Annotated in this window: 41 protein-coding genes and 2 pseudogenes (1 of these 43 running past the window's edge); 31 read left to right on the top strand and 12 right to left on the bottom strand. The window is 55.5% G+C overall.

Annotated elements, in window-relative coordinates; translation table 11 throughout:
• The first annotated feature begins 1,051 nt into the window (after positions 1–1,051).
• The 19 genes and pseudogenes from ilvI to lpxC all read left to right on the top strand — a co-directional run bounded on the left by ilvI (position 1,052) and on the right by lpxC (position 22,477).
• Positions 1,052–2,776: an acetolactate synthase 3 large subunit gene (gene ilvI, locus A1830_RS13525; protein WP_067706838.1), complete on the top strand. Its 1,725-nt coding sequence runs from the start codon at positions 1,052–1,054 to the stop codon at positions 2,774–2,776.
• A gap of 2 nt (positions 2,777–2,778) precedes the next feature.
• Positions 2,779–3,270: an acetolactate synthase small subunit gene (ilvN, locus tag A1830_RS13520; RefSeq protein WP_067706835.1), complete on the top strand. Its 492-nt coding sequence runs from the start codon at positions 2,779–2,781 to the stop codon at positions 3,268–3,270.
• A 196-nt stretch (positions 3,271–3,466) separates the two neighbouring features.
• A complete protein-coding gene (gene cra, locus A1830_RS13515; RefSeq protein ID WP_067706831.1) occupies positions 3,467–4,477 on the top strand; it encodes a catabolite repressor/activator in 1,011 nt (336 codons plus the stop codon).
• Positions 4,478–5,022: 545 nt separating this feature from the next.
• Positions 5,023–5,481 carry a division/cell wall cluster transcriptional repressor MraZ gene (mraZ, locus tag A1830_RS13510; RefSeq protein WP_067706826.1) on the top strand — a complete coding sequence of 153 codons (459 nt, stop codon included), beginning with the start codon at positions 5,023–5,025 and terminating at the stop codon, positions 5,479–5,481.
• 2 nt (positions 5,482–5,483) lie between these two features.
• Positions 5,484–6,425: a 16S rRNA (cytosine(1402)-N(4))-methyltransferase RsmH gene (rsmH, locus tag A1830_RS13505; protein WP_067706822.1), complete on the top strand. Its 942-nt coding sequence runs from the start codon at positions 5,484–5,486 to the stop codon at positions 6,423–6,425.
• Positions 6,422–6,742 carry a cell division protein FtsL gene (gene ftsL, locus A1830_RS13500; RefSeq protein ID WP_067706819.1) on the top strand — a complete coding sequence of 107 codons (321 nt, stop codon included), beginning with the start codon at positions 6,422–6,424 and terminating at the stop codon, positions 6,740–6,742. The genes rsmH and ftsL overlap by 4 nt, the downstream gene beginning before the upstream one ends.
• 8 nt (positions 6,743–6,750) lie before the next feature.
• Positions 6,751–8,526, top strand: a complete 1,776-nt coding sequence (locus A1830_RS13495) for a peptidoglycan glycosyltransferase FtsI (protein WP_067706816.1) — start codon at positions 6,751–6,753, stop codon at positions 8,524–8,526.
• Positions 8,513–9,818: pseudogene (murE, locus tag A1830_RS13490) on the top strand (UDP-N-acetylmuramoyl-L-alanyl-D-glutamate--2,6-diaminopimelate ligase). Before A1830_RS13495 ends, murE begins: the two are co-directional and overlap by 14 nt.
• On the top strand, positions 9,815–11,176 hold the full coding sequence (gene murF / locus A1830_RS13485) for a UDP-N-acetylmuramoyl-tripeptide--D-alanyl-D-alanine ligase (protein WP_067706811.1): 1,362 nt from the start codon (positions 9,815–9,817) through the stop codon (positions 11,174–11,176). Before murE ends, murF begins: the two are co-directional and overlap by 4 nt.
• On the top strand, positions 11,170–12,252 hold the full coding sequence (gene mraY / locus A1830_RS13480) for a phospho-N-acetylmuramoyl-pentapeptide-transferase (RefSeq protein WP_067706809.1): 1,083 nt from the start codon (positions 11,170–11,172) through the stop codon (positions 12,250–12,252). Before murF ends, mraY begins: the two co-directional genes overlap by 7 nt.
• Positions 12,253–12,255: 3 nt before the next feature.
• Positions 12,256–13,569 carry a UDP-N-acetylmuramoyl-L-alanine--D-glutamate ligase gene (gene murD, locus A1830_RS13475; protein WP_067706807.1) on the top strand — a complete coding sequence of 438 codons (1,314 nt, stop codon included), beginning with the start codon at positions 12,256–12,258 and terminating at the stop codon, positions 13,567–13,569.
• Positions 13,569–14,783: a cell division protein FtsW gene (gene ftsW, locus A1830_RS13470; protein WP_067706803.1), complete on the top strand. Its 1,215-nt coding sequence runs from the start codon at positions 13,569–13,571 to the stop codon at positions 14,781–14,783. The genes murD and ftsW overlap by 1 nt, the downstream gene beginning before the upstream one ends.
• A complete protein-coding gene (gene murG / locus A1830_RS13465; protein WP_067706800.1) occupies positions 14,780–15,838 on the top strand; it encodes an undecaprenyldiphospho-muramoylpentapeptide beta-N-acetylglucosaminyltransferase in 1,059 nt (352 codons plus the stop codon). Before ftsW ends, murG begins: the two co-directional genes overlap by 4 nt.
• A gap of 72 nt (positions 15,839–15,910) precedes the next feature.
• Positions 15,911–17,386 (top strand): UDP-N-acetylmuramate--L-alanine ligase, encoded by a 1,476-nt coding sequence (gene murC / locus A1830_RS13460; RefSeq protein WP_067706797.1) that lies wholly within the window; start codon positions 15,911–15,913, stop codon positions 17,384–17,386.
• Positions 17,379–18,299 (top strand): D-alanine--D-alanine ligase, encoded by a 921-nt coding sequence (locus A1830_RS13455; RefSeq protein WP_067706794.1) that lies wholly within the window; start codon positions 17,379–17,381, stop codon positions 18,297–18,299. Before murC ends, A1830_RS13455 begins: the two co-directional genes overlap by 8 nt.
• 1 nt (position 18,300) lies before the next feature.
• A complete protein-coding gene (locus tag A1830_RS13450; protein ID WP_067706791.1) occupies positions 18,301–18,975 on the top strand; it encodes a cell division protein FtsQ/DivIB in 675 nt (224 codons plus the stop codon).
• Positions 18,972–20,228 carry a cell division protein FtsA gene (gene ftsA, locus A1830_RS13445; protein WP_067706788.1) on the top strand — a complete coding sequence of 419 codons (1,257 nt, stop codon included), beginning with the start codon at positions 18,972–18,974 and terminating at the stop codon, positions 20,226–20,228. Before A1830_RS13450 ends, ftsA begins: the two co-directional genes overlap by 4 nt.
• A gap of 71 nt (positions 20,229–20,299) precedes the next feature.
• Entirely contained in the window at positions 20,300–21,457 is a 1,158-nt protein-coding gene (gene ftsZ / locus A1830_RS13440; protein WP_067706783.1) for a cell division protein FtsZ, read from the top strand.
• 102 nt (positions 21,458–21,559) lie between these two features.
• Positions 21,560–22,477, top strand: a complete 918-nt coding sequence (gene lpxC / locus A1830_RS13435) for a UDP-3-O-acyl-N-acetylglucosamine deacetylase (RefSeq protein WP_067706779.1) — start codon at positions 21,560–21,562, stop codon at positions 22,475–22,477.
• Positions 22,478–22,484: 7 nt separating this feature from the next.
• Here lpxC and A1830_RS13430 read toward each other — a convergent pair whose 3' ends face one another.
• On the bottom strand, positions 22,485–23,000 hold the full coding sequence (locus A1830_RS13430) for a DUF721 domain-containing protein (protein WP_067706777.1): 516 nt from the start codon (positions 22,998–23,000) through the stop codon (positions 22,485–22,487).
• Positions 23,001–23,021: 21 nt separating this feature from the next.
• Here A1830_RS13430 and secM point away from each other — a divergent pair, with 21 nt between their 5' ends.
• Together secM and secA are read left to right on the top strand one after the other, a co-directional pair.
• Entirely contained in the window at positions 23,022–23,525 is a 504-nt protein-coding gene (gene secM / locus A1830_RS13425; protein WP_067706775.1) for a secA translation cis-regulator SecM, read from the top strand.
• 76 nt (positions 23,526–23,601) lie between these two features.
• Positions 23,602–26,307 carry a preprotein translocase subunit SecA gene (gene secA, locus A1830_RS13420; RefSeq protein ID WP_067706772.1) on the top strand — a complete coding sequence of 902 codons (2,706 nt, stop codon included), beginning with the start codon at positions 23,602–23,604 and terminating at the stop codon, positions 26,305–26,307.
• A gap of 76 nt (positions 26,308–26,383) precedes the next feature.
• Here the strand turns inward: secA and A1830_RS13415 are convergent, their stop codons facing one another.
• Complete coding sequence (locus A1830_RS13415) at positions 26,384–28,168, bottom strand: RICIN domain-containing protein (protein ID WP_067706768.1); 1,785 nt, start codon at positions 28,166–28,168, stop codon at positions 26,384–26,386.
• A gap of 247 nt (positions 28,169–28,415) precedes the next feature.
• On the opposite strand from A1830_RS13415, the gene mutT reads away from it, so the two are divergent.
• Positions 28,416–28,823 (top strand): 8-oxo-dGTP diphosphatase MutT, encoded by a 408-nt coding sequence (mutT, locus tag A1830_RS13410; protein WP_067706930.1) that lies wholly within the window; start codon positions 28,416–28,418, stop codon positions 28,821–28,823.
• A 49-nt stretch (positions 28,824–28,872) separates the two neighbouring features.
• On the opposite strand, the gene yacG is transcribed toward mutT, so the two are convergent.
• Genes yacG through coaE form a run of 3 tightly spaced genes read right to left on the bottom strand, consistent with a single transcriptional unit; the run spans position 28,873 to position 30,459 of the window.
• Positions 28,873–29,088, bottom strand: a complete 216-nt coding sequence (yacG, locus tag A1830_RS13405) for a DNA gyrase inhibitor YacG (protein WP_067706764.1) — start codon at positions 29,086–29,088, stop codon at positions 28,873–28,875.
• 11 nt (positions 29,089–29,099) lie between these two features.
• The gene (gene zapD, locus A1830_RS13400; RefSeq protein ID WP_067706760.1) at positions 29,100–29,843 is read right to left on the bottom strand and encodes a cell division protein ZapD; all 744 of its coding nucleotides are present in this window, start codon (positions 29,841–29,843) and stop codon (positions 29,100–29,102) included.
• A 4-nt stretch (positions 29,844–29,847) separates the two neighbouring features.
• Positions 29,848–30,459 carry a dephospho-CoA kinase gene (gene coaE / locus A1830_RS13395; protein ID WP_067706756.1) on the bottom strand — a complete coding sequence of 204 codons (612 nt, stop codon included), beginning with the start codon at positions 30,457–30,459 and terminating at the stop codon, positions 29,848–29,850.
• A 242-nt stretch (positions 30,460–30,701) separates the two neighbouring features.
• Between coaE and A1830_RS13390 the strand changes: the two genes are divergently transcribed.
• Positions 30,702–31,742, top strand: coding sequence for a GMP reductase (locus A1830_RS13390; RefSeq protein ID WP_067706752.1), 1,041 nt, complete (start codon positions 30,702–30,704; stop codon positions 31,740–31,742).
• A 304-nt stretch (positions 31,743–32,046) separates the two neighbouring features.
• On the opposite strand, the gene hofC is transcribed toward A1830_RS13390, so the two are convergent.
• The 4 genes from hofC to nadC form a co-directional block, all read right to left on the bottom strand.
• A complete protein-coding gene (hofC, locus tag A1830_RS13385) occupies positions 32,047–33,246 on the bottom strand; it encodes a protein transport protein HofC (protein WP_067706748.1) in 1,200 nt (399 codons plus the stop codon).
• Positions 33,239–34,642, bottom strand: coding sequence for a type II secretion system protein GspE (gene gspE, locus A1830_RS13380; protein WP_067706745.1), 1,404 nt, complete (start codon positions 34,640–34,642; stop codon positions 33,239–33,241). The genes hofC and gspE overlap by 8 nt, the downstream gene beginning before the upstream one ends.
• A complete protein-coding gene (gene ppdD / locus A1830_RS13375; protein ID WP_067706742.1) occupies positions 34,639–35,091 on the bottom strand; it encodes a prepilin peptidase-dependent pilin in 453 nt (150 codons plus the stop codon). The genes gspE and ppdD overlap by 4 nt, the downstream gene beginning before the upstream one ends.
• 207 nt (positions 35,092–35,298) lie before the next feature.
• Complete coding sequence (nadC, locus tag A1830_RS13370; RefSeq protein ID WP_067706739.1) at positions 35,299–36,189, bottom strand: carboxylating nicotinate-nucleotide diphosphorylase; 891 nt, start codon at positions 36,187–36,189, stop codon at positions 35,299–35,301.
• A 205-nt stretch (positions 36,190–36,394) separates the two neighbouring features.
• Between nadC and ampD the strand changes: the two genes are divergently transcribed.
• The gene (gene ampD, locus A1830_RS13365) at positions 36,395–36,964 is read left to right on the top strand and encodes a 1,6-anhydro-N-acetylmuramyl-L-alanine amidase AmpD (protein WP_067706736.1); all 570 of its coding nucleotides are present in this window, start codon (positions 36,395–36,397) and stop codon (positions 36,962–36,964) included.
• Between the two features lie 5 nt (positions 36,965–36,969).
• Positions 36,970–37,824 (top strand): beta-lactamase regulator AmpE, encoded by an 855-nt coding sequence (ampE, locus tag A1830_RS13360; RefSeq protein WP_067706733.1) that lies wholly within the window; start codon positions 36,970–36,972, stop codon positions 37,822–37,824.
• On the opposite strand, the gene A1830_RS13355 is transcribed toward ampE, so the two are convergent.
• The 3 genes from A1830_RS13355 to aroP form a co-directional block, all read right to left on the bottom strand.
• Entirely contained in the window at positions 37,798–38,772 is a 975-nt protein-coding gene (locus tag A1830_RS13355; protein ID WP_067706729.1) for a glycoside hydrolase family 43 protein, read from the bottom strand. The genes ampE and A1830_RS13355 overlap by 27 nt on opposite strands.
• Complete coding sequence (locus A1830_RS13350; RefSeq protein ID WP_067706725.1) at positions 38,772–40,181, bottom strand: glycoside-pentoside-hexuronide (GPH):cation symporter; 1,410 nt, start codon at positions 40,179–40,181, stop codon at positions 38,772–38,774. The genes A1830_RS13355 and A1830_RS13350 overlap by 1 nt, the downstream gene beginning before the upstream one ends.
• Before the next feature lie 243 nt (positions 40,182–40,424).
• On the bottom strand, positions 40,425–41,783 hold the full coding sequence (gene aroP, locus A1830_RS13345) for an aromatic amino acid transporter AroP (protein ID WP_067706721.1): 1,359 nt from the start codon (positions 41,781–41,783) through the stop codon (positions 40,425–40,427).
• Positions 41,784–42,183: 400 nt separating this feature from the next.
• Here aroP and pdhR point away from each other — a divergent pair, with 400 nt between their 5' ends.
• The 6 genes and pseudogenes from pdhR to A1830_RS13315 all read left to right on the top strand — a co-directional run.
• The gene (pdhR, locus tag A1830_RS13340) at positions 42,184–42,948 is read left to right on the top strand and encodes a pyruvate dehydrogenase complex transcriptional repressor PdhR (RefSeq protein WP_067706927.1); all 765 of its coding nucleotides are present in this window, start codon (positions 42,184–42,186) and stop codon (positions 42,946–42,948) included.
• 120 nt (positions 42,949–43,068) lie between these two features.
• Entirely contained in the window at positions 43,069–45,732 is a 2,664-nt protein-coding gene (gene aceE, locus A1830_RS13335) for a pyruvate dehydrogenase (acetyl-transferring), homodimeric type (RefSeq protein WP_067706718.1), read from the top strand.
• A gap of 13 nt (positions 45,733–45,745) precedes the next feature.
• Positions 45,746–47,656: a pyruvate dehydrogenase complex dihydrolipoyllysine-residue acetyltransferase gene (gene aceF / locus A1830_RS13330; protein ID WP_067706715.1), complete on the top strand. Its 1,911-nt coding sequence runs from the start codon at positions 45,746–45,748 to the stop codon at positions 47,654–47,656.
• 175 nt (positions 47,657–47,831) lie between these two features.
• A complete protein-coding gene (gene lpdA, locus A1830_RS13325; RefSeq protein WP_067706711.1) occupies positions 47,832–49,256 on the top strand; it encodes a dihydrolipoyl dehydrogenase in 1,425 nt (474 codons plus the stop codon).
• A gap of 198 nt (positions 49,257–49,454) precedes the next feature.
• Positions 49,455–50,443: pseudogene (locus A1830_RS13320) on the top strand (IS630 family transposase).
• A gap of 157 nt (positions 50,444–50,600) precedes the next feature.
• Positions 50,601–50,756, top strand: partial view of a DUF4365 domain-containing protein gene (locus A1830_RS13315; protein ID WP_067706707.1) — the beginning only. It continues 900 nt past the right edge of the window; the window shows 156 of its 1,056 coding nt (coding positions 1–156); it begins with the start codon at positions 50,601–50,603; its stop codon lies beyond the right edge, outside the window.

The following is a 50,756-nucleotide window of genomic DNA, read 5'->3' as shown; positions in this document are numbered from 1 at the left end:
TCCCGTCATGCCCGGTCCGAAAGGTCGACGAGCGGAGCGAAGGAACCGCGCCACGCGCGGCGCGAGGACCGCCAGGCACCGGGCCCCACCCGCAGGCGACTCCCCAGGCCTGTGCCGCACCGGCCCCCACCCGCAGACGACGCCCCAGGCCTGTGCCGCACCGGCCCCCACCCGCAGACGACGCCCCAGGCCTGTGCCGCACCGGCCCCCACCCGCAGACGACGCCCCCGGCCTGTGCCGCACCGGGCCCCACCCGCAGGCGACTCCCCAGGCCTGTGCCGCACCGGGCCCCACCCGCAGGCGACTCCCCAGGCCTGTGCCGCNAGGCGACTCCCCAGGCCTGTGCCGCACCGGGCCCCACCCGCAGGCGACTCCCCAGGCCTGTGCCGCACCGGGCCCCACCCGCAGGCGACTCCACAGGCCTTTGCCGCACCGGGCCCCACCCGCAGGCGACACCCCATACCTGTGCCGCACCGGCCCCCACCCGCAGACGACCCCCCAGGCCTTTGCAGCACCGGGCCCCACATTTTACAAAGAGCGATAAACCAGTAGTAAAGGAATAACTTATGGTTAAGGTGCAGTGAAAATAACTACCTTTCAGGTGGAATATTTTGTAGAAATAAAATTAAAAAGCAGATAAAACTATAAAGAACGGAGGGTTTGAACAAGACGGCTTTTATTTCGCAACGATTGCAGATAACAACAAAACGATCGCTCTGAAATTAAAGTCATCGGCAGCGTAAACCACTTTCTTTTAACCCTCACTCCGGTTTAATTAACGTTAGCAACCGCCTGAAAGCAGTGGGCCAGGGGGAAGATATCCCCTCCGTAATTGGCGTGCTATTTGCCTGCTTACTTTTCTACGGTTATGGTACTTCAACCAATTAAAAGCAAAATAATAAGGGCTTCGCCCTGTACCCTGGATTTTGGAAATGCATTCCAATGTCTGAGCATAAACACAGGTATTGAGCTTATCCGGCAGGAATGTGAAGTATTACCGCTCACGCATACAGCCTGCCGAAAGCTCAGTACCTTAAGCCTGGAGGCAAAAATGGAGATGTTGTCAGGAGCCGAGATGGTCGTTCGATCGCTGATCGACCAGGGCGTTAAACATGTTTTCGGCTATCCCGGCGGCGCGGTGCTGGATATCTATGATGCGCTGCAAACCGTGGGTGGCATTGACCATATCCTGGTTCGCCACGAACAGGGCGCGGTGCATATGGCCGACGGCTACGCCCGCTCGACCGGCGAAGTTGGCGTGGTGCTGGTTACCTCCGGCCCCGGCGCAACGAATGCGATAACCGGTATCGCCACCGCCTATATGGACTCGATCCCGATGGTGGTGCTCTCGGGCCAGGTACCTTCCTCCCTGATCGGCTATGACGCCTTCCAGGAGTGCGACATGGTCGGTATCTCCCGCCCGGTGGTCAAACACAGCTTTATGGTTAAGCGCGCCGAAGATATTCCCACGGTGATGAAAAAAGCCTTCTGGCTGGCAGCCAGCGGACGCCCGGGCCCGGTGGTCGTCGACCTGCCAAAAGATATGATGAGTCCGGCCAATAAGCTGCCCTATGCCTGGCCTGACGCCGTTAGCATGCGATCCTACAGTCCGACTACGCAGGGCCATAAGGGGCAGATCAAACGCGCCCTGCAAACGCTGCTGGCCGCTAAGCAACCGGTCATTTATGCCGGTGGTGGCGTAATCAACGCTGAATGTCATGATGAACTCAGGCAAATAGCGGAAACGCTCAACCTGCCGGTTACCGCGTCGCTGATGGGCCTGGGGGCGTTCCCCGGCACCCATCGCCAGAGCCTGGGCATGCTGGGCATGCACGGTACCTATGAAGCGAACATGACTATGCACAACGCTGACGTTATTTTCGCCGTCGGCGTGCGCTTTGACGATCGCACCACCAATAACCTGGCTAAATATTGCCCGAATGCCACCGTGCTGCATATTGATATCGATCCGACGTCAATTTCCAAGACCGTGGCGGCAGATGTGCCGATCGTCGGCGATGCGAAGCAGGTTCTGGCGCAGATCATCGAGCTGTTAAACGCGGGTGACAACAGCCAAAACTTCGACAGCCTGCGCGACTGGTGGCAGAAAATTGACCAGTGGCGTGCCCGCCAGTGTCTTGAGTTTGATCGCAGCAGCCCGGCCATCAAGCCGCAGGCGGTTATCGAAACCATCTGGAAGCTGACACGAGGCGAGGCCTATGTCACCTCTGACGTGGGTCAGCACCAGATGTTTGCCGCGCTCTACTATCCGTTCGACAAACCCCGCCGCTGGATCAACTCCGGTGGTCTGGGCACGATGGGCTTTGGCCTGCCTGCCGCGCTGGGCGTCAAGCTGGCGCTGCCGCAGGAAACGGTTATCTGCGTCACCGGCGATGGCAGTATCCAGATGAATATCCAGGAATTATCCACCGCGCTACAGTACGATCTGCCGGTGCTGGTGCTCAGCCTGAACAACCGCTTCCTGGGAATGGTTAAACAGTGGCAGGACATGGTCTATTCCGGTCGCCACTCACAGTCCTATATGCAATCGCTGCCCGACTTTGTGCGCCTGGCTGAGGCTTATGGCCACGTTGGCATTGGCATTGAGCATCCTGAGGAGCTGGAGTCAAAACTGACCCAGGCGCTGGAGCAGGTCGGGAAAGGTCGCCTGGTCTTTGTGGACGTCAAAATAGATGATACCGAACACGTTTACCCGATGCATATTCGCGGCGGTGGGATGGATGAAATGTGGCTGAGCAAAACGGAGAGGACATAATTATGCGTCGTGTGTTATCGGTACTGCTGGAAAACGAGTCCGGCGCATTATCCCGCGTGGTAGGGCTTTTTTCTCAGCGCGGTTATAACATCGAAAGTCTGACGGTCGCCCCGACGGACGATCCCACGCTGTCGCGCATGACCATTCAAACGGTCGGCGATGAAAAGGTTCTGGAACAGATTGAAAAGCAGCTGCACAAGCTGGTGGATGTACTGCGGGTCAGCGAACTGGGGCAGGGCGCCTTCGTTGAGCGCGAAATCATGCTGGTGAAACTTCAGGCCACTGGCTACGGGCGTGAAGAGGTGAGACGCAGCGCGGAAATCTTTCGTGGGCAGATCGTTGACGTGACGCCCTCGCTTTATACGGTTCAGCTGGCGGGTACCAGCGAGAAGCTGGATGCCTTTCTCAGCGCGGTACGCGACGTAGCGGAAATTGTTGAAGTGGTGCGTTCCGGCGTCGTTGGCGTGGCGCGCGGCGAGCGGATTATGCGTTAATTTTTCTGCGAGCGGAGTGAAAATCGAGCTAACCCGGCGTAACGCCGGGTTTTTTATTTTGTCTGAAAGCGATTGCCTGAGGCTAAAAGCGGTTGCTCGCTGAACTATTCTGCTGTTAGATGTAACAAAGTTATAATCCATAGCTGCGTTGTGGCTATTATCTGCGCCCTGACGGTGCCTGAAGTGTGGAGTTATTGTGAAACTGGATGAAATTGCGCGCCTGGCTGGTGTTTCCCGGACGACGGCCAGCTACGTTATTAACGGTAAAGCGAAGCAGTATCGTGTCAGTGATAAAACCGTTGAGAAGGTTATGGCGGTGGTACGAGAGCATAATTACCACCCGAATGCCGTTGCGGCAGGCCTGCGCGCCGGAAGGACGCGCTCCATTGGGCTGGTGATCCCCGATCTGGAAAATACCAGCTACACCCGCATCGCGAACTATCTTGAACGCCAGGCGCGTCAGCGCGGCTATCAGCTGCTGATTGCCTGTTCTGAGGATCAGCCGGATAACGAAATGCGCTGCGTTGAACATCTGCTTCAACGCCAGGTCGATGCCATTATCGTCTCCACCTCGTTACCGCCCGAGCACCCCTTCTATCAGCGCTGGAAAAACGATCCGCTGCCGATTATTGCGCTGGATCGCGCGCTGGATCGTGAGCATTTCACCAGCGTGGTAGGGGCCGATCAGGATGATGCGGAAATGCTGGCGGCTGAACTGCGCAAGCAGCCGGTAGAGAAGGTGCTTTATCTGGGCGCACTGCCAGAGCTGTCGGTCAGTTTTCTGCGTGAACTGGGCTTTCGTGATGCCTGGGAAGGAGACGCGCGTCAGCCAGACTTTATCTACGCCAACAGTTTTGAACGCAGCGCGGCGGCCGCCCTGTTTGAAAACTGGCTGGAAACGCACCCGATGCCGGATGCGCTGTTCACGACCTCGTTTGGGCTGTTACAGGGTGTGATGGATGTCACCCTCAAGCGTGAAGGTCGCCTGCCGACGGATTTAGTGATCGCAACCTTTGGCGACCACGAGCTGCTGGACTTCCTTGAGTGTCCGGTACTGGCTGTCGCTCAGCGGCACCGGGACGTGGCGGAGCGCGTACTGGAGCTGGTGCTGGCAAGCCTGGATGAACCCCGTAAACCGAAGCCGGGATTAACCCGTATTCGTCGAAATCTTTATCGCCGCGGGCGTTTGAGCCGTAACCTGGTTTAGTATTTGCGTAAAAGGGCAGCGTCGCTGCCCTTTTTTAATCCCACAGCGAACCCGTTCAGATTTAACCAGGTTTTCGCACTCAATACGTAAATAAAATGCGGGTATTCGCCTTTTGGTAGCCTGATGTAAATAAAGGTAAAGAAGAGGCGCTGGCGCTTTTCTCCTAACATGAGATTTTTCACTGGCGATAAATTACGCTTACCTCCCGTCAGGCACGCTGGGGCTGGGAGGACAAATTTTAAGAAATACCTTAAAATGCCGCCTGTGTCGCAAACTGATGGATCCCTTAAGTGGACCTTTCAACAGACATATTTTTGAGCAAATTAAAATGCGGCAGGAAATTTATGACAGTATTCATTGGTTTATTTTTGAATGGTGTAAATATCCGCGATGTTTTAACTCTTACCGCGTTTTTTCCCTCTAATAAATAATCTCAATCGGCGTCTGCTGCGGCTTGACAATGTTTTCCTCCGCTCCGTAAACTCCTTTGGTGGGAATTTGTGGTGTAAAGTGGTGATTAGGGGTAACTGGGGGGTGAGGCTGGCATGTTCCGTGGAGCAACGTTAGTCAATCTCGACAGCAAGGGACGGCTTGCCGTGCCGACGCGCTATCGCGAAACGCTGATCGGGGAATCACAGGGGCAAATGGTTTGTACCATTGACCTTCACCAGCCATGCCTGCTGCTTTATACCCTGCCCGAATGGGAAATTATTGAACGTAAGCTGGCCCGCTTATCGAGTATGAACCCCGCAGAGCGTCGCGTTCAGCGTCTGCTCCTGGGGCATGCCAGCGAATGCCAGATGGATAATGCAGGGCGACTGCTGGTGGCAACGACGCTTCGCCAGCATGCGAACCTGACCAAAGAAGTGATGCTGGTTGGACAGTTCAATAAATTTGAACTGTGGGATGAACAGACCTGGTATCAACAAGTCAGGGAGGATATTGACGCAGAGCAGTCGACTCAGGAACCGCTTTCTGAGCGCCTGCAGGATTTGTCGCTATAGCTATGCAGGAAAATTACAATCATACAACGGTACTGTTGGACGAGGCGGTGAAAGGTCTCAATATCGATCCCAACGGTATCTACATTGATGGCACCTTCGGACGAGGTGGCCATTCACGACTGATTCTCTCTCAACTGGGCGAGCACGGACGTCTCTACGCCATCGATCGCGATCCGCAGGCTATTGCCGCCGCAGCCGCGATTACCGATCCACGTTTTAACATAATTTATGGTCCTTTTTCCGCGCTGGCAGAGTACGCCGAGGCGCGGGGGCTGACCGGTAAAATCAATGGCATTCTGCTGGATTTGGGCGTCTCCTCTCCGCAGCTCGATGATGCCGAACGGGGATTTTCCTTTATGCGTGACGGGCCGCTGGATATGCGCATGGACCCGGATAAAGGGCTTTCTGCTGCCGAGTGGCTGATGAAAGCGGGGGAGAGCGATATTGCTTTTGTCCTGAAAACCTTTGGTGAGGAGCGCTTTGCCAAACGTATTGCCCGCGCCATCGTTGAACGTAATCGCGAGCAGCCGATGACGCGCACGAAAGAGCTGGCCGATGTGATTTACGCCGCCACCCCGGTTAAAGATAAATTCAAGCATCCTGCTACCCGCAGTTTCCAGGCGATCCGCATCTGGGTAAACAGCGAGCTGGAGGAGATCGAACAGGCGCTTAAGGGGGCACTGACCGCGCTGGCCCCAGAGGGCAGGCTTTCTGTTATCAGCTTCCATTCGCTGGAAGATCGCATTGTTAAGCGTTTTATGCGTGAAAACAGCCGCGGTCCCCAGGTACCTGCGGGTCTGCCTGTGACCGAGGAGCAGCTGAGCAAGCTGGGCGGACGCCAGCTGAAGGCGCTGGGCAAAATGATGCCGGGCGAGGCTGAAGTGGCAGAAAATCCCAGAGCCCGCAGTTCGGTACTGCGTATTGCGGAAAGATCGGCTTCATGATCGGCAACGAGCGGCACAGTCTGCCAGGCGTGATTGCTGGCGATCTCCTTCGCCACGGTAAGATCCCGGTGATTCTGGCCGTCGCCGTGGTGGTGTCGGCGATACTGGTGGTGACCACGGCGCATAAAACCCGCCTGCTTACCGCTCAGCGTGAGCAACTGGTACTGGAGCGCGACGCGTTAGATATCGAATGGCGTAACCTGATCCTGGAAGAGAATGCTCTCGGCGATCACAGCCGGGTAGAAAGAACGGCAACGGAAAAGCTGCAAATGCAGCATGTTGACCCATCGCAGGAAAACATTGTGGTACAGCCATAAGGGACTGAATGAAACCGGCAACCAAGACGCTGAAGTTAAAACGCCCGCACGATCAGGCCAGCTTTGTAAGCTGGCGTTTTGTGTTGCTGTGCGGCTGTATTCTTCTCGCACTGCTGGGTTTGATCGCGCGGATGGCCTGGCTACAGGTCATTAACCCCGATCGGCTGGGGCGCGAAGGCGATATGCGTTCGCTGCGCGTACAGGCGGTGCCTACCGCGCGCGGCATGATTACCGACCGCGCCGGTCGTCCTCTGGCCGTCAGCGTGCCGGTTAATGCCATATGGGCCGATCCAAAAGTCCTTAACGAGAAGGGCGGCATCACGACTGATAGCCGCTGGAAGGCGCTCTCCGAGGCGCTGTCCATCCCCCTTGACCAGCTCTCCGCTCGCGTTAACGTTAATCCTAAAGGGCGCTTTGTTTACCTTGCCCGCCAGGTGAATCCCGCCATCGGCGACTACATCAAAAAACTTAAGCTGCCCGGCATCTTCCTCCGTGAAGAGTCGCGCCGCTACTACCCGGCAGGGCAGGTGACCTCGCATCTGATCGGTTTCACCAATATTGACGGTCAGGGCATTGAAGGCGTTGAAAAAAGTTTTGATAAGTGGCTGACCGGTCAGCCGGGCGAGCGCACCGTGCGCAAAGATCGCTATGGTCGGGTGATTGAAGATATCTCCTCCGTCGACAGCCGTGCCGCGCATAATCTGGCGCTGAGCATCGATGAGCGGCTACAGGCGCTGGTTTATCGCGAGTTAAACAATGCCGTGGCGTTCAACAAGGCGGAGTCAGGAACGGCGGTGCTGGTGGATGTGAGCACCGGCGAAGTGCTGGCGATGGCCAACAGTCCCGCCTATAACCCGAATAATCTGACCGGCGTAACCAAAGACGTGATGCGCAACCGCGCCATTACCGATATTTTCGAGCCGGGGTCAACGGTCAAGCCCATGGTGGTCATGACGGCACTGCAGCGCGGCGTGGTGAAAGAGAACTCCGTCCTCAATACCGTTCCCTATCGCGTAAACGGTCACGAAATTAAAGATGTGGCGCGCTATAACGAGCTGACCCTGACCGGGGTTTTACAGAAATCGAGTAACGTTGGCGTATCAAAGCTGGCGTTAGCGATGCCATCCTCAGCGCTGGTAGATACTTACGCGCGCTTTGGACTGGGAAAGGCGACCAATTTGGGGTTGGTCGGAGAAAGCAGTGGCTTATATCCTCAAAAACAACGGTGGTCTGACATAGAGAGGGCCACCTTCTCTTTCGGCTACGGGCTAATGGTAACGCCGTTACAGTTAGCGCGAGTCTATGCAACGATCGGCAGCTACGGCGTTTATCGCCCGCTGTCGATCACCAAAGTTGACCCGCCGGTAGGCGGGCAGCGTATCTTCCCTGAACCGCTGGTGCGCACCGTGATGCATATGATGGAAAGCGTTGCGCTGCCCGGCGGAGGCGGCGTTAAGGCGGCGATCAGAGGCTACCGAATTGCCATCAAGACCGGTACGGCTAAAAAGGTCGGGCCGGATGGGAAGTACGTTAACAAATATATCGCCTATACCGCTGGCGTCGCGCCAGCCAGTCATCCTCGTTTTGCCCTGGTCGTGTTGATTAACGACCCGCAGGCCGGGAAATACTATGGTGGTGCCATTTCTGCACCCGTCTTTGGCGCGATCATGGGCGGCGTACTGCGTACCATGAATATCGAGCCCGATGCGCTTCCTTCAGCGGTTCCAGCGGAAAAAAACGAGATGGTAGATAACAGAAGTGAGGGATCGAGTGACCGATCGTAATCTGTCCGACCTGCTGGCTCCCTGGGTGCCTGGTGCACCTTCGCTGCCGCTACATGAAATGATTCTGGACAGCCGCATGGCGGCGTCCGGCGACCTGTTTGTGGCCATTAAGGGTCACGAGGTGGATGGCCGCCGTTTTATCCCGCAGGCCATCGCGCAGGGGGTGGCGGCCGTCATTGCTGACGCCGACGGCGAAGCGGAAGATGGGCACATCACCGTAATGCACGGCGTACCGGTTATTTACCTGGCGCAGCTTTCGCAGCGGCTCTCTGCCCTGGCGGGCCGTTTTTATCAGCAGCCGGGCGAGAAGCTTAAGCTGACAGGCATAACCGGCACCAATGGGAAAACCACCACCACGCAGCTGCTGGCGCAGTGGGCGAACCTGCTGGGCGAAACTGGTGCCGTAATGGGCACCGTGGGTAATGGCCTTTATGGTCAGCTTGCGCCAACGGAAAACACCACTGGCTCAGCGGTTGACGTGCAGCAAACGCTGCACACGCTGGTTGAGAAAGGCGCGACGTTTGCCGCAATGGAAATTTCGTCACACGGACTGGTGCAGCATCGCGTGGCGGCGCTGCCATTTGCCGCCGCTGCCTTTACCAATCTGAGCCGTGACCATCTGGACTATCACGGTGACATGACCCGCTACGAAGCGGCCAAATGGCTGCTCTTTTCCGAACATCTGGTGGGTCAGACGATTGTTAACGCCGACGATGAGGTAGGGCGCCGCTGGCTGGCGAAGCTGCCGGATGCCGTCGCGGTTACCATGGATAACAATTTGCAGCCGGGATGCCGGGGCCGCTGGCTCAGCGCAACCCGCGTGGACTACCACGATAACGGTGCCCGCGTCAGCTTCGACTCAAGCTGGGGGCCCGGCGAAATTGAAAGCCGCCTGATGGGCGCGTTCAACGTCAGTAACCTGCTGATTGCCCTGGCTACGCTGCTGGCGCTGGGCTATCCGCTGGCCGAGCTGGTTGCCACGGGCCACCAGCTGCAACCGGTGGCGGGGCGTATGGAAGTCTTTACCGCGCCGGACAAACCCACGGTGGTGGTTGATTATGCTCATACCCCTGATGCGCTGGAAAAAGCGCTCCAGGCCGCGCGGCTCCACTGCAAGGGACAGCTCTGGTGCGTGTTTGGCTGCGGCGGCNAACGCCGTCATGCAGGCGAAAGCGGGCGATATCGTGCTGGTTGCCGGTAAAGGCCATGAAGATTATCAGATTGTCGGCAACCGTCGGCTGGACTACTCCGACCGTACCACCGTCGCGCGTCTGCTGGGGGTGATGGCATGATCCCTCTCTCTCTTCAGACGCTGGCAGAAGTCACCAACGGAACGCTGGTGGGCGGCGATCTTACCTTTTCTGAGGCCGTCACCGACACGCGGAAAGTGAGCGCGGGCTGCCTGTTTATTGCCCTGCGGGGCGAGCGCTTTGATGCTCATGACTTCGTCGGTGAAGCGATTTCTGCCGGTTCGGCAGCTCTGTTGGTGAGTAAGCACTTACCAGTAGCGGTTCCCCAGGTGGTGGTAGACGATACGCGTATCGCACTCGGCCTGCTGGCCGGATGGGTTCGCCAGCAGGCGACGGCGCGCATTGTTGCGCTCACCGGCTCCTCGGGCAAAACCTCGGTCAAAGAGATGACCGCCGCCATTCTCCGCCAGTGCGGTGAAACGCTCTATACCGCGGGCAATCTGAACAACGATATCGGTGTCCCCCTTACGCTGCTGCGCCTGACCGAACAGCATCACTATGCGGTTATCGAGCTGGGCGCAAACCATCAGGGTGAAATTGCCTGGACTACCGGCATCGTTCGTCCCGAAAGCGCGCTGGTGAATAACCTGGCCGCCGCCCATCTTGAGGGATTTGGATCGCTTGCGGGTGTGGCAAAAGCCAAAGGCGAAATCTTCCAGGGGCTGGCGGCCGGGGGCACGGCCATTCTTAATGCCGACAGCAACGACTGGCCTCACTGGCAGACGGCACTGGACGGTAAAACCGTCTGGCGTTTCTCGGTCGACGCACAGGCGGAGAGCGATTTTACTGCCTCGGACGTCACGGTTTCTTCCACCGGTACGCGCTTTGTGATGTCCACGCCCGCCGGCGACGTAACCGTCGAACTGCCCCTGCCTGGCCGTCACAATATTGCTAACGCGCTGGCCGCTGCGGCGCTGGCGCTCTCCGTCGGTGCGCCACTCAGCGCCGTCAGTCAGGGTTTATCAACGCTTAAGGCGGTGCCGGGCCGACTTTTCCCACTGCTGCTGAGCGAGGGTAAGCTGGTGCTGGATGACAGCTATAACGCTAACGTCGGCTCAATGACCGCCGCTGCGCAGGTCCTGGCCGAAATGCCGGGCTATCGCGTGATGGTGGTCGGCGACATGGCGGAAATGGGTGATGAGGCCGAGGCGCGTCATCGGGAGGTGGGGCAGGCCGCCCGCCAGGCGGGCATTGATAAAGTGCTCAGCGTGGGCACCTTAAGCAAACTGATTAGCGACGCCAGCGAAAGCGGCGAACATTTTACCGATAAGAGTGCCGCCACGACACGCCTGCGGGCGCTGCTGTTGGAGCATCCTCATATCACCATCTTAGTTAAAGGTTCACGTAGTGCCGCCATGGAGCAGGTAGTGCAGAGCTTACAGGAGAAAGGAACATGCTAGTCTGGCTGGCCGAACATCTGGTCACTTTTTATTCTGGCTTTAACGTCTTCTCGTATCTGACGTTTCGCGCCATTGTCAGCCTGCTGACGGCTCTGTTTATCTCTCTGTGGATGGGGCCGCGTATGATTGCGCGCCTGCAGGAAATGTCATTTGGTCAGGTCGTACGTAATGACGGGCCTGAATCGCACTTTAGCAAGCGTGGTACGCCGACCATGGGCGGCATCATGATCCTGTTCTCGATTACCGTTTCGGTACTGATGTGGGCTTATCCATCCAACCCTTACGTCTGGTGCGTCCTGTTCGTGCTGGTGGGCTATGGGATCGTCGGCTTTATTGATGACTACCGCAAAGTAGTGCGCAAAGATACCAAAGGGCTGATTGCCCGCTGGAAATATTTTTGGCAGTCGGTCATTGCGCTGGCGGTAGCCTTTGTCATGTACGCCGTTGGCAAGGATACGCCCGCGACCGAGCTGGTGGTGCCTTTCTTCAAGGACATCATGCCGCAGCTTGGGCTGCTCTACATTCTGCTGAGCTACTTCGTTATCGTCGGCACCAGCAATGCGGTGAACCTGACCGATGGTCTGGACGGGCTGGCGATTATGCCGACGGTCTTTGTCGCGGCGGGCTTTGCGCTGGTGGCCTGGGCGACCGGCAACATGAACTTCGCTAACTACCTGCATATCCCGTATCTGCGCCATGCCGGTGAGCTGGTGATTGTCTGCACCGCCATTGTCGGGGCAGGGCTGGGCTTCCTGTGGTTTAACACCTATCCGGCCCAGGTCTTTATGGGCGATGTGGGATCGCTGGCACTGGGCGGCGCGCTGGGCACCATTGCCGTGCTGCTGCGCCAGGAGTTCCTGCTGCTAATTATGGGCGGTGTCTTTGTAGTGGAAACGCTGTCGGTGATTTTGCAGGTAGGCTCGTTCAAACTGCGTGGGCAGCGCATCTTCCGTATGGCGCCGATCCATCACCATTACGAACTGAAAGGCTGGCCGGAACCGCGCGTGATCGTGCGCTTCTGGATTATTTCGCTGATGCTGGTGCTGATTGGCCTGGCAACGCTGAAGGTACGCTAAAAAATGGCAGACTATCTGGGTAAGAAAGTAGTCATTATCGGGCTGGGCCTCACCGGCCAGTCCTGTGTTGATTTCTTTTTAGCGCGTGGCGTAACGCCGCGCGTGATGGATACCCGTGTCGCGCCGGCCGGCCTGAACAAGCTGCCGGAAACGGTGGCGTGCTGGCTGGGTTCGCTTAACGACGAGTGGCTGCTTGATGCCGATTTGATCGTTGCCAGCCCGGGAATGCCGCTTGCGCACCCGTCTCTGGTCGCGGCAGCGGACGCCGGTGTGGAGATCGTTGGCGATATTGAACTGTTCTGCCGGGAAGCGCAGGCGCCGATTGTGGCGATTACCGGCTCCAATGGCAAAAGCACCGTCACCTCGCTGGTCGGGGAAATGGCGCAGGCCGCGGGCTGGCAGGTCGGCGTAGGCGGCAATATCGGCCTGCCTGCGCTGATGCTGCTTAATCAGCCTGCACAGCTTTACGTGCTTGAGCTGTCGAGCTTTCAGCTTGAAACCACCCACAGCCTGAAGGCCGCCGCCGCGACCGTGCTTAACGTGACGGAAGATCATATGGATCGCTATCCGTTCGGCCTTCAGCAGTATCGTGCGGCTAAGCTGCGCGTTTACGAGCAGGCCAGCGTCTGCGTGGTTAACGCAGACGATGCGATGACCATGCCGGTACGCGGTGCCGATAAGCGCTGCATCAGTTTTGGCGCAGACGTGGGCGATTATCACCTTAACCGTCAGCAGGGGAGCATCTGGCTGCGGGTTAAGGGGGAGAAAGTGCTCAACACCGATGAAATGTTGCTTACCGGGCAGCATAACTATACCAATGCGCTGGCAGCACTGGCGCTGGCCGATGCGGTTGGCCTGCCGCGCGCCACCAGCCTGAAGGCGTTAACCACCTTTGGCGGGCTGGCGCACCGGTTTCAGCTGGCCCACAGGCATAACGGCGTGAGCTGGATTAACGACTCGAAAGCGACCAACGTTGGCAGTACCGAGGCCGCGTTAAACGGACTCAAGCTCGCGGGTACGCTCTGGCTGCTGCTGGGCGGGGATGGCAAGGCCGCCGATTTCAGCCCGCTGACGCGCTACCTGACCGATAACGTCCGCATCTGCTGCTTTGGCCGCGATCGCGCTGCCCTGGCTGCCCTGCGCCCTGAGAGCGCCATGCAGACGGAAACCCTGGCTGAGGCGATGGGATATATCGCCGGACAGGTGAAGCCGGGGGATATCGTTCTGCTGTCGCCCGCCTGCGCCAGCCTCGACCAGTTTAAAAACTTTGAGCAGCGCGGTGATGCGTTTACGCAACTGGCTAAGGAGCTTGGCTGATGAATATTCGCGGCTTTGGCCTTGCCACATTCTTTTCTAATCGCCTGAAAGAGTGGGTGATGGGCGCGCGCGAAAGCGACGCCAGCTCGATGGTCCTTTACGATCGTACGCTGCTGTGGCTGACCATTGGTATGGCGATCGTTGGCTTTGTTATGGTGACCTCGGCGTCTATGCCGGTGGGGCAGCGTCTCTCAGACGATCCCTTCTTCTTCGCCAAGCGCGACGCTTTCTATCTGGCGCTGGCGTTTGGTATGGCGCTGGTCACGCTGCGGGTGCCGATGGATTTCTGGCAGCGCTACAGCAACATCATGCTGCTGGTGACGGTGGTGATGCTGCTGGTTGTGCTGGTAGTGGGCAGTTCGGTAAACGGTGCCTCGCGCTGGATCGCGCTGGGACCGCTGCGTATACAGCCCGCAGAGCTGTCCAAACTGTCACTGTTTTGCTACCTGGCCAGCTATCTGGTGCGCAAGGTCGATGAGGTTCGCAATAACTTCTGGGGCTTCTGTAAGCCGATGGGCGTGATGGTGGTGCTGGCGGTCTTACTGCTGGCCCAGCCGGACCTCGGTACGGTAGTGGTACTGTTCGTTACCACCCTGGCGATGCTGTTTCTGGCCGGGGCGAAAATGTGGCAATTTCTGGCAATTATCGGCTCGGGCGTCTTTGCCGTTTGCCTGCTGATTATTGCTGAACCCTATCGTATGCGCCGCGTGACCTCCTTCTGGAATCCGTGGGAAGATCCGTTCGGCAGCGGCTATCAGCTGACCCAGTCGCTGATGGCGTTCGGCCGCGGTGAATTCTGGGGGCAGGGCCTGGGCAACTCGGTGCAAAAACTGGAGTATTTGCCGGAAGCGCATACCGATTTTATCTTCTCGATTATCGGGGAAGAGCTGGGTTATATCGGTGTGGTTTTGGCCCTGTTAATGGTATTCTTCGTCGCTTTTCGCGCGATGTCGATTGGACGCCGTGCGCTGGAGCTGGATCAGCGTTTTTCCGGCTTCCTCGGCTGTTCGATTGGCGTCTGGTTTAGCTTCCAGGCGCTGGTTAACGTCGGAGCCGCCGCGGGCATGTTACCGACCAAAGGGCTAACGCTGCCGCTGATCAGCTACGGGGGGTCAAGTTTGATTATTATGTCGACCGCCATCGTATTTTTGTTACGTATTGATTATGAAACACGTCTGGCCAGAGCCCAGGCGTTTACGCGAGGTAGTCGATGAAAGGGAAGCGACTGATGGTGATGGCTGGCGGAACCGGTGGGCACGTTTTCCCCGGGCTGGCGGTTGCGCATCATCTGATGGCTCAGGGCTGGCAGGTTCGCTGGCTGGGCACCGCCGACCGTATGGAGGCCGATTTAGTGCCGAAGCACGGGATTGAAATCGACTTTATCCGCATCAGCGGCCTGCGGGGCAAGGGCCTGAAGGCTCAGCTTAGTGCGCCGCTGCGTATCTTTACCGCCGTGCGCCAGGCCAGGGCCATCATGAAGGCTTACCGCCCGGATGTGGTGCTGGGGATGGGCGGCTATGTTTCCGGGCCGGGTGGCCTGGCGGCATGGAGCTGCGGCATTCCGGTCGTGCTGCATGAACAAAACGGCATTGCCGGGCTGACCAACAAATGGCTGGCGAAAATCGCGAAGAAGGTGATGCAGGCGTTCCCCGGCGCATTCCCACACGCGGATGTGGTCGGTAACCCGGTCAGAACCGACGTGCTGGCGCTGCCTCTGCCCGAAGCGCGTCTGGCTAACCGCACCGGTCCGATTCGCGTGCTGGTGATTGGCGGCAGTCAGGGCGCGCGGGTGCTGAATCAGACCATGCCGCAGGTGGCGGCGAAGGCTGGCGATACTATCACGCTGTGGCATCAGGTCGGGAAAGGGGCGCTGGAGAGCGTGAATCAGGCTTATCAGCAGGTCAATCAGACGCAGCACCGGGTGACTGAGTTTATTGATGATATGGCTGAAGCCTATGCCTGGGCTGACGTGGTGGTGTGCCGTTCCGGGGCGCTGACGGTCAGTGAAGTGGCCGCAGCAGGTCTGCCGGCTATCTTTGTTCCCTTTCAGCATAAAGATCGTCAGCAGTACTGGAACGCGCTGCCGCTTGAGCGGGCGGGCGCGGCAAAAATTTATGAGCAGCCGCAGTTTACTGCGGATGCGGTAGCGGAAACGCTGGGTCAGTGGGATCGCCCTGAGCTTTTAAAAATGGCGATAAACGCGCGCAGCGTGGCAATCCCGGATGCGACCGAACGCGTTGCGGCAGAAGTCAGCGCCGCAGCGTTATAAAACACGATTTTCAGGGGCAGGACGACTCGGCCCGCAACATAAGGTGCGGTGACGTACCGACAGGCAAAAGAGATGAATATACAACAACTGGCAAAACTGCGTTCTATCGTGCCCGAGATGCGTCGCGTCCGGCACATCCACTTTGTTGGCATCGGCGGTGCTGGCATGGGCGGTATTGCCGAAGTGTTGGCCAATGAAGGTTATGAAATCAGCGGCTCGGACCTGGCGCCGAACGCAGTAACCCAGCATCTGAGCACGCTGGGCGCGACTATTTATTTTAACCATCGCCCGGAAAACGTCAGCGATGCCAGCGTGGTGGTGGTCTCTACCGCCGTATCGCAGGATAACCCGGAGCTGGTTGCCGCGCGCGAAGCGCGCATCCCGGTGATCCGCCGCGCGGAGATGCTGGCTGAACTGATGCGCTTCCGCCACGGGATTGCCGTTGCAGGCACCCACGGTAAAACCACCACCACGGCGATGGTGTCCAGCATTTATGCGGAAGGCGGACTGGATCCTACTTTCGTTAACGGTGGCCTGGTGAAAGCGGCAGGCACCCATGCGCGACTGGGCAGCAGCCGCTACCTGATTGCGGAGGCGGATGAGAGCGATGCGTCATTCCTCCACCTTCAGCCGATGGTGGCGATTGTGACCAATATCGAAGCCGACCATATGGATACTTACCAGGGCGACTTTGAAAACCTGAAGCAGACGTTTATTAACTTTCTGCACAACCTGCCGTTCTACGGCCGTGCGGTACTCTGCGTGGACGATCCGGTGATTCGCGAGCTGATCCCGCGCGTGGGCCGCCAGATAACCACCTACGGCTTCAGTGAAGATGCCGACGTGCGCATCGCCAGCTACGAGCAGCACGGGGCACAGGGGCATTTCACCCTGGCCCGGCTGGATAAGCCGCTGATGCGGGTGACGCTTAACGCGCCTGGCCGGCATAACGCACTCAACGCCGCTGCGGCGGTGGCCGTAGCCACGGAAGAGGGTATTGAGGACGAAGAGATCCTCAGCGCCCTGGAGAGTTTCCAGGGAACCGGTCGCCGTTTCGACTCGCTGGGGGAATTCCCCATTATTGCCGCAGACGGTACAGCAGGCACGGCGATGCTGGTGGATGACTACGGTCATCATCCGACGGAGGTTGATGCGACCATTAAAGCCGCCCGTGCGGGCTGGCCGGATAAGCAGCTGGTGATGATTTTCCAGCCGCATCGCTATACGCGCACCCGCGATCTGTACGACGATTTTGCTAACGTGCTGTCGCAGGTTGACGTGCTGTTGATGCTCGACGTCTATTCCGCGGGCGAGACGGCCATTCCGGGCGCTGACAGCCGCTCGCTGTGCCGGACCATTCGCGGTCGCGGCAAGGTTGATCCTATTCTGATCGCGGACCATGACGCAGTGCTGGAAATGCTGGCACCTAAACTCTCCGGCAACGATCTGATTCTGGTTCAGGGTGCCGGGAACGTCGGGCGCATTGCGCGTCATCTGGCCGATCAAAAGTTACAACTACAGAATAAAGAAGGTGATCATCATGGCTGAGAAAGTCGCCGTATTACTGGGTGGCACGTCGGCAGAGCGTGAAGTGTCGTTGATGTCCGGTCGCGCCGTTCTGGACGGGCTGAAAGAGGCCGGTATAGATGCCCATGCCGTTGATATCCGTGACTTCCCGGTGATGCGCCTGAAAGAAGAGGGCTTCGACAAAGCCTTTATCGCCCTGCACGGTCGCGGCGGTGAAGACGGCACGCTGCAGGGCGTACTGGAATTTCTCTCTATTCCCTACACCGGCAGCAGCGTAATGGCGTCAGCCATTACCATGGATAAGCTGAGAACCAAATTTCTCTGGCAGGGTTGCGGCCTGCCCATCGCCCCTTACGTGGCGATTACCCGTCGGGAGCAAGAAGCTGGCCTGACGCCGGAAACGGAAGCGCGCATCGCGGCGCTGGGCCTGCCGGTTTTCGTCAAACCCAGCTGTGAAGGGTCGAGCGTCGGCATCAGCCGGGTGAACGACGTGGGGGCGCTACAGGCTGCGCTGGATGAGGCTTTCCGTCACGATGATGATGTGCTGGTCGAGGCCTTTCTGAGCGGCCCGGAGTATACCGTGGCGGTCATCGGCGACGAGATCCTGCCATCGATCCGCATTCAGGTCAGGTCGGAATTCTACGACTATGAAGCGAAATACTTCTCTGACGAAACGGAATATTTCTGCCCAAGCGGGCTGTCGGCCATACAGGAAGCGGAGCTGAGCGAGATCGTGATCAAAGCCTGGCGCGCACTGGGCTGCAGCGGCTGGGGACGCGTGGACGTGATGATGGGCGGTGACGGTCGTTTTTATCTGCTGGAGGTCAACACCTCACCGGGTATGACCGGGCACAGCCTGGTTCCGATGGCGGCGAAGCAGGCTGGGATGAGCTTCTCTCAGCTGGTCGCCCGTATTCTGGAGCTTGCCGACTGATATGTCCCAGGCGGCTCTGAATATTCGTAACCGTGAAGCGCAGGAGAAGGCGCGGTCCGGCCGCAGTAATGGTTCGCGGCTGGCCGGCATCATTTTTTTGCTGATGGTGCTTGGCGTGATAGTGGCCGCTGGGTTCGTGGTGGTGAAGTGGATGAACGATGCTTCCCGCCAGCCGCTCTCAAGGTTGGTGGTGACCGGCCAGACCCACTACACCACCCATGACGATATTCGCCAGGCGATTTTATCGCTGGGCGCACCGGGGACCTTTATGTCCCAGGATGTGGATGTGATTCAACAGCAGATTGAGCGTCTGCCGTGGATCCAGCAGGTGAGCGTCCGTAAGCAGTGGCCTGATGAGTTAAAAATTCATCTGGTGGAGTATGTTCCGGTCGCGCGCTGGAACGATCTGCATATGGTGGACNCCGCCCGCCGGTCCTGGCAACTGGTGTTGGACGATGATATTCGGCTTGAGTTAGGGCGCAATGAGGATATGAAACGGCTTCAGCGCTTTATCCAGCTTTACCCAACGCTACAGCAGCAGGCGCAGGCGGGAAACAAACGTATCAGCTATGTCGATCTGCGATATGACTCTGGCGCGGCAGTAGGATGGGCACCGGCGGTTGAGAGCACTGACAGTAAACAGCAACAGAATCAGGCACAGGTTAAACAACAATGATCAAAGCGACGGACAGAAAACTGGTAGTTGGACTTGAAATCGGCACCGCTAAGGTCGCCGCTTTGGTAGGTGAAATTCTGCCCGACGGCATGGTTAACATCATCGGCGTCGGTAGCTGCCCTTCCCGGGGGATGGATAAAGGCGGCGTAAACGATCTTGAATCCGTCGTGAAATGCGTCCAGCGCGCCATTGATCAGGCTGAGCTGATGGCAGACTGCCAGATCTCCTCCGTTTACCTTGCATTATCGGGTAAACATATCAGCTGCCAGAACGAAATAGGGATGGTTCCTATTTCCGAAGAGGAAGTGACTCAGGAAGATGTGGAAAATGTGGTACATACCGCTAAATCGGTTCGCGTTCGGGATGAACACCGCATCCTCCATGTGATCCCGCAGGAGTACGCCATCGACTACCAGGAAGGGATCAAAAACCCCGTGGGACTGTCTGGCGTGCGTATGCAGGCAAAAGTGCATTTGATTACCTGCCACAACGATATGGCGAAAAACATTGTTAAAGCCGTTGAACGTTGTGGACTGAAAGTTGACCAACTGATCTTCGCCGGGCTGGCTTCCAGCTTTGCCGTGCTCACCGAAGATGAGCGTGAGCTTGGCGTGTGCGTCGTGGATGTCGGCGGCGGCACGATGGATATTGCGGTTTATACCGGTGGTGCACTGCGCCACACCAAGGTTATTCCCTATGCGGGCAACGTGGTGACCAGCGATATCGCCTACGCGTTTGGCACGCCGCCAACCGATGCCGAAGCCATTAAAGTGCGTCACGGCTGCGCGCTGGGCTCCATCGTCGGCAAGGATGAAAATGTTGAGGTGCCGAGCGTGGGCGGACGTCCACCCCGTAGCCTGCAGCGCCAGACGCTGGCAGAGGTGATCGAACCGCGTTATACCGAACTGCTGAATCTGGTTAACGACGAGATCCTGCAATTGCAGGAACAGCTGCGCCAGCAGGGCGTGAAGCATCACCTGGCAGCAGGCATCGTCCTGACCGGCGGTGCGGCACAGATTGAGGGATTAGCGGCCTGCGCCCAGCGCGTTTTCCACACGCAGGTGCGTATTGGACAGCCGTTAAACATTACGGGATTAACGGATTACGCGCAGGAGCCATACTACTCTACGGCAGTCGGCTTACTGCACTACGGAAAAGAGTCTCACCTTAACGGTGAGGCAGATGTAGAAAAAAGAGCCTCAGTGGGCAACTGGTTTAAACGAATCAACAGCTGGCTGAGAAAAGAGTTTTAATTTTGATAAAAGGGGATCATGCTAGACTTATTTATGATCTCCAGGCGACAGGCACATAACGGAGAGAAATTATGTTTGAACCAATGGAATTAACCAATGACGCGGTGATTAAAGTCATCGGCGTCGGCGGCGGCGGCGGTAACGCCGTAGAACATATGGTGCGTGAGCGCATCGAAGGTGTCGAGTTCTTTGCCGTTAACACTGATGCACAGGCGTTGCGTAAAACGGCTGTCGGTCAGACTATCCAGATTGGTAATGGTATTACTAAAGGTCTGGGTGCGGGGGCGAACCCGGAAGTGGGTCGTAACTCTGCTGAAGAAGATCGCGAAGCGCTGCGTCAGGCACTGGAAGGTGCAGACATGGTGTTTATCGCCGCGGGTATGGGCGGTGGTACCGGAACAGGCGCAGCACCGGTTGTAGCCGAAGTGGCAAAAGACCTGGGTATCCTGACGGTAGCCGTGGTTACCAAGCCTTTTAATTTTGAAGGCAAAAAACGCATGGCATTTGCCGAGCAGGGTATCGCTGAGCTGTCTAAGCACGTCGATTCTCTGATCACCATTCCTAACGACAAGCTGTTGAAAGTGCTGGGTCGCGGTATCTCCCTGCTGGACGCATTTGGCGCGGCTAATGACGTGCTGAAAGGCGCGGTACAGGGCATTGCTGAACTGATCACCCGTCCTGGCCTGATGAACGTCGACTTTGCTGACGTGCGCACCGTGATGTCCGAAATGGGCTATGCGATGATGGGCTCTGGCGTGGCGTGCGGTGAAGACCGTGCGGAAGAAGCTGCTGAAATGGCGATCTCCAGCCCACTGCTGGAAGATATCGACCTTTCCGGTGCGCGTGGCGTGCTGGTCAACATTACGGCGGGCTTTGACCTGCGTCTGGACGAGTTTGAAACGGTGGGTAACACCATCCGCGCCTTCGCTTCAGACAATGCGACCGTGGTTATCGGTACGTCACTGGATCCTGAAATGAACGACGAACTGCGCGTGACCGTTGTCGCTACAGGTATCGGTATGGATAAGCGTCCGGAGATCACCCTGGTCACTAACCAGAAGCAGCAGACGCAGCCTGTGATGGATCACCGCTACCAGCAGCACGGCATGGCCCCACTGCCTCAGGAGCAGAAACCTGCGGCGAAAGTGGTCAACGATCCGACTGCGCAAACTAACAAAGAGCCCGACTATCTTGATATTCCTGCCTTCCTGCGTAAGCAGGCAGACTAGGAATAACCTGAGAATTGGGATTCTCCGCTCTTTGTGCTAAAGTATTCGCCCGTCAGTAATTTATACTGGCGGTCGGATGAGTAATTTTTGCGAGATAAAGCGATGATCAAACAACGGACATTAAAACGTATCGTTCAGGCGACGGGTGTTGGTTTACATACCGGCAAGAAAGTCACCCTGACGTTACGCCCTGCGCCGGCCAATACCGGGGTCATCTATCGCCGCACTGACTTGAATCCACCGGTTGATTTCCCGGCTGATGCTAAATCCGTGCGTGATACCATGCTCTGTACTTGCCTGGTTAATGAGCATGACGTACGTATTTCGACGGTCGAGCACCTTAATGCCGCACTGGCTGGCCTGGGTATTGATAACATCGTGGTGGAAGTGAACGCGCCTGAAATTCCTATTATGGATGGCAGCGCCGCCCCCTTTGTTTATCTGCTGATGGACGCTGGCATTGAAGAGCTGAACAGTGCGAAGAAATTCGTGCGTATCAGACAGCCTGTCCGGGTTGAAGATGGCGACAAATGGGCCGAGTTCAGGCCACACAATGGTTTCACGTTGGATTTCACTATCGACTTTAACCATCCGGCGATCGATTCCAGCTCACAGCGCTACAGCATGGACTTCTCTGCTGAAGCCTTTGCCCGTCAAATCAGTCGCGCGCGTACCTTCGGCTTTATGCGTGACATTGAAGCATTGCAGTCCCGTGGCCTGTGCCTGGGCGGCAGCTTTGACTGTGCCATCGTGGTAGATGACTACCGCGTCCTGAACGAAGACGGCTTACGCTTTGAGGACGAATTTGTGCGTCACAAAATGCTGGACGCCATCGGCGACCTGTATATGTGCGGTCACAACATTATCGGTGCGTTTACCGCCTTCAAATCGGGCCATGCGCTGAACAACAAGCTGTTGCAGGCCGTTCTGGCTAAGCAGGAAGCCTGGGAATGGGCAACCTTTGAAGATGAAGCCGAACTGCCGGTAACCTTCAGAGCGCCAAACCTGGTTCTGGCCTAGCGCCGGGCTACTTATTACGACTGGTTGAGCTGGTACTCTCTCCGGCCAGTGAGGCCAGTCGTTCTATAATCCTTTTCAGTTTCTCTGGGCTACGGCTCGCCACCCCCCTTAAAATTTCCGCGCTCTGCTGACTCAGCTCACGCCCGCCCGTTTTTTCTTCTTTTGTCGCCCGACTGCTGTTTTCCTGTACGCTTTCCTGTCCTTTTGCCGCCAGTGATGGATTTATCCTGATGTCGATTGCAGTCAATGATGGTAATATTTGCGCACGTAAAGCTGACAGCAGGCTGGATTGTTCATAGCGGAGACGCATCATCCAGCTGGCGTTAGCCGTTTCGAGCACCAGAATGCCCTGGCGAAAGTTCGCCACGCGGCACCAGGGATGAAGCTGAGCGGGAAGAACGCCCCGTACGGCGCTATTCAGTTTGTTCAGGGCGATAGCACGCTGCTGAATGGATTGCAGCACCCCCTGACCCTCGGTGGCATCGAGTAAATGTTCAATTGATTGCGGGCGACTATCACGCATAGCGGGCTCCGGCGGAAAATAGTGATCGGTATTTTAAATTGTTGGCGACAATTTGGCAGACGTTACTTCTGGCCGCATCTCCTGTTGGGGATGGTCGCGGCAAGCTTTGGCCTGCCTCACGCGTCAGCCTGCGATCGTACAACTTTATCAGAATCCTCTTCCAGAAGCCTGAATATCAGCAACGGGGTGCGCGGTAACCACCTCGCGCTGCTCCAGGAGAGCGTTCGCCGCACTAATTTTAACGTCGACTACTGGCATCAGCACGCCATTCGCACCGTTATTCGCCATCTCTCCTTCACGCTGACGCCAGCCAGTCTCCCTGCTACCGAGCAGGTATTGCCGCTTGAGGTCCACAAGCTGGCGCTGCTGGACACGCTTAATGCGCTACTGACGCATGAGGCCCGGCCACCGGTTATTATCCGGCAGATGGCGCGGCCTGCCCTGGCCTCCGCGCCCGGCTATCATCCCGGCCTCTGGCTGTCGCGCGTACAGGGTATTCGTGCCGGACCCGCTTCTCTCGCCTGATATCTGACGCATACCCATTACATTAGAAGCTAAATGCTAAACCGCAGATCGCGGTGGCTGAGAGAAATTATTTATTATGTTAATCAAATTATTGACCAAGGTTTTTGGTAGCAGCAACGATCGTACCCTGCGCCGCATGCGTAAAGTCGTTGAGCAAATCAGCAAAATGGAGCCTGATTTCGAAAAGCTGTCTGACGACGAGCTGAAAGCGAAAACCGTTGAGTTCCGGGCCCGTCTGGCAAAGGGCGAAGTGCTGGAGAATCTGATCCCGGAGGCCTTTGCTACCGTGCGTGAGGCCAGTAAGCGCGTGTTTGGCATGCGTCACTTTGACGTCCAGCTGCTGGGCGGCATGGTGCTGAATAATCGCTGCATCGCTGAAATGCGTACCGGTGAGGGTAAAACCCTGACCGCAACGCTGCCGGCCTACCTTAACGCCCTGAGCGGTGAAGGCGTACACGTGGTTACCGTGAACGACTATCTGGCCCAGCGTGACGCCGAAAATAACCGTGCGCTGTTTGAATTCCTCGGTCTGAGCATCGGCATCAACCTGCCGGGTATGCCTGCACCTGCAAAGCGTGAAGCCTATGCGGCCGATATCACCTACGGCACCAATAACGAATACGGCTTTGACTATCTGCGCGACAATATGGCGTTCAGCCCCGAGGACCGCGTACAGCGTAAGCTGAACTATGCGCTGGTGGATGAGGTTGACTCCATCCTGATCGATGAAGCGCGTACGCCGCTGATTATCTCCGGACCCGCAGAGGACAGCTCTGAGCTTTACATCAGGGTGAACAAAATTATCCCTAACCTGATCCGTCAGGAAAAAGAGGACTCAGACAGCTTCCAGGGTGAAGGTCACTTCTCGGTAGACGAGAAATCCCGCCAGGTGCATCTCACCGAGCGCGGTCTGGTGGCGATTGAAGAGCTGATGGTCAGCGAGGGCATCATGCAGGAGGGCGAATCGCTTTATTCGCCGGGCAATATCATGATGATGCACCACGTAACGGCTGCGCTGCGCGCGCACGTACTGTTTACCCGCGACGTGGATTACATTGTAAAAGATGGCGAAGTCATCATTGTCGATGAGCATACTGGCCGTACGATGCAGGGCCGTCGCTGGTCTGATGGGCTTCATCAGGCTATTGAGGCGAAAGAAAACGTCGACATCCAGAACGAGAACCAGACGCTGGCCTCCATCACTTTCCAGAACTACTTCCGTCTGTATAACAAGCTGGCCGGTATGACCGGTACGGCAGATACGGAAGCCTTCGAGTTCAGCTCGATTTATAAGCTGGAAACCATCGTCGTTCCAACCAACCGTCCGATGGTACGTAAGGATCTGTCGGATCTGGTCTATATGACCGAGAAAGAAAAAATTGATGCCATCATCGAGGATATCCGTGAGCGTACCGCTAACGGTCAGCCGGTGCTGGTCGGTACCATTTCTATCGAAAAATCGGAAGTGGTGTCGGAGGAACTGACCCGTGCCGGTATCCAACATGCGGTGCTGAACGCCAAATTCCACGCCCGCGAGGCAGATATCGTGGCCCAGGCCGGGCAGCCGGGTGCTGTGACGATTGCAACAAACATGGCAGGTCGTGGTACGGATATCGTGCTGGGCGGCAGCTGGCAGGCCGAGATTGCTGAATTGACCGACCCCACCGCCGAACAGATTGATGCGATCAAATCCGCCTGGAAGATCCGTCACGATGCGGTACTGACTTCCGGCGGTCTGCATATTATCGGTACCGAGCGCCACGAATCGCGCCGTATTGATAACCAGCTGCGTGGTCGTTCAGGCCGTCAGGGGGATAACGGTTCGTCCCGCTTCTACCTGTCCATGGAAGATGCGCTGATGCGTATTTTCGCCTCGGATCGCGTAACGAATATGATGCGTAAGCTGGGTATGAAGCCTGGTGAAGCGATTGAACATCCCTGGGTGACCAAAGCGATTGCTAACGCCCAGCGCAAGGTGGAAAGCCGCAACTTCGACATCCGTAAGCAGCTGCTGGAATATGATGATGTCGCCAACGATCAGCGTCGGGCTATCTACAGCCAGCGTAACGAACTGCTGGACGTATCCGATGTGTCTGAAACCATCGCCAGCATCCGTGACGATGTCTTCAAAACCACCATCGACACCTTTATTCCTCCTCAGTCGCTTGAAGAGATGTGGGACGTCACCGGTCTGGAAGAGCGTCTGAAAAATGACTTCGACCTGCATATGCCGGTGGCAGAGTGGCTGGATAAAGAGCCTGAGCTGCATGAAGAGACCCTGCGCGAGCGGATCATGGAGCAGGCTAAAGCGCAGTACCTGCTGAAAGAAGAGGTTGTCGGCCTTGAAATGATGCGCAGCTTTGAAAAAGGGGTGATGTTGCAGACGCTGGATTCCCTGTGGAAAGAGCATCTGGCCGCGATGGACTATCTGCGTCAGGGTATTCATCTGCGTGGCTACGCCCAGAAGGATCCTAAGCAGGAGTATAAGCGCGAATCCTTTGCGATGTTTGCCGCGATGCTGGAATCACTGAAATATGAAGTGATCAGCACCCTCTGCAAGGTTCAGGTACGCATGCCAGAGGAAGTGGAAGCGATGGAGGAGCAGCGCCGTGAAGAAGCGGAGCGTCTTGCTCAGCAGCAGCAGTTAAGCCACGTTGAAACCGAAACCGAGGCTGCGATTGAACTGGCCGATCAGACCGGCGACCGCAAAGTAGGGCGTAACGATCTTTGCCCGTGCGGATCGGGTAAAAAATACAAACAGTGTCATGGCCGTCTTGCCTGATCCTGATTGAATATAAATGGCACCCAGCCTTCTGGTGGGTGCCATTTTTTTTACTTTTTTACATGGACTAAGACAGCTATTTGCAGGGAGCCGCTTCCGTTAATGAACGTTCGCCAATATATGTCCAGTAACTGTTACTTTGTTTACCACGAGGGAAATTTGTATTGCTCCAGGAATCACTCTTTGCTGCTTTAAAATAGCGTACGTTTTCCAGAAAATAGCCTCTTTCATCGCTTATCTGCCAGGTCTGGTAATTATTCTGCAAATCCAAAGGACGAAATGAACCATTTACCTTACGTGCGCGATTTGCATCTAATATTTTCTTTGTACCCAGACTAACTAGTTGAACCTTACTGCCACTGTCAAATTTGTCTATCCGCCAGTATTGATAGGCACCCTGGTTCCACCCTTTAGTATAGATGTCGCCATTTGATGAGCCATCTAATACTTTTCCAGTTTTATTATGCGTTATTTTGTAATAATCATGCCCAACTTCGTTTGTATAGAGGTATTCGATGCGCCAGCGTTGCCATGGATTAAAGATATCCATTGAATTAGTGTATACCTCACCCTTAGCGTTAGCGTCCAGCGCATTACCTGTAGCAAGCTGTTCCAGATAATAGACTTTATTTTTCTCGCCGAGAAAATTGGTTTTTACAATTTTCCCTACGGGGACTTTTTGTCCCGGCGAGTAACATTTCTCAGGCGCTGCGGGTACGGACATTTTCTGACGCTTTACGAATTCTTTAGCGACTCTGTTTTCTACTTTATAGGAGGTAACCTGAAACTCTGTAGGTGATGCTTTGAGCAAATCGAAATAGCCTGCATATAATGCACCCGTAGTATAAACCGGGATATCCCCAAAAACAGGGTGCTTTTCAACATAGGGGGAGTGCGTATGGCCGACAAATATGGCAGAAACTTTATATTCCTTCATCATGGCTTTTAGCATCGCTTTTTCATGATCGCAAGCCTTATCAATCCACTCCAACGCATGAAAGTTAATAAATATATTGTCTACGCCACGCTTCCGGGCCAGCTCCAAATCATGACGTAGCCAGGTGAAAGATTTGGTAACGTTAGTAACATTTTTATTCAATAAATCGTTTAGCCAGACTCGATAGTTTGGTGCAAGGTGGAGCTGGACGAAATGGTTAATGACCCTGGAGTCGCCGCCTGAGTCCCATGAGTAGGCAAGACTGCCATAAGTGGTTGAGTTATCGAAATCTACAAGATCCCTGCTAAAATTTTTCAGCTTTTTGGCGTAATTACCCTGCTCACGTTTTATGGTATCCGCCATAAACCGGGCACACTCATTCCCATTAAGCCATGCCTCAGCCGGCCCACGGCAGTCATTATAATTCCTTTCATAATCATGATTCCCCAGGCCCAGGTAAAAAGGGAATCTTAAGCCATTATAAACCTTGCGAAAGGAGTTAAGCTGGTTATTCCGGCCAAACTCTGTAATGTCACCATTAATGATTCCGAATTGTGGCCTTACCGTTGCCGATAGCGTGTTAATACCATAAATAACATTATGATTAAAACTTTCCCATTTTGGTGTTGTATTTGAACTATTAGGATCGGGGGAGCCGGGTCCCTGGCCCATTCGCCATGCCTGTGGATCGGCCATAATAATATAATTTGATTCTTTTAACTCGGTCGTTCCAAAATTTGCATGGGCACTCATATGAAATGAGGATGCTGATACCAATATAGCTAATATCATTTTTTGTGATTTAATTAAATGCATACTGATATGTCCAAAGGTTAGTTTGAATAAATTTGAAGTGCTTTTTTTGAATTTATAAAACGACAGGCTGCTGGTGGAATGAAAATAATCAGGGATGTAGTTTTCCATTCATTTTTTTAAAAACCTGATGCAGATGTATTTTTACTTTTGTAGGGATGTATGACAATGATAATCGCCTTAAGCTTTACTTAAGCTGCTCTGTGGTGCGTGATGATTGATTTATTTCGGGGAGGACTGCGGGGTTAAGTCAGAATTTCTATCTATTTTCTTAAGTGAGCTGGACTATAACAAGTGGTAGTGATGAAAATAATGGGTTATCCTTTATGTGTTAGTTAAATTGAGGGGGGTAATGAAGATGAAATATTTACAGGTTGTTGTGGGGATTATTAAAGATAAGGCCGGCATGATATTTATTGCTCAGCGTTCAGCGGATTCACACATGGCCAATATGTGGGAGTTTCCCGGAGGGAAAATAGAGGTGGGCGAGACGCCTGAACAGGCGCTAAGTCGTGAACTGCAGGAAGAAACAGGTATCTGCGTGGAAAATGCTACCGCCTATGATACTGCCGTTCATGCGGACAATAATCTGCATGTCACTCTGCATTTCTATATTGTCGATCGGTGGCAGGGAACCCCTTATGGCCGTGAAGGTCAGCCGGTTCGCTGGCTGACAGCCGATAAATTACAGGCAGATGAATTTCCACCGGCCAATAAGCCCATTGTTGCCCGCCTGCAGGCGGAGGTTATTCAGCAAACTGAATAACCTCGTCAGTTATCATGGACCTTAAGAGAAAACCCTGCGTTTTCGGCCCTTAATGTTCATACGGTGGAAGCGAGTCTTCGCTCCAGTCTTCACTTTCGGAGATGCCACCGCCGCTGGCGATACGTTTCTCTTCTGCCGCCCACTCACCCAGATCAATGAGCTGGCAGCGCTTGCTGCAGAAGGGGCGCCACGGGCTTAAATCGTCCCAGATCACCTCTTTGGCACAGGTCGGACAGTTAACGCTGATAACTTCATCTTTATTCATTTGTCAGAACCTCAACAACAGGCGAGTTCAAAATCGAGCCGTGCCGGAACTTCGCCATTTTCACTGTCGAGCGGCAGGAAGCGGATTGCGAAACGACTTTTATGGCCGGAAACCTGAGGATAGAGCGACTCCTCTAACGCCAGCTGCAGACGCAACAGTTCAGCGCCTTCCGCGTTATCCTGGTAAAAACCGTTCAGGCTGGTTTGATTACGGAAACTGCCCGACTGACGAATCAGATCGAGTATCAGCATAAGCGCATCGCGGATCGGACTCAGCGATTCCATCCATATCCCCACCTGAGCATCACGCACAGGTTGTTCCAGGTGCAGCCAGATATGCAGAGTAGGAAGATCAAAGCTACAGCAGCCGCCCGGTATGCTCTGGCGTTGGCGAATTAGCCCGATAAGCCGGTCGTCGCGCAGCAGCTGACCCATTCGTGGCGCAGCCATCAGCACGGTTGACCGCATCTTCAGACGCTCGCGCAGCGCGTTGACCCGCTCCATATCAACGCCGGGAACGTCGGCCCAGGCCTGTAGCTTTTGCTGCTGCTTTTCCAGCTCCTTGATGATTTCGGTGCGCAGCTCTCCGCGCTCAAAGACGTCCAGCAGCTCCGACGCATTGCGAAAGAACGTCAGGGCGCCATGATGATCGGTAATGGTCTGGCTTTGCTCCAGCTGCTGGATGAGAAACTCTATACGCAGCCACGTGCGCATTTTTTCGTTTAACGGATACTCAAATAAAACGGTTGTGCTCATACTGTTAATCCTGGTGTGTTGCCTGTGCCAGCTGCCTGTAGCGCCGATCGAGAAGGGCAACGCGGGCGGCCACTGCATCGGGCGAACCGCCGTTATCTATAATGTCATCTGCCACGGCAAGCCGCATTTCGCGAGTCGCCTGAGCAGCAAGAATATGTTCAGCCTGTTCACGGGTAATCCCGTCTCTGTGCATGGTGCGTGCAAGCTGAGTGTCGCGATCGACGTCCACGACCAGCACCCGGTTTGCCAGGTGCTGCAAATTATTTTCGACCAGAAGCGGTACCACCCACAGGCACCATTCTGACTGAGCTTCGCCAAGCTGGCGGCGGGTCTCAGCCTGAATAAGCGGGTGCAGCAGCGCGTTAAGCCAGGCTTTATCACCGGGTGTGCTGAAAATACGTTCGCGCAGCGCGGCACGGTTAAGTGAACCGTCCTGCTTAATCACTTCCTCACCAAATTTCTGCTGGATGGCCACCAGTGCCGCCTGTCCGGGTTCGACGACCTGCCGGGCAATGACGTCAGCATCCACGATATCCACTCCCCTTGCGGAAAACGCATGGGCAACGGTCGATTTGCCACTGCCAATCCCACCGGTAAGGGCAACAGTATAGCGCATAAGGCTTACCTCCCATGGCTTCAGCGTCGCGGGTTGCTAATGCGTTAGAAATTCCACGCGACGCCGGGCCAAAACTGCGGCACGGATCACATGACGGGGTTTTGGATAAATTTAGGGGATTGTAGCGTAAATAAAGCTGTTTTCGCAGTCTTGTCGTGGCGTTTTTAGCGCGTATGATAGCGTCACTGGAGCTGGTAGCAGCACCCAATCGACAGATTGCGCCATCAACCAGGAAACATCTCATGCGTATTGAAGAAGATATCAAGTTAGGCTTTAAGGATGTGCTGATCCGTCCTAAACGATCCACCCTCAAAAGCCGCTCTCAGGTCGAGCTAACCCGTCAGTTTACCTTTAAACATTCCGGTGTTGCCTGGTCGGGCGTGCCGATTATCGCTGCGAATATGGATACCGTTGGTACCTTCAGCATGGCGGAAGCGCTGGCATCCTTTGACGTTCTGACCGCGGTTCATAAGCATTACAGCGTGGAGCAGTGGCAGGCGTTTGTCTCTCGCGTGCCTGATAACGTACTACGTCATGTGATGGTTTCAACAGGCACCTCTGATGCGGATTTTCTCAAGCTACAGCAGATTCTGGCGCTTTCACCGCTGCTGAACTTTATCTGTATTGATGTCGCGAACGGCTACTCAGAGCATTTTGTTGAGTTCCTGAAGCGTGCGCGTGAAGCCTGCCCCGATAAAACTATCTGTGCGGGTAACGTTGTTACCGGTGAAATGGTTGAGGAACTTATCCTCTCCGGTGCGGATATCGTCAAGGTGGGCATCGGGCCAGGGTCCGTCTGTACCACGCGGGTCAAAACGGGCGTGGGCTATCCTCAACTCTCCGCCGTGATTGAGTGTGCGGATGCGGCGCACGGCCTGGGCGGACAGATCGTCAGCGATGGCGGCTGTTCCGTTCCGGGAGACGTCGCTAAGGCGTTTGGCGGCGGAGCCGATTTTGTGATGCTCGGTGGCATGCTGGCCGCGCACGATGAGTGTGAAGGCACGGTTGTCGAAGAGAATGGCGAGCAGTTTATGCTGTTCTACGGCATGAGCTCCGAGTCGGCGATGAAACGCCACGTAGGCGGTGTTGCAGGTTACCGCGCAGCAGAGGGTAAAACCGTCAGGCTCCCGGTGCGAGGCCCGGTTGAGTACACCGCCCGGGATATCCTGGGGGGACTGCGCTCCGCCTGTACCTATGTAGGGGCTGAACGTCTGAAGGAGCTGACTAAGCGCACGACCTTTATCCGCGTCGCCGAGCAGGAAAACCAGGTGTTTAACCGCTAAATCTGGTGGGCAATCCAGCCACTGCTGATATAGCCGTTACCTCAGGCCTGTCTGATATTCCCGCCGCCGACGGCGGCGGGAATATGGTTTATCTGCTCGCCTTAGCCGTATTTTACGTTCAATCACGTCCTGCGCCCCACGCCTTACGCTACATGCTTTACACCCCATGCTTTACACCCCATGCCTTACACCTCACGCCTCATGCTCCATGCCTTACACCCCATGCCTTACACCCCATGCCTCATGCTCCATGCCTTACACCCCACACTATATGCCTCACGCCCACCCTCATTCTGACCCTGTACTATCCCAACGCATCCCCGAGATTAAACACGGGCAGATACATGGCAATAACCAGCGTCCCCACTATCGCGCCGGTTACGATCATCATCAGGGGTTCAAGTGAAGCAGCCAGCGTATCTGCCAGCTCCTGAGTCGACTGTTCATGAAAATTCGCCAGCCGGGTCAACAGGCTGTCCAGCGATCCTGCTTCTTCGCCTACCTTAATAAGCTGGTAACAGAGCGGAGTGAAGAGAGAGTGCTGCTGTAATGCCTGATTGAGCGGCAGTCCTGAGGAGATATGCTGTTGGATTCCGATGATAGCCTCGCGCCAGAGACGGTGATTCAGGGAGTATTCAACCGCCTGCAGGCTTTGCAGTAGCGTCAGGCCAGCCTGCTGGGTGAGCGACAGGATGGTAAATATTTTACTGAGCTGGCCGCCCCGATAGAGCCTGCCGGTCAGCGGAATTTTCAGGAGGATCCGCTGAAAGCCCGTCTGCAAGGCAGGCGAGCGGCGGCTGTACCACTTCCAGCAAGCCGCGCCTAACAGGGGCAGGGGGATAAACAGCGCCCCAAAATGTCGGAGCCAGTCCGAAAGCGCGATTACCGCAGCGGTGAACCCCGGCAGCGGCGCATCAAATGCCTGGTAGACGGAGACGAACTCAGGCAGTACCCACACCAGCATTCCCAGGCTGACCAGTAGCGCAACGGCAAGAATAAACAGCGGATAGCGCAGTGCTTTAGCCACTTTTTTTTGCAGCTGCTGCTGCCTCTCCTGTTGCAGTGCCAGCTGGAGACAACACTCGTCCAGCTGGCCGGTCATCTCTCCCACTTTCATCAGGGCAGGGCAGAGCGCGGGAAACACGTCCGGCCAGAGCGCCAGTACGTCCGAAAAGGGCATCCCTTCTGATACGCGCTGCCGTATATGGACGAGCAGCGCGCACCACCCGGCCTCGGCATGGCCGTCCGCAATCAGATTCAGACTGTCCGACAGCGTCAGCCCTGCTTTCAGCAGCGTAGCAAGCTGCCGGTAAAAGCTGGTTTTATGCTGCCACTTCCAGTCTCTGGCACGATAACGACGCCCGGAGGAGAGCCAGAACGGCTGATAGTTTTTTGCGACCAGCAAATCCATCACCTCCTGTCTGGAGTGACAGAAGAAAGCGCCGCGCGTCATTTTTCCCTCTTCATCCAGCGCCTGCCAGCGAAACAGCTGTCGATCAGCCATTTTCCGGCCCTACCACGCGGTTAAGCTCCTCCAGGGTGGTTTCTCCACGATTAACGCAGTGTAATCCTTCCACAAACAGTGAGTTCATCCCCTGTTGTTTTGCTATGGCGGCCAGCTCGTCAGGCCCCTGCTCATTTGCGATCGCGTTCTGCAGGCGGGCAGAAACAGGCAACAGTTCAAACAGCGCAAGGCGGCCATAGAAGCCGGAGCAGCAGTGTTCGCATCCGACTGCCCGCCAGTTTCGCACCGTACCCGGCCATATGGTCTGAGGGAAATGCCCTATGGCTTCAGCGGGTTCCCGGCAGTGAGGGCAGAGACGGCGCACCAGCCGTTGTGCGATAACCAGCTTGAGGGCGGAGGCCACCAAATAGCCCGGAATGCCCATTTGACCAAGCCGCGTCAGCGTCTCCGTTGTTGAATTAGTGTGCAGCGTCGACAGCACCAGATGGCCCGTCTGGGCTGCCTTAATGGCAATTTCTGCCGTTTCAGCGTCACGTATTTCTCCGAGCATAATAACGTCAGGATCCTGTCGCAGCAGGGCGCGCAGAATACGGCCAAAATCGAGGCCAGCCCTGGGGTGGATCTGCGTCTGATTTACGCCGGACAGCGGGATTTCGATAGGATCTTCTACGCTGCATAAATTCCGCTGAGGGTGGTTAAGCCAGCTCAGGCCACTGTAAAGCGTGAAGGTCTTGCCGCTTCCGGTCGGGCCGGTAACCAGAATCAGCCCCTGCGGGCGCGAGAGTATTTCGCGAAAGCGCCGCAGGGATGCTGCAGGCATACCGAGATTTTCCAGCATCACGGACTGACGGCTCCCCTGGAGCAGTCTGATCACGGCTTTTTCACCATATCGCGTAGGCAGGGTCGAGAGCCTGAATGACTCGGCACTGTCATTAAGCTCAAGGGTAAACTGCCCGTCCTGAGGCATGCGACGCTCGGCGATATCCAGACCGGCAAGGATCTTCAGACGTGCGATTAGCGATGCACCCACATCCGCCGGGTGGGTGGGGAGGCTTTGCAGCACGCCATCGACCCTGAGGCGAATGCGGATTTGGTGCGACTGTGGCTCAATGTGAATATCGGATGCCCGCCGCTGAATCGCCAGCTGCAGGAGCTGATCGATACGTTCCGGGGCGGCATCAGCAGGGCCAGCCCGCGCCGATTTTTCGTCCTGCGTCCCGGACTCCTGCGCCTGAACATATTGGTCCAGCCGCGCAGGTGGCCAGCTTTCAACCTCAATAGCGGCATGGGTGGCAAAACGCAGGGCTTCCATCATCTCCACCGAAGGATTTTCGGCGACGGCGATGTGCAGGCGTTCGGCGCTCAGCGCTAAAATAACCGCCTGATGCTGGCGACAAAGGGCTTCAATGGCGCTGCGGGAAGAGAGCGCCGTCATTTCAGCTCTCCCGCATCCTCATCATGAAAGCGGAACAGGCTTTCACAGGCTTCTTTGAGGGCTGACTGCTGACTGGTGCAGCTGCGACGCCAGTTCATTAGCCCTTCGGACTCCAGCCACCGTGGGGTCATTACCACGTTCAGACTGGAAAGGCTCTCCTGCCCGGTAAGGGTGATTGTACCCGCCTGGACCGCAACCTTAGCAACATAGCGCGAGCCTTTACCCGCGGGTACGCCATTAACGCCCTCTGAACAGTTAACGGGCCCGCCATGCTCAAGCGCGCACAGCTCGACGGCGGTTTTATAAGGCATGGCGGTTTGCAGCATGTCGGTTAGCGCGGCTTTTTGCAGGTAGTTCTGATAAGTCGGTATGCCGATGGCACTTAAAATAGCGACGATAGCGATGACAATCATCAATTCTATCAGGGTAAATCCTTGTTGCTGTTCCATTGCATCTCTCCTTCGGTGGTGTGGAGGGAAGCGTAATACCGGCAAAAAAGCCTGACTACCTAAAGGTCCTGGATCCTGAAAGCGGGTCTGGATATGTTTTCGACGTTACATGAGGGTTCAAAAAAAAGGGAAGGCAGCGCGCAAAGAGAAGATTAAAGAGGGTGCCCCCCTCTTCGGCGGCCCGAAGAGGGGTAGAATGCAGGAGGATTAACGAAAACGCATTGAGAGGTCGAGGGAGCGGATATGCTTGGTCAGTGCGCCAACCGAAATGAAATCCACGCCGGTGTCGGCAAAGGCTTTAAGCGTTTCATCGGTGACGTTGCCGGACACCTCCAGCAGCGTCCGGCCGTCCGCCAGCTTAACCGCTTCACGCATTTGGTCGACGGTGAAATTATCCAGCATTACGATGTCCGCACCGGCCGCAATCGCCTGGTTCAGCTCATCGATTGACTCAACTTCAACTTCAACAGGGACGTCAGGATGCAGCCAAAACGCTTTTTCAATCGCCTCGCGAATCGAGCCGGTGGCGATAATATGGTTCTCTTTAATCAGGAAGGCATCGGACAGCCCCAGCCGGTGGTTCGATCCGCCCCCGCACTGTACCGCATACTTCTGTGCGGTCCGCAGGCCGGGCAGCGTTTTACGGGTGTCCAAGAGCTGGGTGCGCGAGCCCTTAAGAATAGCCACGTAGCGGCTCACCTCTGTGGCGACGCCAGACAGCGTCTGCACAAAATTGAGCGCGGTGCGCTCAGCGGTCAGGATCAGCGCCGAAGGGCCGGAGACCTCGAACAGCGTCTGGTTTGCCTGAATCGCATCGCCATCTGCTACATGCCAGTTGATGTGGGTTTGATTACCGAGCTGAATAAAGACTTCTTCTACCCAGCGTTTGCCGCAGAAGATACCTGGCTCGCGGGTGATCACCACGGCGTGGGACTGAGCGCCTGCAGGCAGTAAACCGGCGGTGATATCTCTGTCAGGATCCACTTCGCCGCCCAAATCTTCACGCAGGGCTTGCGCAACAACGGGGGGAATATCATCCTCAATGCGGTTTAACAGCTCGGCTCGGCGGCTGTCAGGATCGTAGCGACGGGTCGTCATGATAAATCTCCGAAGAACCAGGGGGGAAGTCGTGCTCATGCTAGCCTGTTTGTTACAGGCTTGCCAGCCACCACCAGGCAGAGGTTTGCCATACATTGAGAGAGTCAGTCTCAGCTCAAGCCGGTGGTGTGCGGTGTCGGAAGGTTGGTTTTCGCAAAAAGAATCATGCTAATCTGGGCGTTACTGGATTAAAGGAGAGTCAGGTATGCAGCTGCAAGCGGGCTGGATCGCCGGAGTGAAGCGGGTTCCCTCGCCACATTTCAATGAACGGCCAGACCAGGAGGCGCCAACGCTGCTGGTTATCCATAATATCAGCCTGCCGCCGGGGGAATTCGGTGGCCCGTGGATAGATGCCTTATTTACCGGTACGCTTGATGCGGATGCACATCCTTATTTTGCCGGGATTGCCGCACTGAAGGTGTCGGCACACTGCCTGATCCGCCGGGACGGTGAGATCGTGCAGTACGTTCCCTTTCACCTTCGCGCCTGGCATGCAGGGGTCTCATGCTATCAGGGACGGGAGGCCTGCAATGATTTCTCTATTGGTATTGAACTGGAAGGAACTGACGTTCAGCCCTATACCGACGAACAGTATGCGTCACTGCAGGCGGTGACGGCGCTGCTGATTGAACGCTACCCGGCCATTGCTGAAAATATTACCGGGCACAGCGATATCGCACCCGAGCGGAAAACCGATCCCGGTCCTGCGTTTGACTGGGCCAGATTCCATGCGACGCAGGTTAAGCGTTCCAGACATTTCCCTGTGGAGGAGTAACGGGCATGACGCTGTTTAGTTTGCTGTTGGTGCTGGGATGGGAGCGCATTTTCAAGATGGGCGAACACTGGCAGCTGGATCATTATCTTGCGGCGCTGTTCCGCGGGCGGCAGCGTTTTTCTCTGCTGCGAACGCTGCTGATGACTGTAGTTGCGATGGCGATTATCGTCGTCTGTTTACTGGGGCTGAAGGGACTGTTTTTTGGCGTGCCGCAGCTGCTGTTCTGGATAGCGGTTGGGCTGCTCTGCATTGGTGCCGGTTCGGTGCGCCTGCATTATCATGCTTACCTCAAAGCCGCCAGCCGCAACGACACCCGCGCACATAACGCGATGGCCGAAGAGCTGACGCTCATCCACGGTATCCCGAATGATTGCGATGAGCGCGAATATCTTCGCGAGCTACAAAACGCGCTGCTGTGGATTAACTTTCGCTATTATCTGGCCCCGCTGTTCTGGTTTGTAGTAGGCGGCCCCTGGGGGCCGGTGCTGCTGGTCGGCTATGCGTTTCTCCGCGCCTGGCAAAGCTGGCTGGCCCGCCACCACTCGCCCCTGGAGCGATCCCAGTCGGGTGTAGATGCCATCCTCCACGTTGTTGACTGGCTTCCGGTTCGCCTGGCCGGGGTCGCCTATGCGCTGTTAGGACACGGGGAGCGCGCGCTACCCGCCTGGTTTGCCTCCCTGACCGACAGGCATACGTCCCAGTACCAGGTACTGACGCGGCTGGCGCAGTTTTCCCTTTCCCGCGATCCGCACAATGATAAGGTCGAAACGCCTCGCGTAGCGGTATCCCTCGCTAAAAAGGTGTCGCTGGTGGTGGTGGTGGTGGTGGCGCTGCTAACGATTTACGGCACGCTGGTTTGACGTGTCATCCGCAGGGGGAATGCCAAATACCGGCAGCCCGTTCTCCCAGCCGAAGCTTTTGATGCGCGTATGGCGGTTGGGATCGTAAAGTGGGTCACCTTCGATTTCCGTATAGTTACGTGCGTGATAAACCAGCAGATCTTCGCCGGTTTCGGAAACGGTGAAGCTGTTGTGGCCTGGCCCGTACTGCTGGTTTTCCCAGCTGGTGGTGAAAACCGGAATGGGCGATTTCTGCCAGTTAGCGGCTATCAGGGGATCGGCCTCCGCGTCGATCCACAGCAGACCCATACAGTAATTTTCATCGGTGGCGCTGGCGGAGTAACTGACAAATAGCCGGTTGCCATGACGAATGGCCGCCGGTCCTTCGTTTACGCTGAAGCCTCTGCACTCCCAGTCATACTCCGGCTTGCTCAGCATGACCGGCTCGCCTTTGATTGACCAGGGGGAATCCAGCTCCGCCAGATAGAGGTTAGAGTTGCCGGGAATCTGCGGATCTTTCTGTGCCCACAGATACCAGTTTTTCCCCTGATGAACGAAATGGGTGGCATCCAGCGCGAAGCTGTCGATCGGGACCCTGATCTGCCCGCACTCGCGCCATTCTCCGCTGAGCGGATCCTCTGACGTACAGGCAAGGGCGAACATCCGGTGCTGAAACAGCCCGTCCTTAATCGTGCGGGTCGGTGCAGCCGCGAAGTAGATAATCCAGGTGCCATCAATTCGATGCAACTCAGGTGCCCAGATCAACTCGCTCATTGGACCCTGAGAATGTTTGCGCCATACCACAACCGGTTCGGCGTCGGCCAGCCCGGTCAGCGTGCTGGCGCGGCGGATCTCCAGCCGGTCATACTCGGGAACCGAGGCGATAAAGTACCAGGTGTTATCGACATGCAGAATAAAAGGGTCGGCGCGCTGTTCTATCAGCGGGTTTGGCCAGCGGTTTAGCGTCATTATGCAGTTCCTTCCGGTTTAATCGTGGCTTTACCGTCGCGGTAGTCGTTGAGTTCCTGAAAATTATGGCGGCGTTTTTCCAGCTCAAGCTGGATACGCTGCATCATTTTCCTGTCAACCTTCAATAACCTGACCACGCCAGCAGTAATAAGGTAGCCCACGCCTGGGATCACGGTGAAGAGCAGTACGATGCCGTTGAGCGCTTCCGGGCTTTGGGCTTTGGCGCCAGCGCTGTAGCCATACCATGAAAGAAGGAAACCGACCATTGCACCGGCCACGGCCAGGCCAACCTTAAGAAAGAACAGGTTTCCCGAAAAGCTGATGCCGGTAATGCGCTTGCCGGTTTTCCATTCGCCATAATCATCCACGTCGGCCATCAGCGACCAGTGCAGTGGGGAAGGGATTTGATGCAGGATGTTCAGTACAAAGTACATCACCACCACCAGCAGGGTAGCCTGCGGATCGAGGAAGTAGAATCCGCTGGAGAAAATCGCCAGCACGATGTTGGTCCAGAAAAAAACCTTAAGCTTGCACCAGCGGTCCGTAAGGACTTTAGCCAGCGTGCTGCCGATCATCATGCCGATTACCCCGAGGCTGATAAACAGCGTAGCAAAGTGCGTACTCTGTCCCATAACCCAGGTGACGTAATACATGGTGGCCGCCATGCGGATAAAGCCGGGGCAGACGTTGCAAAAGGTCAGCAGCAGAATGCGAACCCACTGGTCGTTTTTCCAAACGTCCCTCAGGTCGGCTCGCAGATCGTCGTTGCTCGGCACTGCCGGGCGAATGCGCTCGCGTACCGTCGCGAAACAAAATAAGAACATGCACAGGCCAATGAGCGCCAGCACGCTCATCGCCATCTGATAGCCACGCGCTTTATCTTCGCCGCCAAACCATTCGGCCATCGGCAGCAGCGTCAGGGAGAGGATCAGGGTTGCCACGCCGACCATCACAAATCGCCACGACTGGCAGGAGACGCGTTCACCCGGATCGTTGGTGATGACGCCGCCAAGGGAGCAGTAGGGGATATTGATGGCGGTATAGGTGAGCGACATCAGGAAATAGGTGGCGAAAGCGTAAATAACCTTATTGTCATAGGTCCAGTCCGGCGTGGTGAACATCAACACGCTGAACAGCACGTAGGGAAGCGATATCCACAGTAGCCAGGGGCGAAAGCGACCCCAGCGGCTTTGCGTACGGTCGGCAATAGCGCCCATTATGGGGTCGGTGACCGCATCCACCACCCTGACCGACAGCAGTAATACCCCGACCAGCGCCGGTGCCAGTCCGAAAACATCCGTATAGAAATAGTTAAGAAACAGCATGATTGCGCCGCCGATCATATTACAGCCGGCATCGCCCATCCCGTATCCCAGTTTCTCTTTGATTGAAAGCGCCGTGCCATTCATGGATATTTCTCCGTCTGAATCTTAGCAGGCATTATTTATGCAACAGCACAGACTTACGCTGGCTGAATGCGTCACAGACATGGACGAAAAGGCTGTGGACAGGAAAGTGTGAGAAGGATAACACTTAGCCGGGCGGGCGGATCGCGAAGGGGATATTGATAAGCAGGGCAGGATAAAGATCGGGAAAACAGCGTGCCGACGGGCGGTGTGAATCGCCGGGCCTGTCGGCCCGGCCGTGTTATATCATCCGGCTTTTTGCAGCCGGTTTTTCAGCATGAAACCTACCGCCAGAATAGCGATCCAGACCGGGATCAGCCAGACGGAAATCGCCATGCCGGGCGTTACCGCCATAATGACCAGAATTGCTGCCATAAATAGCAGGCAGATCCAGTTTCCTACGGGATAAAACAGCGCCTTAAAACGCGTCTCAACGCCCTGTGCATCCTTCCTGCGGCGAAACTTAAGATGTGCCAGGCTGATCATCGCCCAGTTAATCACCAGGGCAGAGACCACCAGCGCCATCAGCAGACCAAAAGCTTCCCCCGGCATCAGGTAGTTAATCAGGACGCAAATGGCGGTCGCCGCCGCAGAAACGCCGATGGCGACAAACGGCACGCCGCGACCATCTAACTTCATCAACGCCTTAGGGCCATTGCCCTGCTGCGCCAGTCCGAAAAGCATACGGCTGTTGCAATAGACGCAGCTGTTATAGACCGAAAGGGCCGCAGTCAGAATCACGACGTTAAGCGCATTGGCGACCAGGGAATCACCCAGGTCGTGGAAAATCATCACGAACGGGCTGGCACCACCAATCACTTTGGTCCAGGGATAGAGCGACAGTAACACCGTCAGCGAGCCAATATAGAAAATCAGGATGCGGTACAGCACCTGATTGGTGGCTTTGGGGATACTTTTTTCAGGATCGTCCGCTTCCGCGGCGGTAATGCCCACCAGCTCAAGCCCGCCGAAAGAGAACATAATTACCGCCATCGCCATTACCATGCCGGTGATGCCGTTCGGGAAGAAGCCGCCCCGATCCCAGAGGTTGGAAACGGAGGCATCAGGCCCGGCGTGACCGCCAAACAGCAGCCACGCACCAAAGACGATCATGCCGATTACCGCTGCCACCTTGATGATGGAAAACCAGAACTCCATTTCGCCGTAGACTTTCACGTTAGTCAGGTTAATGGCATTGATGATAAAGAAGAATACCAGCGCGGAGATCCAGGTCGGGATCTCCGGCCACCAGTACTGGATGTATTTACCTACGGCGGTCAGTTCCGCCATGGCAACCAGTACATAGAGGATCCAGTAGTTCCAGCCGGAGGCGAAGCCTGCGAAATTGCCCCAGTATTTATAAGCAAAATGGCTGAAGGAACCGGCAACCGGCTCCTCCACGACCATTTCACCCAGCTGGCGCATGATCATAAAGGCGATAAAGCCGCCGATGGCATAGCCCAAAAGCACCGAGGGGCCAGCCATTCTGATCGTGTCTGCAATTCCCAGAAAAAGGCCTGTCCCGACGGCCCCGCCCAATGCGATAAGCTGGATGTGCCGGTTTTTAAGCCCGCGCTTCAGCGTCTCGCCCTGCTGTTGTTCCATAGTAAACCTCGTTATCCGTTATTTTGTTAACCAAAAGGCTAACTCTGTAATCCGTTGCTTACAGAGAGCGTATTTAAATTGATACAGTCTCATTCAAATTAAAATCAGCCTGATGCTACCGTGGCGACAAGAATAATGATAAGCAGCCGCCAATGCACTCGCTTTCTTTTGCGGTGAGAAGAAAGATCGAATCGAGAGCAGGCTCAGCCCCCTTAGTTTCTGCCATAAACGGATCGAAATAACGAATAGCATTCCCTTATGGTCGATGAGGAAAACGAGACCAGGGTCCGATTTCGGGTGGTTGCTATATGGACATCACGTGAATACTTTGTTACTTTACGGACACCTTTTTGCAATTGGTATTACCAATTTACTCCGGCAAATAGCAGATGAAGGGATGATGGCTTACAGCAAAATCCGCCAACCAAAGCTTTCCGATGCTATCGAGCAACAGCTTGAGTCTCTCATTATGGAGGGGACGCTGCGTCCGGGCGAAAAACTGCTCCCGGAGCGCGAGCTCGCTAAACAGTTCGATGTTTCCCGACCTTCTCTGCGTGAGGCCATTCAGCGTCTGGAAGCGAAAGGCCTGCTGCTGCGCCGACAGGGCGGCGGCACCTTCGTCCAGACCAACCTGTGGCAAAGCCTTAGCGATCCGCTTGTTGAGCTTCTGGCCGGTCATCCTGAATCTCAGTTTGACCTGCTGGAAACGCGCCACGCGCTGGAAGGGATCGCCGCGTACTATGCTGCCCTGCGCGGCACGGAAGAGGATTTAGTGCGCATCCGCCACTGTCACGTGCAGATTCAGTCTGCTCAGGCCAGCGGCGATCTGGACGCGGAAGCCGATGCGGTGATGCAGTACCAAATTGCTGTAACAGAAGCCGCCCATAATGTGGTGTTGCTGCATCTGTTACGCAGTATGGGGCCAATGCTGGAACAGAACGTGCGACAGAATTTTGAACTGCTCTACTCCCGCCGCGAAATGCTGGCGAAAGTGAGCGGTCATCGCGCCAGAATTTTCGAGGCGATTGTGGCCCGCGAGCCCGAAAAGGCGCGCGAAGCTTCACATCGCCATCTGGCGTTTATTGAGGAAATATTGCTGGACAGAAGTCGGGAGCAGAGTCGAAGAGAGCGCTCCTTGCGACGTTTACAGCAACGTAAGGAATAACGCGTAAACATAACGCGGCACATAAAACGACGGACCTGTCTCCCTGTGCTTTGAAAACAGAGCACAGGGAGACAGGCTCCAGACAATTCAACGTATTAGACACAGATAAGGAATACCCCCATGTCAGAACGTTTACACAATGACGTGGATCCGATCGAAACCCGCGACTGGCTACAGGCGATCGAATCGGTCATCCGTGAAGAAGGTGTTGAGCGCGCACAGTTCCTGATCGATCAGGTAATGAGCGAAGCACGCAAAGGTGGCGTGAAAGTGGCTGCGGGCGCTGGAGCCAGCAACTATGTTAACTCTATTGCCGTAGAAGACGAGCCGGACTATCCGGGCAATACGTCGCTTGAGCGCCGCATCCGTTCGGCGATCCGCTGGAACGCGATTATGACCGTTCTTCGCGCCTCGAAAAAAGACCTGGAGCTGGGCGGACATATGTCCTCTTTCCAGTCTTCTGCGACTATTTATGAAGTGTGCTTTAACCACTTCTTCCGTGCGCGCAGCGAAAAAGACGGCGGCGATCTGGTCTATTTCCAGGGACATATCTCCCCCGGCGTTTATGCACGTGCCTTCCTGGAAGGACGCCTGACGGAAGACCAGATGAATAACTTCCGCCAGGAAGTTCACGGTAAGGGTCTTTCCTCTTATCCGCATCCTAAACTGATGCCTGATTTCTGGCAGTTCCCGACCGTATCAATGGGCCTTGGCCCGATTGGCGCGATCTACCAGGCTAAATTCCTGAAGTATCTTGAGCACCGCGGTCTGAAAGATACGGCCGAACAAACCGTCTATGCCTTCCTGGGCGATGGCGAGATGGATGAGCCAGAATCAAAGGGCGCCATTACCATTGCCACCCGTGAGAAGCTGGATAACCTGGTATTTATCATTAACTGTAACCTCCAGCGTCTGGATGGCCCGGTCACCGGTAACGGCAAGATCATCAACGAACTGGCCGGGATCTTTGGCGGCGCCGGTTGGGAAGTGATCAAGGTTATCTGGGGCGGTCGCTGGGATGAACTGCTGCGTAAAGATACCAGCGGCAAGCTTATCCAGCTGATGAACGAAACCGTTGACGGCGACTATCAGACCTTTAAATCCCGCGATGGCGCTTACGTGCGCGAGCACTTCTTCGGTAAATATCCGGAGACGGCAGAGCTGGTTAAAGATATGTCTGACACCGAGATTTGGGCGCTGAACCGTGGCGGTCACGATCCGAAGAAAATCTATGCAGCGCTGAAAAAAGCACAGGATACCAAAGGCAAGCCGGTGGTGATTCTGGCGCATACCATCAAAGGCTATGGTATGGGTGATACTGCCGAAGGTAAAAACATCGCGCACCAGGTGAAGAAGATGAACATGGATGGCGTTCGCTACATCCGCGATCGCTTCAACGTGCCGGTGGACGATGCGGGCGTTGAAAAACTGCCGTACATTACCTTTGAGAAAGGCTCCGAAGAGTATAACTATCTGCACAGCCAGCGCGAGAAGCTGGGCGGCTACCTGCCAAGCCGTCAGCCTAACTTCAGCGAGAAGCTGGAGATGCCGACGCTGGAAGATTTCCGCTCGCTGCTGGAAGAGCAGAATAAAGAGATCTCCACCACCATCGCGTTTGTTCGTGCCCTGAACGTGATGCTGAAGAACAAATCGATCAAAGATCGCCTGGTGCCGATCATCGCGGATGAAGCGCGTACTTTCGGCATGGAAGGTCTGTTCCGTCAGATTGGTATCTACAGCCCGAACGGCCAGCAGTACACGCCGCAGGACCGTGAGCAGGTTGCTTACTACAAAGAAGACGAGAAAGGCCAGATCCTACAGGAAGGGATTAACGAACTGGGCGCAGGCGCATCCTGGCTGGCGGCGGCAACGTCTTACAGCACCAACAACCTGCCCATGATCCCGTTCTACATTTACTACTCCATGTTCGGTTTCCAGCGTATTGGCGACCTGTGCTGGGCGGCTGGCGATCAGCAGGCTCGCGGCTTCCTGATTGGCGGCACCTCTGGCCGTACCACGCTGAATGGCGAAGGGCTACAGCATGAAGATGGTCACAGCCACATTCAGTCGCTGACCATTCCAAACTGTATCTCTTACGATCCGGCCTATGCCTATGAAGTTGCGGTCATTATGCATGACGGCCTGGTACGCATGTACGGCGAAGCGCAGGAAAACGTCTACTACTACATTACCACCCTGAATGAAAACTACCACATGCCTGCCATGCCGCAGGGTGCGGAAGAGGGTATCCGTAAGGGTATCTACAAGCTGGAAACGGTAGAAGGGAACAAAGGTAAAGTTCAGCTGCTGGGCTCCGGCTCTATTCTGCGTCACGTCCGTGAAGCGGCACAGATTCTGGCAAACGACTACGGTGTGGGTTCTGACGTTTATAGCGTGACCTCGTTCACCGAGCTGGCCCGCGACGGTCAGGACTGCGAGCGCTGGAACATGCTGCATCCGACCGAGGCGCCACGCGTGCCTTACGTTGCCCAGATCATGAGCGATGCACCGGCCGTGGCTTCAACCGACTATATGAAACTGTTTGCCGAGCAGATCCGTACCTTTATGCCAGCCAGCGATTATCGCGTGCTGGGCACCGACGGTTTCGGACGTTCTGACAGTCGTGAAAACCTGCGTCACCACTTTGAAGTGGATGCATCTTACGTGGTGGTGGCGGCGCTGGGTGAACTGGCTAAACGCGGTGAAATTGATAAGCGCGTGGTGGCAGAAGCGATCACCAAATTCAATATTGATGCCGATAAAGTCAACCCGCGTCTGGCATAAGAGGTAAAGATTAATGGCTATCGAAATTAAGGTACCGGATATCGGTGCAGACGAAGTTGAAGTTACCGAGATCCTGGTCAAGGTGGGTGACAAGGTTGAGGTTGAGCAGTCGCTGATCGTCGTCGAGGGTGATAAAGCCTCGATGGAAGTGCCTTCTCCGCAGGCAGGCGTGGTAAAAGAGATCAAAGTGGCGACCGGCGATACCGTTGCCACCGGCAAGCTGATTATGATTTTTGACGCCGCCGAAGGCGCTGCTGATGCGGCGCCAGCGCAGGCGGAAGAGAAAAAAGAGGAAGCGAAACCCGCCGCCGCTGCTGAGTCAAAAGCAGAAAGCAAAGAGGTCAATGTTCCCGATATCGGTTCTGACGAAGTAGAAGTCACCGAGATTCTGGTCAAAGTGGGCGATTCGGTCGAGGCCGAGCAGTCGCTGATCGTTGTCGAAGGCGATAAAGCGTCAATGGAAGTGCCTGCGCCTTTCGCCGGTAAGGTGAAAGAGATCAAAATCAGCACCGGCGATAAAATTAGCACCGGCTCCCTGATTATGGTCTTCGAAACGGCGGGTTCTGCTGCTGCCCCTGCCCCTGCCGAAGCGAAGCCTGAAGTGAAAGAAGAAGCGGTCGCTGCACCTGCTGCGGCCAGCGGTTCAAAAGACGTTGCCGTACCGGATATCGGCGGCGATGACGTTGAAGTGACGGAAATACTGGTCAAAGTGGGCGATAAAGTTGCCGCTGAGCAGTCGCTGATCGTGGTCGAGGGTGATAAAGCCTCAATGGAAGTGCCTGCACCCTTTGCCGGTACCGTCAAAGAGATCAAAATCAGCACCGGCGACCGGGTGAAAACCGGTTCGCCGCTGATGGTGTTTGAGGTGGAAGGCGCTGCACCGGCAGCGGCACCTGCGGCGAAGAAAGAGGACGCAGCACCGGCAGCCGCTAAGCAGGAAGCACCGGCGGCTCCTGCCCCGGCGAAGAGTGAAGCGAAAGGTGAATTTGCCGAAAACGACGCTTACGTTCATGCGACCCCGGTTATCCGTCGCCTGGCGCGCGAGTTCGGCGTTAACCTGGCGAAGGTGAAAGGCTCGGGCCGCAAAGGCCGCATCCTGAAAGAAGACGTTCAGGCGTACGTGAAGGACGCGGTAAAACGCGCCGAGTCTGCCCCAGCCGCTGCGGCTTCTGGCGGCCTGCCGGGCATGCTGCCGTGGCCGAAAGTGGACTTCAGCAAGTTCGGTGAGATTGAAGAAGTCGAGCTGGGCCGTATCCAGAAAATCTCCGGTGCTAACCTGAGCCGTAACTGGGTGGTTATTCCACACGTTACGCAGCATGACAAGGCGGATATCACCGAGGTTGAAGCCTTCCGTAAGCAGCAGAATGACGAAGCGGCGAAGAAGAAGCTGGATCTGAAGATCACGCCGCTGGTGTTTATCATGAAGGCAGCGGCGAAAGCGCTGGAGGAGTTCCCTCGCTTCAACAGCTCGCTGTCTGAAGATGCCCAGAAGCTGACGCTGAAAAAATACATCAACATCGGCGTGGCGGTTGATACGCCAAATGGTCTGGTTGTGCCGGTCTTCAAAGATGTTAACAAAAAAGGCATTGTCGAGCTGTCTCGCGAACTTTCTGTTATCTCTAAAAAGGCCCGCGACGGCAAGCTGACTGCATCCGATATGCAGGGTGGCTGCTTCACCATCTCCAGCCTGGGCGGTATTGGCGGCACGGCATTTACGCCGATTGTTAACGCGCCGGAAGTGGCAATCCTCGGGGTGTCTAAATCCGCAATGGAGCCGGTCTGGAATGGGAAGGAGTTCATTCCCCGCCTGATGCTGCCGCTGTCGCTCTCCTTCGACCATCGGGTGATTGATGGTGCGGCGGGCGCACGGTTCGCTGCCTATATCGCCACCATCATGGCGGATATCCGCCGTCTGGTGATGTAAGGAATTAAGGCCGGCTTTTGCCGGCCTTCTCATAGCCGACTTTCGATGCCATAAGTCGACAAGGTCGTTGAAGACGTATCGGGCAGGTTGTTTGCACTCTGTTAACAATTCTGTAAACTCTTGCCCTGAATACGAACCGGCGGATGAACATCCCTCAGTTAACTAAGAGGTCATGATGAGTACAGAAATTAAAACTCAGGTCGTGGTACTTGGGGCAGGCCCTGCGGGTTACTCCGCAGCCTTCCGTTGCGCTGATTTAGGTCTGGAGACCGTCATCGTTGAACGTTTCAGCACCCTCGGCGGCGTTTGCCTGAACGTAGGGTGTATTCCCTCCAAGGCGCTGCTGCACGTTGCTAAAGTGATTGAAGAAGCGAAGGCGCTGGAAGAGCACGGCATTGTGTTCGGCAAGCCGCAGACGGATATCAACAAGATCCGCAGCTGGAAAGAGAAAGTGATTACCCAGCTGACCGGTGGTCTGTCGGGTATGGCGAAGGGCCGTAAAGTGAAGGTGGTTACCGGTCTGGGTAAATTTACCGGCGCGAATACGCTGGTGGTTGAAGGGGAAAATGGGGCAACGACCATTAACTTCGATAACGCTATTATCGCTGCGGGCTCGCGTCCTATTCAGCTTCCCTTTATTCCTCATGACGACGCGCGCGTATGGGATTCCACCGACGCACTGGAGCTGAAAGAAGTTCCTGAGCGCCTGCTGGTAATGGGCGGCGGTATCATCGGTCTGGAAATGGCGACCGTCTACCATGCACTCGGCTCACAGATCGACGTGGTCGAAATGTTTGATCAGGTTATTCCCGCTGCCGATAAAGACGTGGTGAAAGTCTTCACCAAGCGCATCAGCAAGCAGTTCAACCTGATTCTGGAAACGAAAGTGACCGCCGTTGAAGCGAAAGACGACGGTATCTACGTTTCCATGGAAGGTAAAAAAGCGCCGACCGAACCTCAGCGCTACGATGCGGTACTGGTTGCTATTGGTCGCGTACCTAACGGTAAAGGCCTTGATGCAGGTCAGGCGGGCGTGGAAGTGGACGATCGCGGCTTTATTCGCGTTGATAAGCAGATGCGCACCAACGTGCCGCATATCTACGCCATTGGCGATATCGTTGGTCAGCCGATGCTGGCGCACAAAGGCGTCCATGAAGGCCACGTAGCGGCCGAAGTGATTTCCGGTAAGAAGCACTACTTCGATCCGAAGGTGATCCCTTCGATCGCTTATACCGAGCCAGAGGTTGCCTGGGTTGGTCTGACCGAGAAAGAAGCGAAAGAAAAAGGTATCAGCTACGAGACGTCGATTTTCCCATGGGCGGCCTCGGGACGCGCTATCGCTTCCGACTGTGCAGATGGTATGACCAAGCTGATTTTCGATAAAGAGACGCATCGCGTCATCGGCGGTGCCATTGTCGGCACTAACGGCGGCGAGCTGCTGGGCGAGATTGGCCTGGCTATCGAAATGGGCTGTGACGCCGAAGATATCGCGCTAACTATCCATGCGCACCCGACGCTGCATGAGTCCGTAGGCCTGGCGGCTGAAATCTTCGAGGGTAGCATCACCGACCTGCCTAACCCGAAAGCGAAGAAGAAGTAAGCCTCTTTACTGATAAAAAAGCTCCCGGATGGGGGCTTTTTTATCTTTAAATTACTGTGCTAAGAAGTAAAGGCAGGTTAAATCTCAACTAAATAAGCGTTCCGAATAATAGATCACTTTGAGGGAAGTCAGCCCGGGTTGTGCGATCTGATCAATCGCTGAATATCCCAAATCATCCCCCGAACTGAACGACGCCTGATGCAGAAAATCATTCATAAAACGCTTGATAAAGCCCATGCCCACAGGCATATCGCCATGTTGCTGCTACATCGGGGTGATCGTGTCAGCGACGTCGGCAGAATGCTTCGCTGTGCCTGCTCTTCCATTGATCGCTGGATTAACTGGTTTACTCTTTATGGCATCGACGGCCTGAAATCGCTTTCTCCTGGTCGTGGACGCCGCTGCCTTTTTGAGCATATCTGTGCGCTTTTACGTCAGCTGGTTAAGCACTTTCCCAGTGATTTTGGGTATCAGCGTTCACAATGGAGAACAGAGTTAATGGCGATAAAACTCAGAGAGATAACGGGCTACTGCCTGCATGCTTCAACTGTCCGCCGCGGGTTACCTTCCGCCGGCTGGTGTGGCGCAGAGCCGCCCCAACACTGCATATACGTGACCCGAACAAAGATGAAAAGATGGCGGTAATCCATAGAGCGCTGGACGATTGCAGCACAGAGCATCCGGTGTTTTACGAAGATGAGGTGGATATCCATCTCAATCCCAAAATCGGTGCAGACTGGCAGAGACGGGGATAGCAGAAACGTGTTGTCACGCCGGGCCAGAACGAAAAGTATTATCTCGCAGGAGCCTTGCACAGTGGCACAGGCCGGGTCAGTTATGTGGGTGGCAGCCGTAAAAGTTCAGTGCTGTTCATAACGCTGCTGAAACATCTGAAAGCGACTTACCGGCGAGCAAAAACCATAACGTTAATCGTTGATAACTAAATTATTCACAAGAGCAGGTAAACGCTGCGCTGGCTGAAGCAAAATCCGAAGTTCAGGATAATTTATCAGCCCGTTTACTCGCCATGGGTTAACCGTATCGAACGGCTGTGGCAGGCACTGCACGAAACCATCACCCGTAATCATCAGTGCCCTTCAATGTGGCGGCTGTTGAAAAAGGTATGCCTCTTTATGAAAACCGTCAGTCCATTTCCGGGAGGCAAACATGTGCTGGCAAAAGTGTAGCGATATTAAGATCACTTATTTAGCCCTCTGTTATGCAGAGGGCATTTTGTTTCCTGAAGGCAAAAGATGTTGTTCTAATGGCGTAAGTATGATTATATAAAAACATGTTGAATTATCTTAGGGATGTTTGATAGGTAAGGTATCCCAGTGAGGAATAATGGGCACAACAAAACTGATAACCTCCGCTATGGCAAAAAAGGGTATAAACTATGTTCGCGACATAGTTGAGTCATCAAATAGTATTTTTCACGAGGTACATCAAGAAAATGATTATGGTAATGATGCATTTGTTGAGTTAGTTGATGGTGTTGAT

Source organism: Erwinia sp. ErVv1 (genome assembly GCF_900068895.1).
Taxonomy (GTDB): Bacteria; Pseudomonadota; Gammaproteobacteria; order Enterobacterales; family Enterobacteriaceae; genus Erwinia.
The sequence above is the reverse complement of the archived record's forward strand: the minus strand, read 5'-3'. Positions and strand labels throughout refer to the sequence as shown.

Bases quoted from the DNA above. Each gene is read 5' to 3' on its own strand.
- ftsA (WP_067706788.1), top strand. From the start codon at position 18,972: ATGATCAAAGCGACGGACAGAAAACTGGTAGTTGGACTTGAAATCGGC.
- A1830_RS13350 (WP_067706725.1), bottom strand. From the start codon at position 40,181: ATGAATGGCACGGCGCTTTCAATCAAAGAGAAACTGGGATACGGGATG.
- A1830_RS13495 (WP_067706816.1), top strand. From the start codon at position 6,751: ATGAAACCGGCAACCAAGACGCTGAAGTTAAAACGCCCGCACGATCAG.
- gspE (WP_067706745.1), bottom strand. From the start codon at position 34,642: ATGACGGCGCTCTCTTCCCGCAGCGCCATTGAAGCCCTTTGTCGCCAG.
- ftsZ (WP_067706783.1), top strand. From the start codon at position 20,300: ATGTTTGAACCAATGGAATTAACCAATGACGCGGTGATTAAAGTCATC.
- nadC (WP_067706739.1), bottom strand. From the start codon at position 36,189: ATGACGACCCGTCGCTACGATCCTGACAGCCGCCGAGCCGAGCTGTTA.
- ilvI (WP_067706838.1), top strand. From the start codon at position 1,052: ATGGAGATGTTGTCAGGAGCCGAGATGGTCGTTCGATCGCTGATCGAC.
- A1830_RS13390 (WP_067706752.1), top strand. From the start codon at position 30,702: ATGCGTATTGAAGAAGATATCAAGTTAGGCTTTAAGGATGTGCTGATC.
- ppdD (WP_067706742.1), bottom strand. From the start codon at position 35,091: ATGGAACAGCAACAAGGATTTACCCTGATAGAATTGATGATTGTCATC.
- yacG (WP_067706764.1), bottom strand. From the start codon at position 29,088: ATGAATAAAGATGAAGTTATCAGCGTTAACTGTCCGACCTGTGCCAAA.
- rsmH (WP_067706822.1), top strand. From the start codon at position 5,484: ATGCAGGAAAATTACAATCATACAACGGTACTGTTGGACGAGGCGGTG.
- ampD (WP_067706736.1), top strand. From the start codon at position 36,395: ATGCAGCTGCAAGCGGGCTGGATCGCCGGAGTGAAGCGGGTTCCCTCG.
- pdhR (WP_067706927.1), top strand. From the start codon at position 42,184: ATGGCTTACAGCAAAATCCGCCAACCAAAGCTTTCCGATGCTATCGAG.
- secA (WP_067706772.1), top strand. From the start codon at position 23,602: ATGTTAATCAAATTATTGACCAAGGTTTTTGGTAGCAGCAACGATCGT.
- aroP (WP_067706721.1), bottom strand. From the start codon at position 41,783: ATGGAACAACAGCAGGGCGAGACGCTGAAGCGCGGGCTTAAAAACCGG.
- mraY (WP_067706809.1), top strand. From the start codon at position 11,170: ATGCTAGTCTGGCTGGCCGAACATCTGGTCACTTTTTATTCTGGCTTT.
- A1830_RS13415 (WP_067706768.1), bottom strand. From the start codon at position 28,168: ATGGAAAACTACATCCCTGATTATTTTCATTCCACCAGCAGCCTGTCG.
- murF (WP_067706811.1), top strand. From the start codon at position 9,815: ATGATCCCTCTCTCTCTTCAGACGCTGGCAGAAGTCACCAACGGAACG.
- hofC (WP_067706748.1), bottom strand. From the start codon at position 33,246: ATGGCTGATCGACAGCTGTTTCGCTGGCAGGCGCTGGATGAAGAGGGA.
- zapD (WP_067706760.1), bottom strand. From the start codon at position 29,843: ATGAGCACAACCGTTTTATTTGAGTATCCGTTAAACGAAAAAATGCGC.
- ftsL (WP_067706819.1), top strand. From the start codon at position 6,422: ATGATCGGCAACGAGCGGCACAGTCTGCCAGGCGTGATTGCTGGCGAT.
- ilvN (WP_067706835.1), top strand. From the start codon at position 2,779: ATGCGTCGTGTGTTATCGGTACTGCTGGAAAACGAGTCCGGCGCATTA.
- lpdA (WP_067706711.1), top strand. From the start codon at position 47,832: ATGAGTACAGAAATTAAAACTCAGGTCGTGGTACTTGGGGCAGGCCCT.
- ampE (WP_067706733.1), top strand. From the start codon at position 36,970: ATGACGCTGTTTAGTTTGCTGTTGGTGCTGGGATGGGAGCGCATTTTC.
- lpxC (WP_067706779.1), top strand. From the start codon at position 21,560: ATGATCAAACAACGGACATTAAAACGTATCGTTCAGGCGACGGGTGTT.
- aceE (WP_067706718.1), top strand. From the start codon at position 43,069: ATGTCAGAACGTTTACACAATGACGTGGATCCGATCGAAACCCGCGAC.
- A1830_RS13355 (WP_067706729.1), bottom strand. From the start codon at position 38,772: ATGACGCTAAACCGCTGGCCAAACCCGCTGATAGAACAGCGCGCCGAC.
- murG (WP_067706800.1), top strand. From the start codon at position 14,780: ATGAAAGGGAAGCGACTGATGGTGATGGCTGGCGGAACCGGTGGGCAC.
- mraZ (WP_067706826.1), top strand. From the start codon at position 5,023: ATGTTCCGTGGAGCAACGTTAGTCAATCTCGACAGCAAGGGACGGCTT.
- murC (WP_067706797.1), top strand. From the start codon at position 15,911: ATGAATATACAACAACTGGCAAAACTGCGTTCTATCGTGCCCGAGATG.
- coaE (WP_067706756.1), bottom strand. From the start codon at position 30,459: ATGCGCTATACTGTTGCCCTTACCGGTGGGATTGGCAGTGGCAAATCG.
- aceF (WP_067706715.1), top strand. From the start codon at position 45,746: ATGGCTATCGAAATTAAGGTACCGGATATCGGTGCAGACGAAGTTGAA.
- murD (WP_067706807.1), top strand. From the start codon at position 12,256: ATGGCAGACTATCTGGGTAAGAAAGTAGTCATTATCGGGCTGGGCCTC.
- ftsW (WP_067706803.1), top strand. From the start codon at position 13,569: ATGAATATTCGCGGCTTTGGCCTTGCCACATTCTTTTCTAATCGCCTG.
- mutT (WP_067706930.1), top strand. From the start codon at position 28,416: ATGAAATATTTACAGGTTGTTGTGGGGATTATTAAAGATAAGGCCGGC.
- A1830_RS13430 (WP_067706777.1), bottom strand. From the start codon at position 23,000: ATGCGTGATAGTCGCCCGCAATCAATTGAACATTTACTCGATGCCACC.
- A1830_RS13455 (WP_067706794.1), top strand. From the start codon at position 17,379: ATGGCTGAGAAAGTCGCCGTATTACTGGGTGGCACGTCGGCAGAGCGT.